Here is a 57,671-nt window from a genome sequence, read left to right as displayed (position 1 = left end):
CGCGACCGAGAACACCGTCAGCGCGATCGCGCCGACCGCCTCGGTCTGGTCGTGGCCGTCGACCATGGCGATCGTGAGCCAGTCGTTGGCGCTGCCCTCGGCGAACGCCATGCCGAGCATGATGGCGCCGATCGCGTAGGTGCGCGGGTCGCGCCAGACTGCCAGCACCTCGGTGAAGCGCTCGCGGCGGGTGGCGGTCGTCGAGGGATCGTCGTGCATGCTCTCGCGCACGGGGACGGCACGCAGCGACAGCAGCCCCGCCGCGGCGACGAGCAGTCCGGCGGCGCCCAGATGCCACCCCACGCCGATGCCCGCAGCCGCCATCACCACGCCGAGACCGGCGCCGGCGACGGTGCCGAGGCTGAAGAAGGCGTGGAACAGCGGCATGAGCGTGCGCTCGAACGACTGCTCCACCGCGGCGGCCTCGACGTTCATCATGACGTCGGTGGCACTCATCCCGAGGCCCATCAGCCCGAGTCCGACGGCGGTCACGAGGTAGGACTCCGCGAACTCGACGCCGACGCCCGCCACCACGACGCCGAGCGCGAAGGTGATGATCGTCGCGAACATCCCGCGCCGGGCGCCCCAGCGCGCGACGATGACGTTGGCGAGCGACAGACCCACGATCGACGCGGCGCCCGAGACGAACAGCAGCACGCCCACCTGGAGGTCGTTGATGCCGAGGTCGCTCTTCACGGCCGGCAGACGCGCCGCCCACGACGCGAAGCCGATTCCCATGATGAGGAAGATCGTGAAGATCGCGGTGCGCCAGGGGACCAGCTGTCGACGGGTGAGCGCGGTATCCATCCGGACATGCTACCGAATCGATTCGACCGACGCTGAACAGGACCTGTCCGAATCGATTCGACATCACATATCGGCGAACGGCTACGATCGTCACAGCATGAGCCGTCAGGACACCGGCATCCGCCGCGCCACGATCTCGGACGTCGCCCGCGAGGCAGGCGTCTCGCCGTCGACCGCCTCCGTGGTGTTCAGCGGCAAGACGCCCGTATCGGAGGCGACCCGCCGCCGCGTGCTCGACGCGGCGGCAGCCCTCGGCTACACCGGCCCCGATCCCCGCGCCGCCTCGCTGCGCCGCGGCCGCTCGGGGATCGTCGGCGTGGTGTTCGAGGAGCACCTGGGCACCGCGTTCCTCGACCCCGTCAAGACGCTCATGATGGACGGCCTCGCCGACGCGGTCACGCCGCTCGGCGCGGGCCTGCTGCTCCTGCGCGACCACGAGCCCACCGGGAGCGGCCCCTCGCTCACCACCGCCCCGCTCGACGCCGCCGTGCTCATCGGCTGCAGCGGCCTGCTGCGCGAATCGCTCGAGACCGTCAAGGCGCGCGGCATCCCGGTCGTCGTCATCGAGGGGGATGCCGGCGACGACGTGCCGCGCATCGGCCTCGACAATCGCGAGGCCCAGCGCCAGGCCGCGAGCCACCTGCGCGCGCTCGGGCACCGCGAGGTCGCGATCGTCACGCTGCCGGCTCGCGCGGACTGGCAGCGGGGCTGGCTGCACGACGACACCGCGGTGACCGTGGACGTCACCCGCGAGCGGCTCGCCGGCGCCCTCGACGTGTTCCCCGACGCCACCGCCTACGCCGCCGCGGGCAGCTTCATCGACGAGGGGTTCGCCGCCGGCCGCGAGATCTTCGCCGACTCCGATCGGCGGCCGACCGCCGTCATCGCGCAGAGCGACCTGCTCGCCGCCGGAGTGATCCGCGCAGCGGAGGAGGCCGGTCTGCGCGTGCCGGAGGACGTGAGCGTCACGGGCTTCGACGGCATCGTTGTCGACGGCCTCGCTCCGTACGAGCTGACCACCCTCGTACAGCCCGCCACCGACAAGGGCCGTGCCGCAGGCGCTGCCGTCGCCGCGATGCTGGAGGGCACTCCCGCGGCGTCGATCCGGTTCACCTGCACCTTCCGTGAGGGCAACACCACGGGCCCCGCGCTCGCCTGAGACCCGCTCGAACGACGGCGCGATGTATGCCGCCCGGGCGATCGGGTGCGACACGCCCGTTAGGATGGTTCCTGACACCCCGATCGCCTGGGCTTTGCGCCGTGCTCCTCTGACCTGCGCCTGCCGACGACCCCGAGGAGGCCCGAATGCTCCTCGTTCTCGGTGCGTTCGCGGTCGTCCCGATCCTGCTGCCGTGGCTCGTGGCGCGTATCGGCGCCCGCGCGTTCTACATCGCGGCGATCCTCCCCATCGCGGGTTTCGTCTCCGCGGCCGTGCTCACCCCGCAGGTTCTCGCGGGTGACATTCCGTTCGAGACATACGCCTGGATCCCTCCGCTCGGGATCGACCTCTCGATGCGGATGGACACGCTGTCGTGGCTCATGACGTTGGTCGTCACCGGCGTCGGCGCGCTCGTGATGATCTACTGCCGCTGGTATTTCCGCGGCAAGAGGGAGAACCTCGGGCAGTTCGCGGCGGTTCTGCTCGCGTTCGCGGGGGCGATGTACGGGCTCGTCCTCACGGACGACCTCGTCGTCCTCGTGATGTTCTGGGAAGTCACCAGCGTCCTGTCGTACCTGCTCATCGGGTACTACAACAAGCGCGCGGCGAGCCGCCGAGCCGCGCTCCAGGCGCTTCTCGTGACGACGCTCGGCGGACTCGTCATGCTCATCGGCGTCGTGCTGCTCGTCGTCGATGCCGGGACGTCGAGCATCTCGACCATCCTGGCCGAGGCCCCCACGGGCCCGATCGTCGACGCCGCGCTCGTGATGATCCTCGTCGGCGCGCTCAGCAAGTCGGCGATCTTCCCCTTCCACTTCTGGCTCCCCGGCGCCATGGCCGCGCCGACCCCGGTGAGCGCCTACCTGCACGCGGCGGCCATGGTGAAGGCGGGCATCTACCTCATCGCCCGTCTCGCGCCCGTCTTCGCGATCGCCCCGCCGTGGCGGCCGATCGTCATCTCGCTGGGCGTCTTCACGATGCTGCTCGGCGGTTTCCAGGCGCTGCGCGAGACCGACCTCAAGCGCGTGCTCGCCTTCGGCACCGTGAGCCAGCTCGGCCTTCTGACCGTCGTGCTCGGCTACGGGACGAGGGATGCTGCGCTGGCAGGCCTCGCGCTGCTCCTGAGTCACGCCCTCTTCAAGTCGGCGCTGTTCCTCGTCGTGGGCGTCATCGACCGCCAGCTGTCCACCCGCGACCTGACGGAGCTCTCGGGCGTCGGCCGCCAGGCGCCGGTCATGGCGACGTTCTCGATCATCGCCGTCGCGTCGATGATCGGGATCATCCCCACCATCGGCTTCGTGGCCAAGGAGGGCGCCCTCGCGGCGCTCCTGCACGAAGCGCTCGGCGGCGCGGTGTGGGGGATCGTGGCGCTGGCCGGCATCTCTCTCGGCTCCGTGCTGACCGCGGGATACGGCATCCGCTTCCTCTGGGGCGCGTTCTCGACGAAGCGTGCGGCGAACGGCGACCGCATGCCCGACACGGAATGGCCGGACCCGCCGATCGGATTCCTCGTGTCGCCGATCGTGCTCTCGGGACTCACCGTCATCGCCGGGGTCGCCGCGCCGTGGATCGACAAGGCGTTCGCGCCGTACGCCGATCAGGCGCCGGTCTCGACGCCCGGCGTGCCGGCGCCCGCGCACCCCGCGCATCTCGCCCTCTGGCACGGCCTCGAGCCGGCGCTGTGGATCTCGCTCGCGACGATCGCGATCGGCGTGCTCGTGTTCTGGCTGACGAGGGGGTGGCGTCCCGCCAAGCGCCTGCTGCCGTTCACCGCGGCCGAGGTCTACAACGGCGCGCTGCGCGTCATCGCGCGCCTGTCGGTGGTCACGACGAGCCTCACGCAGCGCGGTTCGCTTCCGGTCTACGTCGGAACGATCTTCGTGGTGTTCGTCGCGGCCGAGGCGACCGCGCTGCTCGCGAGCGACGACTGGCAGGCGAAGCTCGACGCGTACCAGACGCCCACGCAGCTGCTCGTCGCGCCCATCATGATCGCGGCCGGGCTCATCGCGATCCGTGCACGCAAGCGGTACACGGGAGTCGTGCTGGTGTCGGTGACCGGCCTCGGCATGGTGCTGCTGTTCGCGACGAGCGGCGCGCCCGACCTCGCGCTCACCCAGATCCTCGTCGAGACGGTGACGCTCGTCGCGTTCGCACTCGTGCTGCGCCGGATCCCGTCGCGGCTGGGCGAGCACAATGCCTCGGTGTGGCCGGTCGCGCGCGCGGTGCTGGGCGCGGCGGTCGGCATCACGATGGCGTTCGTCGCGATCGTGGCCACCAGCGCCCGCGTCGAGAAGCCGATCTCGGACGCCTTCCCCGACCTCGCCTATGAGCTGGGGCACGGCAAGAACGTGGTGAACGTCGCCCTCGTCGACCTGCGCGGCTGGGACACCATGGGCGAGCTGTCGGTGCTGATCCTCGCGGCGACGGGTGTGGCATCCCTCGTCTTCGTCACCCACCGCGCCGACACGCTGTCGCGCGCGATCTCGTCGCTGCCCACCGGAGCCACGCGTGCTCGTCGGCCCCTCGTCGAGACTTCCGACGGACTGCGCCAGCGCGGCGACGAGCGTGGCAGCGGTCGCATGGCGTGGCTCGTCGGCGGCCAGCGGGTACGGCCCGAGAACCGCTCGATCATGCTGGAGGTGATCGTGCGGATCCTCTTCCACACGATCATCATCGTGTCGCTGTATCTGCTCTTCGCGGGTCACAACCTGCCCGGCGGCGGGTTCGCCGGCGGCCTCGTCGCGGGCATGGCGCTGGTCATGCGCTACATCGCGGGCGGCCGCTACGAGCTCGGCGCCGCCGCCCCGACCGACGCCGGACGCCTGCTGGGCACGGGCATGACCATCGCCGTCGCCTGTGCGATCGTGCCCGTGTTCTTCGGAGACCAGCCGCTCACGAGCTACTTCTGGGAGTGGGACGTGCCGATGCTCGGCCACGTGGAGTTCGTCACCTCGACACTGTTCGACATCGGCGTCTACCTCGTGGTCATCGGGCTCGTGCTCGACGTGCTGCGCAGCCTCGGCGCGGAGGTCGACCGCCAGGCGCAGGAAGCGCGCGAGCAGCAGGGGGTGACGGTGCCGTGAACGTCTCCCTCGTCCTCATCGTCGTGATGGCCGTGCTCTTCGCATGCGGCGTGTACGCCATGCTCGAGCGCAGTCTCACGCGCGTGCTCATCGGGTTCCTGCTGCTCGGCAACGCGACGAACCTCCTGCTGCTCATCGTGATGGGCCGCCCGGGGGTCGCGCCGTTCTTCGGCTCGGCCTCCGTCGACGACATGTCCGACCCGCTCCCGCAGGCCCTCACGCTCACCGCCATCGTCATCACCTTCGCCGTCTCCGCGTTCCTCCTCGCCCTGATCTACCGGTCGTGGCAGCTCGGCCAGGCCGACACCGTGGCGGACGACGAGGCCGACCTCGAGGTGCGCGAGCGCGCCGCCGAGGCCGAGGAGACGATGGACGAGGAGACCGAGATCGAGGACGCGGACGACGACGCGACCACCGACTTCGTCGGGACCGACACCGCGCCGATCACGATCCTCGGCGCGCGAGACTTCGCGGGCCTCCGCGATGACGCCCCGGTGGACCGTCCCTCCCCGGATCCGCGGGATCGGGGTGACGACGCATGACCCAGATCGCGCCCGCCCTCGTCCCGCTGCTCGTCACGCTGCCCCTGCTCGGCGCCGCCATCGCGCTCATCGCCGGCCGGCACCGCAAGACCCAGGTCGTCGTATCGGTCGTCACGCTGAGCGCCGTCACCGTCATCGCGGCGATCCTGCTGTACGTCGTCGACACCGGCGACCAGCCGATCGCCGTGTCGGTCGGCGGCTGGCCGATCCCGTTCGGCATCGTGCTCTACGTCGACCGGCTCGCGGCCCTCCTCGTGGTGGTGTCGAGCATCGTGCTGCTCGCGGTCCTCCTGTTCTCGGTCGGTCAGGGAGCCGCCGACGGCGACGACGACACGCCGGTCTCGATCTTCCACCCGTCGTACCTGATCCTCGGTGCGGGCATCTTCAACGCGTTCATCGCCGGCGACCTCTTCAACCTCTACGTCGGATTCGAGATCCTGCTGGTCGCCTCGTACGTGCTCATCACGCTCGGCTCGACCGAGTCGCGCATCCGCACCGGCGTCGTCTACATCGTCGTGTCGCTGGTCTCGTCGATCCTCTTCCTCGCGGCGATCGCCATGATCTACGGTGCCCTGGGCACCGTGAACATGGTGCAGATCTCCGAGCGCATGGGTGAGCTGCCGCAGGAGACGCAGCTGATCCTCCACCTCATGCTGCTGCTGGCGTTCAGCATCAAGGCGGCCGTCTTCCCGCTCTCGTTCTGGCTGCCCGACTCGTACCCGACCGCGCCCGCTCCGGTCACTGCGGTGTTCGCGGGCCTTTTGACCAAGGTCGGCGTCTACGCGATCATCCGCACCGAGACCGAGCTGTTCCTCGACAACGACGTGAACCAGCTGCTGATGTGGGTGGCGCTGGCCACCATGATCGTCGGTGTGCTCGGCGCCGTCGCGCAGGCCGAGCTGAAGCGAATCCTGTCGTTCACGCTCGTGAGCCACATCGGCTACATGATCTTCGGGCTCGCGATCGCGACGCCCGCCGCGATCGGCGCGACGATCTACTACATGGTCCACCACATCGTGGTGCAGACGACCCTGTTCCTCGCCGTCGGCCTCGTCGAGCGCCGCGCGGGCTCGACCTCGATCCTCCGGGTCAAGGGCCTCATGAAGGCGGCCCCCGTGATCGCGGTGCTGTACTTCATCCCCGCGATCAACCTGGGCGGGCTGCCGCCGTTCTCGGGCTTCATCGGCAAGTTCGCCCTGTTCGACGCCGCCGCGCAGGTCGGCACGCCGATCATGATGGTGCTGATGGTGGGCGGCATCCTCACCAGCCTCCTCACGCTCTACGCGCTCATGCGCGCGTGGAACCTCTCGTTCTGGCGTGAGGACGAGGACTCGGCCGAGACCGAGGCGCGCATCTCGTACCTGGGCTCGGCCCCCGCGGCCGGCGTCGAGACCGAGCGTCGCGTCATCCCGAAGATCATGACCGCGGCGACCACCGGCATGGTGGCCATCACTGTCGCGCTCACCATCTTCGCCGGACCGCTCTACGACGTCTGCACCCGCATCGGCGAGGCCCTCCTGCAGCCGGTCTCCCTCACGCAGCTCGAAGACGACGCCGCGGGAACGGAGAAGGCGCCGTGAGCCCCGACCTGCCCCAGAGCCGGCTTCGTCGCGGCTTCGCGACCGCGTGGCGGCAGCTGCCCTTCTTTGTGTGGCTCATCGCGCTGTGGATGCTGCTGTGGGGCCAGTTCACGTGGCTCGCGTTCCTCACCGGACTCGCAGCGGCGCTCGTCGTGACCCGCGTCTTCCGCCTGCCGCCGGTGGAGCTGTCGGGTCGCGTGAACCTGTGGTGGGGCCTCGTCTTCGTCGTCGAGTTCCTCCTCGCGGTGGTGCAGGGCTCCCTCACAGTGGCATGGCAGGTGCTCGACTTCCGCCGGCGGCCCGGGGCGGCGATCATCGCCGCGCAGCTGGTCACCGACGACGACCTGATCATGACGCACACGGCGGTCACGGCATCCCTCATTCCGGGATCCCTCATCGTCGACACCGATCGCGACCGCCGCATCCTGTACCTGCACGTCATCGGCGTGCGTGACGACGCCGACGTCGAGAAGCAGCGCGCGAGCGTGCACCACTGGGAGGAGCGCATCGTGCGCGCCGTGGGCTCGCACGCGCAGCTGCAGGCGATGCGCAACGCCGCCCCGCACGGCACGGTGGATCGAGGAGGTGCCCGATGAACATCCTGCTGCTCGCGATCTACGTGATCTTCGCGGTCGCGGCGCTGCTCACGCTGTGGCGCATCGTCATCGGACCGTCGATCCTCGACCGGGCCGTGGCATCCGATGTGCTCCTCACCCTCGTGATGTGCGTGCTCGGTGCCGAGATGGCGATCAACCACCACACGCGCACGCTCCCGGTGCTGCTCATCATCGCCGCCGTCGGCGTGTTCGGATCGATCTCGATCGCCCGGTTCGTCGCGAGAAGGGACCAGGACCGCTGATGGACGCCATGCTCGACCTCGCCGCCGTGATCCTGATCCTCATCGGCGCGCTGCTGTGCCTGACCGCCGCGATCGGCCTGCTGCGGTTCCGGGACGTGCCGACGCGCCTGCATGCCGCGACCAAGCCGCAGGTGCTCGGGCTCATCCTGATCTGCCTCGCGATCGCACTGTCGCTGCGGTCGTGGCCGGTCGTCGCCTTCCTGGTGCCGGTCGTGCTCATTCAGCTGGCGACCGCCCCGCTCTCGGCGCACATGGTGGGACGCCAGGCCTACCGCAACGGCACCATCGACGAGACGGGCCTGTACATCGACGAGCTCGCCGAATCCAAGCGCACCCCGCCCGCGTCGGGCGGCTGACGCGTCAGGGCGTCAGCACGAGGGTGTCGGTCGTGGCCGCCTCGACGGCCTCGGGCGTGAACGCCCAGGGCGTCAGCTCCGCCTTCTGCCATGACTCCACCTGGTCGATGTAGTTCGTGTGGAAGGCGTGGCCGCTCTCGCCGGTGAGCTGGTTCCAGCGTGAGGCGTCGAAGTCCGACAGGTCGACGATCATGCGCATGGACGGCACGGTGACGGTCGAGAAGCTCTGGGTCAGATCCCAGCCGGTCGCATTCACGACCGATGAGCCCCCGCCGACCGGGAACGGCCCGCGGTTGAAGAGCCACTCGATCGCGGCGATGCCCGACCTGCCGAAGCTGCCGTTCTCGAGCGGAAGGGCGTGCAGGCCGCCCCAGTTCCACCGCGCGGGACTGTCGCCCTGGGCGTCGACGAGCCGCTCGTACGCGTCGATCGCCGAGCGCTTGAGCATGTCGGTCATGCCGTCCACGCCCAGCTCGTCATTCACCCACCACGGCGACGTCTCGTCGTCGAGCAGGGCGTCCATCACGAGGAACTGACGGCCCTGTCCGGTCATCGGTGCCGCGTTCTCGCGCCCGTCGACGAACACGTTGCCGGCGAGCGTGTCCCACAGCACGTTCGCGTAGGCGGCGGCTGCCGAGTCGGCGCTGCTCTGCGCGTCCCATTCCTGCAGCAGGGCGAGCGCCGCATCCGTCTCATCATCGCCCGTGGTGATGCCGGCGTAGGCGGCGGTGAGGCGCATGCCGATGAAGGAATAGTTGTCGGCCTGGATCGCGTTGAGGTCGTCCGCCGTCACCGGGCCCTGGGCGATCGCCCGCTCGATCAGCTCGGTGATGCGGGCGGCGCGCCAGCCGTAGTCCCAGTCCCGCGTGAGCGGGTACCTGTAGTCCTGCGAGACGATCGCGTTGTTCGCGGTGACGATGTAGCCCTCAGTCGGGTTGTACGAGACCGGAAGTTCCTCGAACGGAATATATCCCTGCCACGCGTACGCCGAGTCCCACCCGGGCTGCGGCATCGAGCCGTCGCCCGCGCCGCGGATCGGGAGCTTGCCCGGCGTCTGGTAGCCGATGTTGCCGTCGACGTCGGCGTAGATGAGGTTCTGCGCCGGCACGTCGAACAGGGCCGCAGCGCCGCGGAAGTCGTCGAAGTCCTTGGCGGTGTTGAGGGCGAAGATGGCGGATGCCGTGGTCCCCGGCTGCAGCGCGGTCCAGCGCAGGCTCACGGCATCGTCGCCCCCGGGTGCGTCGGCGGGCGCCTCGGTGACGGTACCGCCCGTCCCGGTGTACGGCGCTTGCGCGATGGAGGTGAAGTCGTCGGTGAGCCCCGAGACGATCGGCCCGTTCGCCGTGGAGCGCACCTCGAGCTCCACATCCTCGGAGCCCGCGACCTTGAACGTCTCGGTGCGCGTCTGGAGCGGCACGAGGGCGCCGTCGTACCAGTACGAGTCGCCCTCGACCTTCTCGAGGTACAGGTCGGTGACGTCCGTTGTCAGGTTGGTGAGGCCCCACGCGATGCGCTGGTTGTGGCCGATCACGACGCCGGGAAGCCCCGAGAAGCCGAACCCGGCGACGTCGAAGGGGCACTCCTCGCTCACTGTGGAGCACTTCAGCTGGATCTGGTGCCACACGCTCGGCAGCGACGCGCCGAGGTGCGGGTCGTTGGCGAGCAGCGGCATGCCGGTGTCGGTGACGCTGCCCGACACCACCCACGAGTTCGAGCCGATGCCCTCACCGGCGTCGCCGACGAGCTCGCCGACGGCTTCGATCACGCTGCCGACCTCGGTCCACTCGATCGACGAGGTGGACGCGTCCGTCTCGGGGAGGTCGGGAGCCGTGCCGACCGCCGGCACCGTGGAGATCTCGGGAACGATCACCGGGTGCCGATCGAACGGGTACGCCGGGTAGAGCTGGTCGATCTCGGCCTCGGTGAAGTCCGGCGCCATCACCGCGCGCTCGGTCTCGCTCTCGATGTTGCTGCGCAGGTCCCAGGCCATCGCCTTGAGCCAGGCGACCGAGTCGGCCGGCGTCCACGGCTCGATCTCATACTCGGAGTTCTGCAGGCCGAGAACGGCGTACTCGAACGACGCGTCGGCGCCCTGGTGATCGGCGAGGTACGCGTTCACGCCGTCGGCGTAGGCGTCGTAGTACGCGCGCTCGGTGGCATCGAGGGCGTCGACCTCCTGCTCGGCGATGTCGTGCCAGCCGAGGGTGCGCAGGAACTTGTCGGTGCCGAGCTGCGATGCGCCGAACATCTCGGAGAGGCGTCCGCTCGTGACATGCCGGCGGAAGTCCATCTCCCAGAAGCGGTCCTGCGCGTGCACATAGCCCTGCGCGAAGAACAGATCGTGCGACGAGTCCGCGGTGATCGTCGGGATGCCGAGCACGTCGCGCTGCACCGTCACCTCGGCCTCGAGGCCGGGCGCCGTCACTTCGCCGCTCAGCTGCGGGAACGAGCGCTGCGCCGTGTACGTGACGAAGCCCACCGCGATGAGGACGAGCACCACGACGGCCGCGAGGATGCTGAACAGGATGATGCCGATCGTCCTCCCCGCGGACCGGCGATGCACGGTGTCGTCGACGGCGTACGGCGAGGGCTGGGGCTTCGTCATTGAAAGAGCTTTCCGGACGGGGTGGGGGATCCGCGGTGCCGGACACCGCGACATTCGGTGTCACGCGCGTTCGGGTCGCACGGGCACCATTCCGCATGTTAACCCCGAGTCGCGCCTCGCGCCGAATCGCGGGGGATTTTCGCCGCGCGACCGGGCTCTTGTCGGAAGCGCTGCCTGCTGTCAGACTCTTCCCGTCACTGGCCGATCTCAACTGGGGGAGATCCACTATGCCCATGCACACGCGCGCCTCGCGCAGAGCGGCTGCCCTTGCAGCCGCCGTCTCACTCACCGCGGTCGTCGCGCTCGGGAGCGCCGCACCCGCATTCGCATCGAAGCCCGCCGACGGGACGCACAAGGTCGCGTACTGTCATGCGACCCACAGTGCGAAGAACCCGTACGTCTACATCGAGACCGACAAGCTCGCCGTCGTGCGCGCCCACGAGAAGCACCAGGACGACGAAGACATCATCCCGGCCTTCTGGTACGAGCGTCACGGCGAGGTGCTGTGGTTCCCCGGCAACGGGGACGCGTCGCAGATCGGCGACGGCACCTGCGACGGCGGCGGAGTCGGCTGAGAGGCACTGAGAGAACGGATGCTGCGGCCCCGGGCCTGCGCCGAGCGACCGGGCGAGGAACGGCCCGCGGCATCCGTCTCTTCAGCGTGCCCCCTCACCCGATGACGCTCGGCTGCAGGTCGTGCAGGGTGCGGAAGTGGGTCATGCGGGTGACGCCGATCGCCGCGATCGCGCCCGCGCCGAGGAGCCAGGCGAGCAGCACGGCGAGGTCGAGCCACACGCGGTCCGCGCTGCCGCCGTACATGACCTGGCGCATCGCGTCGACGACGTAGCCCATGGGCAGCACATGGTGCAGCGCCGCCAGCGGCGCGGGCAGCGTCTGCCACGGGAACGTCCCGCCGGCGGTCACGAGCTGCAGCACCATGAGCACGAGGCCGAGGAACTGCCCGACCGAGCCGAGCCACACGTTGAGCGCGAGCACGATCGCGGCGTACGTCGCCGAGGCGAGCAGCAGGATGCCGAGGGTCGGGAGCGGGTGCGCGAACGAGAAGCCGAGCGCGAGCGAGAGCACGCCGAAGAGGCCGATCATCTGCACGCCGCCCAGGAGGGCGGGGGTGGCCCACCCGGCCAGCGTGATGCGGATCGGCGAGTGCAGCGCGGTCACCGCGCGCTTCGAGACCGGCTTGACGATGAGGAACAGGGCGTAGATGCCGATCCAGCCGGCGAGTGCCGCGAAGAACGGCGCGAGGCCGGCGCCGTAGTTCTGCGCCTGCGTGAGCGACGAGCGCTCGACCTCGACGGGGGCGGCGAGGGTGTCGGCCTGCGCGTGGCGGGTGTCGGCGTCGTACGACGGCAGCTGGGCGGCGCCCGCGGAGAGCCCGTCGCGCAACTGCGTCGCGCCGTCTTCGAGCTGATCGAGCCCGCTGTCGAGCGTCGCCGCGCCATCGCGCAGCTGGGCGGCGCCGTCAGCGGCCGTGGCCGTGCCTGGGGCGAGCGTGGACGACCCTGCCGCGACGGATGCTGCTCCCGCCGAGACCTGCTGCGCGCCGGAGTTCAGCCGGTCGATCTGTGCGACGGCTCCCTGCACGCGGTCGTCGACGGCATCGAGCCGCTCGCCGACCGGGTCGAGCGCGGCGAGCACCTCATCGATCCGGGCCTGGTCGAGGCCGGCCTCACCGAGCTTCGCGGCGATGTCGTCGCGCACCTGCGGCAGTGCCGAGATCGCGGACGAGGATGCGGCGCCGATCCGATCGGCGATGGCGTCGAGCTCTGCGGTGCCTCCGGCGACCTGGGACGCGCCGTCGGCGACCTGCGCCGCGCCGGCGGAGAGCTGGGCGGCACCGTCGCGCAGCTGTGCGGTGCCGTCTGCGAGCTCGCCCGCACCGGAGGAGAGCTGCGACGCGCCGTCGTCGGCCTGCGCAAGACCGTCGACCAACTGGGAGGCGCCGGTGGCAGCATCCGTCAACTGCACGCGGATGGTGTCGAGGGCGTCGAGCATCGTCAGACCCGCCTCGGCCACGACCTTCTCGGTGATCGTCGCCTGGATGCGCTCGACCGCCTGCGTGCCGATCGTCGAGGCGAGGTAGTTGTTGGCGTCGCTGGTGCGCAGCACGATGTCGGCCGTGCGAGGCTCGCCGGTGGTGATCGACGCGATGGCCGCCGTGAAGTCGGCGGGCAGCTCGATCGCGAAGTCGTCGTCACCCTCGTCGAGGCCGGCGTCGGCCTCGTCGGCGGTGGCGAGGTGCCAGTCGAAGGTGCCGTCCTCGATGAGCTCCCGCGCGACCTCGTCGCCGAGATTGCGTTCGGCGCCGTTGAGTTCGGCGCCGGTGTCGGCGACGACGAGCGCCACCGGCACCTGGTCGAGCTGGCCGTACGGGTCGCGGTTGGCCCACAGGTACAGTCCGCCGTAGAGGATCGGCACGACCATGAGGGCGATCAGCGCGATGAGCGACATGCGTGTCGACGTGAGCCGCCGGAGCTCGGCGAGGATCATCTGGGGGACCTTCATGCCCGGCTCCCCTTCGTGGCTGCGGTGAGCCTGCGGACACGAGGTCGTCCGATGGTCCGGGGCGTTTCGGCTCGCTTCGCTCGCTCAACGACCGGGAGGGAGGTCCGTCCGGCGATCGGGGGGGAGATCCGTCCGGCGACCGGGAGGGAGGTCCGTCCGGCGACCGGGAGGGAGGTCCGTCCGGCGATCGGGGGGGAGGTACGCGCGGCGATCGGGGGGGAGGTCCGTCCGGCGATCGGGGGGGAGGTCCGTCCGGCAACCGACTCCGACGCCTGGCCCGCGATCACGAGCACCGCGTAGCCACGGACGGCGAAGTCCTCTGCGACCGCCCACCACGCGGCAGGCTCGCCGCCATGACGGTCGGGGGAGACCAGCACGATCGCCTCGACGCCCTTGCGCAGCGCCGCCAGCTCGCACAGCGCGCGCACGCGGGCCGCGGGGTCGACGTTGGAGACGGGAACGGATGCCTCGTCCCCGAGGCCGTGCTCCTCCAGCCAGCGCCGCACCGCGACGGGGTCGGACCGGCGTCCGGCGAACATGAGCTCCTCGGCGGCGACGCCGGCGAGCGTGACGTTGGGCTCGGGCTCCGACACCTCGGGAGCATCCACCAGGGCGACCCGGCGGCGAAGTGCCGAGGCATCCGTCCTGCCGTCCAGCGTCACGGCGCCGGTGTCCGGGCGCATGCGGCCCGACGCGATGAGTCCGAGCACCGTCGGCCGCTGCGCGGTCTCGGCGGCGACGAGCGTCGCGACGCCGGACGCGAAGGTGGCCGAGGTCGCGGGAAGCGCGTGCTCGCGGCGGCCCTTGCCGACCGCATCGAGGACGACCTTCACGCGCTCGCCGCCCCGGGGGCCGCGACGATCTCGGGGTGCTCGTCGAGCAGTGCGTCGGCCTGGCGCCACGACAGCCCGGCGATGCTGAGCACGGCGCGCACCGCGAGGTCGAGGGCGGCCGGCGACGAGGCGTCGATGCGGGTGATGACGGTGCGTGCGGTCTCTTCGACGAGGCGCGCGAGCGTCGGGGCGGCGACGTCGGTGCGCAGCACGTCGGCGTCCTGCCCGTCGCGGACGATCCGCACGACGGTGCGCCGCAGCGGTGCGAGGGCCGTCGCCGTCTCTTCGAGGTGGGCTTCGTCGAGGGCGATCGCCGCGAGCACCTGCACATGCGCGGCCTCGTTCCACAGGGCGGCGGCGAGGCGGGCGAGTGCGACCCGCGCGTCGGCGTCGTCGATCGAGGTCGCGACGGCGTTGAAGCGCGTCGCGCCCTGCGCGACGAGCTCGCGCACGAGGGCGTCGCGGTCGTCGAAGTGCCCGTACAGCGCCCGGCGCGAGAGGCCCGCCTGGCGGGCGATGGCGTCGACGGACGCGCGGGGGTCGTGCGCGAGGGCGACATGAGCCGCGGCGAGGATGCCCGCGCGGTTCTCGAGGGCATCGCGCCGCGGACGACGCGCAGCATCGATCGGGGAGGTCATGCCTCCAGGCTAGATAACTTGCACAAACGTGTGCAAGTTATCGCGGTGACTCACGGGTGAGGTCCAGCTTTCGGCGACTCCACGCCCTCCCCAGCTGCGAAGTCCGGACATCGCACGCGGGAGATTCCCCCGGTTGCGAGCGGGGTCCGGGTTTCGCGGCCTTCTGTACGGAAACGGCTGCGAAGGGTTGCGAGCGGGGTCCGGGTTTCGCGGTTTTCTGTACGGAAACGGCTGCGAAGTCCGGACTTCGCACGCGGGAGATAGCGGCGGGTTGCGAGCGGGGTCCGGGTTTCGCGGCTGTCCGTGCGGAAACGGCTGCGAAGTCCGGACATCGCACGCGGGAGGGGAGGAGGGGGCCGCCAGGCGGAGGGCGCGGCGGGCAGGCGGCGGAGTCCGGGTCAGTCGGTTCCCAGGTCGAACGCGGACGCCTCGTTCGCCGCATCCGTCGCCTCGGCGAGCTCTTCCTGCGCGGCGCTGTAGTTCTCGGCGCGCTCGGTGATCTCGCCGGCCTCGCCCTGCGTGAGGTGACCGACGAGCTCGCCCGTCGCACCGCCGATGAGACCCTTCGACGCGTAGTACTCGAGGCGCACGCGCGAGTCGGCGATGTCGAGGTTGCGCATGGTGAGCTGGCCGATGCGGTCGGTGGGACCGAACGCGGCGTCGCCGACGCGCTCCATCGAGAGCTTGTCGGGGTGGTACGACAGGCGCGGGGCGGTGGTGTCGAGGATCGTGTAGTCCTCGCCGCGGCGCAGGCGCAGCGTCACCGAGCCGGTGATCGTCGAGCCGACCCACTTCTGGATCGACTCGCGCAGCATGAGCGACTGCGGCTCGAGCCAGCGGCCCTCGTACATGAGGCGGCCGAGGCGGCGGCCCTGCTCGTGGTACGTCGCGAGCGTGTCTTCGTTCAGGATGCCGTTGACCAGGCGCTCGTACGCGGTGAACAGCAGCGCCATGCCCGGCGCCTCGTAGATGCCGCGGGACTTCGCCTCGATGATGCGGTTCTCGATCTGGTCGCTCATGCCGAGGCCGTGGCGGCCGCCGATGCGGTTCGCCTCGAACACGAGCGCGACCGGGTCGGCGAACTCGACGCCGTTGAGGGCGACGGGGCGGCCGGCCTCGAAGGTGACCGTGACGTCCTCGGTCTCGATCTCGACCGACGGGTCCCAGAAGCGCACGCCCATGATGGGCTCGACGGTCTCGAGCGAGACGTTCAGGTGCTCGAGGGTCTTCGCCTCATGCGTCGCGCCCCAGATGTTCGCGTCGGTCGAGTAGGCCTTCTCGGCGGAGTCGCGGTAGGGGAAGCCGTGCTCGACGAGCCACTCGCTCATCTCCTGGCGTCCGCCGAGCTCGGTGACGAAGTCGGCGTCGAGCCAGGGCTTGTAGATGCGCAGGGCAGGGTTCGCCAGCAGGCCATAGCGGTAGAACCGCTCGATGTCGTTGCCCTTGTAGGTGGAGCCGTCGCCCCAGATGTCGACGCCGTCCTCCTTCATGGCCCGTACGAGCAGCGTGCCGGTGACGGCGCGGCCGATCGGCGTGGTGTTGAAGTAGGTGCGGCCGCCCGAGCGGATGTGGAATGCCCCGCACGCGAGGGCGCCGAAGCCCTCTTCGACCAGCGCGGGCTTGCAGTCCACCAGGCGCGAGACCTCGGCGCCGTACTCGAGCGCGCGGCTCGGGATCGCGTCGATGTCGTCCTCGTCGGGCTGACCGAGGTCGCCCGTGTAGGTGCAGGGGATCGCGCCCTTGTCGCGCATCCACGCGACGGCGACGGAGGTGTCAAGGCCCCCCGAGAAGGCGATGCCGACGCGCTCGCCGACGGGCAGGGACTGGAGGACCTTCGACATGGACTCCAGTTTAGTGAGGAGGAAGTCGGATGCCGCGGCCGCCGGCATCCGTCCCGCTCCGAGAGGTATCGGTCGGGCGACAATATTCACTCGAGCAACACCTGTTCGGCTGGAACTGCGCGCTGATCTGGCCCTAGGCTGAGGCCCGTTACGTGTTCGCAACGGGGGCCGAAGCATGAAACGTCGTCGGAGTCTTCTCGCGGGCATCACTGCGCTCACTCTGGCTGCGGCCTCGGTGTTCGTGGGTGTCGCCCCCGCCGCTCTCGCGGACGACACGGCGACGTTCTCGATCCAGAAGTCGGCGGTGCAGCCGGGACCCTTCGGGCCCGGAGACAGCGTCACCTACCAGATCGCCGTCAACTGCTCGTCGGCCAATGACGCCGGCTGCTACAACACGCTTCTCAGCGACACCCTCCCGGCGCCGCTGCTGTTCAACCCGGCGAACCCCGACCCGGTGACCGTGCAGATCAGCCCGCCGGCCGGGCAGCCCGAGGGTGAGTACGACCTGGACGTCGACACCGCCGGCGACAGCTTCACCGTCGCCCCGGGCCTGGACACCTCGGTCGACCCCATGCTGTGGCCGGCCGGCTACAGCATGACCATCACCGTCAACGCGATCGTCGACCCGCTCGCCGACGGGACGTGGGACGGTCAGACCGTCACGAACACCGCAAACGTCGACGGCGACAATGCGCCGCCGGCCAGCGCGGATGCCGACATCGTGCTCGACGTCGAGACGACCCTCGAGGCGAAGATCGAGAAGTCCGTCGCCCCGACGAGCGCGATTCCGGCCGTGCCCGGCCAGAGCGTCGACTGGACCGTCACCCCGGGCAACAACTCGAACCAGAACGTGGACACGATCGTGGTCCAGGACCCGGTGAACCCGCCCGGTTCGTTCGGGGGCTACCTCGACGTCACCGACGTCGACATCACCGCGCCGCCGGGCTCGACGGGTCAGACCGTCGAGTACTGGGTGGACCCGGCCGGCTGGACCACGACGCCGCCCGATCCGATCTCCGCTGCGGGCGGTGTGCGGGTGACGTTCACCGGCACGTTCGCCCCCGGGGCGAGCGGCAGCGTGGTCGTGCACACCGAGACCAACGACACGGTGACGGCGATTCCCGACCAGACCGACGTGACCGTCAGGAACGACGCGTCGTCGACCGTGTCGAAGGGCGGGACCACCAGCGATCCGGTGACCGACGACGCGAGCGTCACGATCGCACAGCGTGATCCCGACGTCTCGATCGAGAAGTCCTTCGGCGACAACACGCTGGTGAGCGGCCAGAGCACGACCGCGAACCTCACCGCGACGGTCGGTGCTCAAGACGTCCAGACCCTCACCATCACCGAGCCGTCGGCGGGCAGCCCCTCCTTCACGGATCAGGGACTGTCGTTCGACGGCTTCGGGGCCGGGCTCGCGTGGCCGGTGGCGGCGACCGCGGCGGAGATCACCTACACGTACTCCGACTGCCCGTCGAGCACGGCATCCACGACGACCGTCGACACCCTGCCCGACCCCGACCAGGGATGCACGGTCGAGGGCTTCACGGTCGTCTTCTCGGCGGCCGGCGACGACATCGTCTCGGGCGCCTATGCCACGCTGCCGGTCGATGTCACGGCGCTGCCGACAGACGTGCCGGTCTCCAGCACGAACGTCGTCGACACCGGGGTCGAGAACACCAACGGACAGACCGGCACCGATGACGCCGAGGCGCCGTTCACGGTCGACCCGCTCACCCTCGACACGAGCGTGACGAAGACCATCACGCCGTCCGACATCTGGGGCGTGCCGGGCACGCGGGCCGACATGACCCTCACCGGCAATGTGACGCCCGAATCGAATGCCGGTTCGGAGAAGCTCGTCATCTCGGACCCGGCCGACCCGTCCGGCGACACCGAGTTCTGGGACAACTTCACCGCCACCGACATCAGCAACACCGACATCCCCGATTGCACGACCCTGACGGTCCGGTACTGGCCGAAGTCGACCGACGGTCCCTGGACGGACCTCCCCGGGGCGACGGCGATTCCCGGCCCGCAGGCGCTCTGGTCCTACCAGATCCCCGCCGACCTGCAGGACGACATCGGCGGCATACAGTTCGAGTACGACCCGTCGGGTGCATCGGGATGCCCCGCACTGCTGCCTCCGGGATTCACCGTGGTCACCCATGTCGGCGTCGAGGTGACCGAACCCCACGACACCGAGGCGACGTACACCAACACGGCGCAGTCCCTCGTCGACAACCCGGACGCGGGCGGGGAGCACACCGCCACTGATCAGGACGACATCCACCTGCGGCCGATCGACGACGGCGGCGTCGGCGCGGACTTCCTCGACAAGCAGTGGCTGCAGGACGACGTGCCCGCGCTCTCGGCAGGGGTGCGGACGGCGAGGCTGCTGTGGTCGACGGACGGACTCAACATCAGCGAGATGACGCTGACCGATATCTCCGAGACGGTGGATCCGGCCGCCACGGCGGCATCGGTCTACGACGCCTTCGACCTCGTCGCGATCCGTCCGATCACGCCCACCACCGACCCGCTGATCGTGAACGCCGAGATCACCGAGGTCTCGCTGTACCTCGACGGGCTGGGATGGACCGACATCACCGCGCAGGCGTGCGCGGGCGGCTGCGACGGGCAGTTCGGCGGCTACTCCCTCAGCGGCCCGCAGAGCGCGAGCGCGCTCGCGGTGCGCATCGTCTTCTCCGAGAAGGTGGCGGGCGCGGGTGTGGGCACGTCGTACGACCGGCGCCCGGTGGATCTCGACTTCCGCGTGCGCGACACGCTGCGCAGCGACCCGACGCAGTTCGTGCTCGGCGACCTCCACCCGTACACCTACAACACCGTCGACCAGGGGCTGGTCGACAACACCGCCAGCGCGCACGGAGTCAACACGGCCACCGATGTCGACAGCGTCGACGTCGCCGACGACACCATCCTCATCGTCGACCAGCCGATCAACGCCACGCTCACCAAGCAGTTCGACCAGGATGCGCTCGGTCTTCCCGATCCCACGCTCGGCGTCGATCCGGCTGACTACCCCCTGATCACCGGCACGCTCGTCGCCGAGAACACGTCGGCGGCCCGGGTGACCGGCATGGTGATCACCGACCCGGATCCGGCGCAGGCCGCCCCGACGGCGTTCGACACGCTGAACCTCTACGACATCGACTCGATCCAGCTCCCGTCCGGCATCACGCAGGCCGAGACGACCGTCACCCTCACCCGGGGCGCCACCCCCACCGACTACACGTACGCCGAGGCGCTCGCACTCACCGCCGCGGACCTGGCCGATGTGACCGGGGTCTCCGTGGCGTTCCGCGACAACGCCGGCGGTGCCGTGATCCCCACCGGCGGCAAGGGGGGCATCACCCTCACGTGGCAGCTGCGCGAGGTGCTGCGCTCCGACCCGAGCACCCCGGTCGACGTCACCGCGCCGGGCGAGAGCATCGAGAACGATGCGAGCACGCAGCTCGAGAGCCCTGTGCTCACGGACTGCGCGGACAACCAGTGCGGCACCGGTGCCGCCACGGCGAACGACGACTTCCAGATCGTCGACGCGAGCTACACGATCACGACGACGAAGGCGATCACGCCCGAGTCGGTCTACGAGGACCAGTCGAAGGACTACGTGACGCAGCTCGGGGGCCGCCCGAACGGCACGGCGCGCGCAACCTTCTTCAGCCTCACGGACACCACGCCGACGTTCTGGAACACGATGGACTACACGGGGGCGCAGATCACCGTGCCCGCCCCCGTGAACCGGGTCGCGATGGACGTGCTCGTCGACGACGACGCCGGCAGCGACGTGGAGTACACCGAGACGGCCGGCGTGCTGGAGGCGACCTGCAACGGCGCGCCGCTGACGGACTCCTCGCCGTGCTGGGCGGACGGCGACTGGGTCGCTGCCAACCCCGGTCAGACCGTCGTCTTCGACCTGCCCACCGGCGTCACCGAGAAGGGCACGGTCGTCGGCGTGCGGTTCCGCGCCCAGCAGGTCGACGGCGACGGGAACGTGCTCCAGTGGGAGCGGCCGTACAACCCCCAGCTCACGTTCGCGCTTTCGACGACCCGCCGCGACTTCCTCCGCAGCGACCCGTCGGTCCAGGTGTCGACGACCCGCCCCGACCTCTCACCGAACCCCGGCGAGACGTCGCTCGGAGTGATCAGTGACGACGTGCAGTCCTCCAGCACGGCGCAGTTCGGCGCCCAGACGTTCGCGGCGACCGGTGAGGCGGCCGACACGACCGTCGTCCTGCATCGGCCGAACGCGGTGAAGGTCACCAAGACGCGCGGGTCGTCGGCGCTCGTCAGCCAGTCCGGCGCGATCCCCTACGTCATCACCGTCACCAACACCGGCCAGTGGAACATGACCGGACTGACCGTCGTCGATCAGGTGCAGACGGATGCCGAGGGCTCGCTGCTCGTCGAGCCCGACCCGACCGCGTACACGTTCGCGCTGAGCGGGTCCGGGGCTCCGAGCGGCGACCCCGGGTTCACGGCATCCCTCGACGAGACCACCGGCGTGCTCACGATCCAGTCTCCCGCCGACTTCGTGTTCAACGCGGGCTGGACGCTCAGGGTGAACGCGCCTCTGCTCTTCCGGGATGACGTCACCCCCGACATGACGGTGTCGAACGAGGTCACCGTCTCGTCGGACCGCCTGTTCGAGACCTGTGAGGGCACGACGGTCGTGAACGGCGAGGACCTCTGGCCCAAGCCGATCGAGAACACGCCCCCCGGGGTGCCGGACTGCTCGGCCGACACCTCGGTCGCGCCCATCGCGATCGCCACGATCGCCGCCAAGAAGTACGTCAAGGGTGACGGCGCCGGAGACCCGGCGACCGACGACGACGACCTCGGCGTGCTGAACGTGAACGGCGACGGCAGTGCCTGCGACCCGAGTCTGCCCGGTGTGCTCAACGAGGGCTTCTATTCGTACCCCTGTGCGCCGGTCACCCGGCCCGGCGGTGAGGAGACGTGGCGTCTGGACTTCACGAACGCCGGCAACACCAGTGCGCGGGTCATCGCCGCGCTCGACGTCCTCCCCTCCGTGGGCGACCAGGGCGTCATCGTGCCAGGTGGCCGCGGGTCGCAGTTCCCCGTCACCGTGAGCGGCCAGCTGGACGCCAACTTCGGTGAGCTCGCGGACAGCGCCTACCTCACGGGCGGCATCCTCATCTCGCCGTTCGAGCTGAGCCAGTCGTGCAACGCGAACGCGATCCGGGTGTGGACCGAGGGCGCGGACCCGCTTCCCGAATGCGACTTCCAGTGGCAGCGGTCGGACGAGAGCACGCCTGCGCAGCTCGCGGCGATGCGCAGCTTCATGATCGTGCTGATGTACGACAACACTGACGGCGTGTCTCCCGCACCCGGCCTGCGGCCCGGCGAGACCCTGCGGATCACCTACAACACGGTCACGCCGTACGTGCTGCCGCCGGCCTCGGCCGACCCGGAAGGCCTGCCGGTCGCGTACAACTCCTTCGCCACGGCATCCCGCTCCAACGCGACCGTGACCCAGCCGGAGCGCCCGTCGCTGATCGTCGAACCCCAGAAGGTGGGGGTTGCGGCCGCGACCGGTCAGCTGTTGCTGTCGAAGGAGGTCGACGCGCCCGAATTCGCGACCGACGTCGATCTGCCCGACAGCTACCCGCTTCTGGTGACCTGCACCTCGGGCGGGCAGCCGGTCACGCTGCAGCACGCGGACGGCAGCGACGCGAGTCGCCCGTCCGTCGATGCCGACGGGACAGTCCTCGAGTACAACAGCATCACCGGGCCGGTGAACCTGCCGCTGTTCTCGACGTGCACGGTCGTGGAGGATCCGGCGATCCCCGGAGTGACCGTGACCGTCGACCCCGAGGACGGCGTGATCGCCGACCGGGACTGGAGCGACGAGCCTGCTGTCTGGAACGCCTACTCCGGCGACCCCGAGCAGTCCTCCATCCAGATCACCAACGTCTTCGCGGCCGGCGGGTTCACCGTCGAGAAGTCCGTCGACAACGGCGGTGCAGAGAACCAGGACGGCGACCCGATCGTGTACGAGCGCACGTACACGTTCGAGGCGAGCTGCATCTACCTGGGCCAGGAGACGATCCCCGAGGCCGACCGCGTGTTCACGCTCGCCGATGGCGGGTCGAAGGCGTTCTCCGGCATCCCGGCGGGCGCCGAGTGCACCGTGACCGAGACGGATGACGCGGGCGCCGGTTCCACGACGGTCGTGGTGACCGAGGACGGCGTCGCGGGCGACGAGGAGGCGACGGATGAGGCAACCTTCACCGTGCTCCCGGACGACGATGGCTCGACCACGGCGCTGACGGTGGTCGGGTTCGACAACATCTACACGGTCGGAGCCGTCGAGGTCACGAAGGTGATCGCGGGCGCGGGTGGCGACGCGTGGGGCGACGCCACCTTCACGGTGGAGATGACGTGCACGCTCGACGGCGTCACGCCGAACCCCGTCTACGAGAGCTCCACGACGCTCAGCCGCGACGACCCGACCTGGCTCGTGACGGGTCTGCCGACCGGCGCGGAGTGCACGATCACCGAATCGGAGGATGGCGGCGCGAACTCCAACAGCGGCACCGCCACCGTCACCGTCGGCGACGACCCCGAGGTTCCCGTCCGGGCCGATGTCACCAACATCTTCACGGTGGGCTCGCTGCAGGTGGAGAAGGAACTCGACGGCGCCCCGGCGAACGCGCTCGATCCCGCGACCACGGACGAGTATGAGGTGAGCCTGTCGTGCACCCGCGAGGTGAATGGAGACACGGTCGACGTCCCCATCCCCGGTGGCGCGACGCGCACGATCACCGGAGCCGGCACCGCGCTGTACGAAGGTCTGCCGACCGGTGCGCTGTGCACGGTGACGGAGACCGATCCCGGTTTCGCGACCGGTGACGTCCAGATCAGCCCTGAGCAGCCGGTCGAGATCGGCGAAGGTCAGACCCCCGTGGTCGTGACCGTGACGAACGTCTTCGAGAACGGCTCCGTCTCGGTCGAGAAGCTCGTCGACGCGCCCGACGGGTTCCCCGTCCCGGCCGAGTTCACAGCGACCGTCTCGTGCACCTGGCAGGGCGCCGATGTGCCGCTGGACAACGGCGGCGTGGTGACGATCGTGCCCGGCGAGGCTCCGGTCGTGATCCCCGACGTGCCGGTCGGCTCGATCTGCACGGTGGAGGAGGATGACTTCGGTCAGGACGCCACCACGGTCACGCCGACGTCGATCACGGTCGACGAAGGCGACCAGACCTTCGCGTTCGAGGTGGAGAACACCTACGAGTGGGCCTCGCTCGAGGTCGGCAAGCTCGTCGAGTCCGACTCGCCGTTCGTGCCGACGCAGTTCGAGTTCCATGTGGTCTGCACCTTCCAGGGCGAGACCGTCGTGGACGAGACGTTCACGCTCGATGCGAACGAGACCGAGACGATCACCGACATCCCTGCGCGGTCGGAGTGCACGATCACCGAGACCGACGACCGCGGAGCCGACGACACGATCACCGAGGCCAATGTCCCGGGTGCCGAGGGTCCGCTCGCGCCGCAGATCGATCAGGAGACGCGCACGGTCGTGATCCCGGAGCTCCAACCCGACAGCACGGCGGTGGTGAACACCGTGACGTACACCAACCTGTACGACGCGACCGCGCTTCTGCTGGTGAAGGAGTTCGAGGGCGGCGGGGCCGACCAGTTCGGCCTCGACCGCACGTTCACGTTCAGGTACGCGTGCGCCTTCGCCGGGGAGGTGGAACTGTCGGGTGAGGTCGAGCTGAACGCCGCGAACGGCTGGAGCTCGCCGGTCACCGATGTCATCGCCGGTTCGTTCTGCGCTGTCGAGGAGGTCGATCTCAACGGCGCCGACGCTGTCGTCATCACTCCGAACGACGGTGTGAACACCGCCGTCGGCACCGGAGTCATCCCGGCCGATGGCGGCCTGGTCACCGTGACCGCGACGAACTGGTACCTCACCGGTTCGGTGGAGGTCACGAAGACGTTCGCCGGCGACGGCGCCGAGAAGTTCGGCACGGCTGCCTACGAGCTGCGGCTGCGCTGCGTCCGCGAGGGCGAGCTCGTCGACATCCCGGGCGGGAACATCCGCATGGTGAGCGCCGACTCTCCGACGGCGCTGTGGGAGAACCTTCCCACCGGCGCGGAGTGCACGCTGGTGGAGGTGGACGACGCCGGGGCGAACTCGACCGAGATCCTCGACGAGGACGGCGATGTCGTCGCCGGCGATGGTGCGGGATACACCTTCACGGTCGAGACCGACCCGACGAACCTCACGGTCGATGACCAGCCGCAGCCGGGCCTCGAGGTGCGCAACACCTTCAACTTCGCCCAGGTCGCGGTCACGAAGACCGTGGACGACAGCGGCGCGGTGGACGCGAACGGCGACCCGGTCGTGTACGGCCCGTTCGAAGTGACGCTCGCCTGCGTATGGAACGAGCAGCAGGTCACCGCCGCCGAGCCGATGACGCAGGCGATCGCCGACGGCGAGACGGTGACGTGGACCGAGCTGCCCGAGGACGCCGAGTGCACCGTCACCGAGACGGACACCGCGGGCGCGGAGTCGACGACGCTCGTGGTCACGCAGGGCGGCGAGACCGGCGACCCGCAGACCGCGACGACCACGCCGCTCGAGCCCCTTCCGAACACGGATGCGGAAGACCAGACGTCAGTGGCGATCACCAACACGTTCGGGGTCAGCGCGCTGAGCATCTCGAAGATCGTCGACGGGACGGGGGCATCGAGTGTGACGCGCACGTTCCCGGTGGACGTGACCTGTGTGCTCGTCGATGCCTCGCACCCCGATCCGGGGCTCATCGTCCGCGAGGCCTCGTACGACATCGGCGGTCCCGACCGCCTCACCGCGGAGATCGAGAACCTGCCTGCCGGCAGTGAGTGCACCGTGACCGAGACGGATGCCGGCGATGCCGCGCAGACCACGATGACCGTGAACGGCGAGGAGCAGCTGGGCACGACCGGCTCGGTGACACTCGCGTCGGGCCAGGTGTCGATCGTGTTCACGAACACGTTCATCGCCCCGCTGCCGCCCACCGGTCTCGAGGGGCGAGCGATGGTGATCGCGCTCGCCGCCGGGTTCGCGGTTGTCGCGGCGGGTGTGGTGCTGGTGCTCGCGGCGATGCGTCGGCGGCGGCTGAGCTGAGCGACAGGGACAGCGACAGCGACAGCGACAGGGGGTGGGACCGGGCATCCGGTCCCACCCCCTCGCCGACGCTCAGATCGCCAGCGTGTGGCGCGCGGCCGGTGCGCCGTGGCGTGTGGACCGCTTCTCGCGGTACCGGCCGATGAGGATGATGATCGAGCCGATCGCGAGGAAGCCGGCCAGGATCACGCCGATGTAGGTGAACGCCGACGAGTAGCCGCCCGCGCCGTGCGGGTCCAGGAACGGGTACGGGTACCACCACGGTGTGGTGCCGTCGGGGTTCGCGACGCGCTCGCCGCGGACCATCGTGTACGTCGTCCATGCCAGCGGGTAGCCGACGAGCACCGCGAGCGACCACCACGGCAGCGCCCGCCGGCGCGGGGCCAGCAGCAGGTCCAGCGCGAAGTAGATCGGCAGGACCACGTGCAGCACCTCGGCCGCGTACTTGTCGAGCATCGCGATCCCGGCGGAGTCGCCGAGTGCGATAGCCGACGGCAGTCCGCGCAGCAGCGCGTTGTAGACCAGCCCGAGCAGCAGCACGGGTCCGGTGACCGCCGCCAGGGCCAGCGCGATGCCGAACGGCTCGCGCACGGAGCCCGGGTGCCGCATCGCCCATGATGCGGCCACGAACAGTGTGATGACGCTGAGCAGCGTCGACACGATCGTGAACAGGCTGAAGTAGTTCGCCAGCACGTCGCCGAGGCCCTGCCCCTGGCGCGCTGCGCGGTCTACGTTGACGATGAATCCAGCGACGACTCCGGAGATCCCAGTGAGTGCCGCGGCGATTCGAAACCATGCCCAGTGCATGTCCTACCCCTTTCGACATCACGCGCTTTGCGTGTCGTTCTGCCCCGTGGACAGATGTACTCCCGTCGATACGGGGGTGTGTCAAACCTTTGTGTCGGCAGCGTGTGGAAAACGCGCGCCCGGTACCTGGTGTTGTCAGGAAGCTACAACGTGTCCACCGTTTGGTGGACAACGTCGACAAAAGCCGCGGAAATCCGGGCGTGTCCACCATTCGGGGGACACGTTTTCACCGTTATGACCAGCTGGTCGCGCGTCAGTGCGGCAGTGCGGAGGAGGGGACGGATGCCGCTGCCCCGGCGTCATCCGCTGCGCCGGCCGCCGCACCGCGGCGGCGTCCCCACCACACGACGAGGGCCCCCGCGGCGACGATCGCGACCGCGATCCCGATGACATAGAGCACCACCGACGGCCAACCGCCAGGGTTGTTCGGGTTGAGGAACGGGTACGGGTACCAGAACGGGTCACCGCTGACCGGGTTCGTGATGAGGGGTCCGCGGATCATCGTGTAGATCACCCACACGATCGGGAACGCGACCACGCTCCAGAGGCTCCGCCAGCCGAGGGCCCGGCGGAGCGGTCCGAGGAACACGTCGAGGAGCAGGAAGATCGGGGCGATGAGATGCAGCACCTCGTTGGACCACGGGATCGGGGCGCTGCCCTGCGGCAGCTCGATGCCCCGCAGCAGGGTGTTGTAGACGATGCCCGTGATGATCATGTAAGTGCTGACGCACGCCAGCGCCACAGCGAGACCGCGAGGCTCAGCATCCGCTCGGCGTCCTCGGGTGAGGTACCACAGCGCCGCCCATGCGAGCACGACGGCCGCGGCGGCGTTCGAGAGGATTGTGAAGAAGCTGAAGAAGTTCGCGATCGTCGTGGTGACGTCGCGGCCGAGCTCGATGGCGGTGCCGATCGACTTCGCCAGCTGCGCCGCGATCGCGGCGGCGATCAACGCCGCCATCGCGAGTCGCAGCACCGTCCACACCGTCGCCCATCCCCGCGTGCGCGTCATGCGCTCACCATATCGAGTGGGGAGTATCGCGGCGCGTCGCGGTGTGACTCCGCGTGGCACGCGCCGGCGCGAGGGGGCACGAGTCGGGCTAGCCTCGGCCGCGGCGGAGGGACCGCCGTGCCCGAACCGAGGAGGACCACCGTGCCGACGCTGCTGGAGGACGAGGCGCTGCAGTTCGTGCGGGACCTGATCCGCATCGAGACCGTGAACACCGGCGTCGCCGCGACGATCGGCGACGGCGAGACCCGCGCGGCGCGGTGGGTGCAGGAGCGCCTGGCGGAGGTCGGCATCGCGTCGGAGCTCGTCGAGTCGCGCCCCGGGCGCGGGTCTCTCATCGCGCGCCTTCCGGGGAGCGATCCGGATGCCGGCGCCCTGCTCGTGCACGCGCACCTCGACGTCGTGCCCGTCGAGGAGAAGGACTGGACGCACCCGCCGTTCGGCGCCGACATCGACGACGGCTACCTCTACGGCCGCGGTGCCGTGGACATGAAGAACTACGCGGGGACGATCCTCGCGGTCGCGCGGCACTTCGCCCGCGAGGGGATCGTGCCGCGGCGCGACCTGGTGTTCGCGTTCCTCGCCGACGAGGAGAGCGGCGGGGTGTGGGGCGCCGGATGGCTGGTCGAGAACCGGCCCGACCTGTTCGCGGGCGTCACCGAGGCGCTCAGCGAGGTCGGCGGCTTCTCGGTGCCGCTGGCCGACGAGCCCGGCGACGACCGCCGCGCGTACCTCGTCGCCACGAGCGAGAAGGGTGTCGCCTGGTCGACGCTGCGCGCCCGCGGCCACGCGGCGCACGGCTCGCGGCCCACCGACGACAACGCGGTCGTGCGGCTCGCGCAGGCCGTCGCGGCCGTCGGGGCCCACCGGTTCCCGGTCGTGCGCACGCCCGCGCTGCAGCGCTTCCTCGATGTGTTCGGTGCGGCGCGCGGCCTGGCCTTCACCGATGAGTCGCTCGCCGACGACCTCGAGAGCCTCGGGTTCGTCTCATCGCTCGTCGGTGCGACGACACGCAACACCGCGACCCCGACCGTGCTCGACGCCGGCGACAAGACGAACATCATCCCGGCAGAGGCCGCGGCGCGGCTCGACATCCGCATCCTCCCCGGTCAGGACGACGCGCTGCGCGAGGGCCTGCGCGAGCTCGTCGGCGACGACATCGACATCCGTGAGGGGCGCTGGTGGTCGGCGACCGAGGCTCCGGTCGATGCGCCGATCATCGAGGTCCTCCAGGACGCGATCTCGGTCGACGACCCCGACGGCGTGGTCGTGCCGTACCTGCTGCCGGCCAGCACCGACAACAAGCACTTCGCGAGGCTCGGCATCCACGGCTACGGTTTCGTCCCGCTGCGCGTGCCCCGCGACTTCGATGTGTTCGCGCAGTTCCACGCCGCCGACGAGCGGATCCCCGTCGACGCGCTCCACTTCTCGGCGCGGGTGACCGAGCGGATCCTGCGGACCGCCTGACGGACTGACGGGGGGTCACTCCGGCGCGGGCGCCTCTCGGGTGGGTGCGCCCGATTCCTTCCACGCCGGGAAGCCGCCGTCGACGTGGGCGACGTTGGTGAAGCCCTTCGCGCGGAGCTGTTCGGCGACGGGACCGGAGCCGCGGATCGAGCCGCACACGATGACGATGTCCTGGTCCCAGTCGGTGATCTCGGCGAACTTCTCGGGCGAGTCGATGAGGAACTGCGCGTCGAGGTTGTCGCGATCGCCGCGGATGGATCCGGGGATCACGCCGTCGCGCTCGCGGCCGGCGTCGCTGCGCACGTCGATGACGAGGGCGCCCGCGGCGGCGCGCCCGGCGGCCTCTTCGGCGGTGATGAGCGGCGCGTCGAAGGTGGGCTCGGCCGCGGTGTCGGCGGTGTCGGTCATGGCGGGGTGATCCTTTCGGACGGACGGACGGGCGGATGCCGCTCCTCCGCGCCACGCTATGGCCGGCGCGCGCGGCTCCAGGCATGCGTCCGTCACACGGCGCCATGATCCGTCACGCGCCGTCGCGAGCGGCCCGGGGCTCTGTGACGCCGCGCGACCTCGCGTGGCCTTGCGCGCCCTCGCGTGGCCTCGTACGACAACGCGTCGCCGGGTCCGCGCCCGCCGGGCGGTGCTGCCCGAGGCGCGTCGCCGGGGGACCGGCGAGGCCCTCATGACCGAGGCGATCGCCCGCGCACGGGCGTCGGGGCTCCGCCCTCGTGCTCGACACCGGTCCGCCCGTCACCCCGGTGCGGGCATCAGCGTCTCGAGGTCGCGGTGGTGGTCGACGCGAACGCGCCGGCCCCGGCCCGCATACGCGTGGTGCCATGGTCAGAACGGCGCGTCGCCGTGGTCCGTCGAGCGGAACACCGGCACGGCGCGTTCCGGCTTGACGAGGTACCGGCGACCGGAGGGGGAGGTCCACAGGATCGCACCGCCCGAACCCGCGACCTGTTCGATCGTCCAGTCGGTGTGGTGTCGCACGGTGTGGTGCCCTTCGCAGAGCGGCCCGAGATTCGTCAGCTCGGTGCGTCCGCCGAGCGCCCAATCGACGTTGTGATCGATGTCGCACCGGGAGGCCGGCATCCCGCAGCCGGGTCCCATGCACCGATCCGCGCGCCACTTGACCAGCTTCTGAAGCGCCGGCGGGGGCCGGTACTGATCGCGACCGACGGAGAGCACCATGCCCGTCTCGGGGTGGGTGAGCACCCGCGTCCAGCCGGGCGCGCCGCCCGCCAGTTGCCGCGCCAGGGGCAAGGGGAGAGGCCCGATGCCCTCGACGACCGGTGGGTCGATCGCGGCGGCTGCGCGGGACGCGTCGGACTCGTGGAGGAGAGCGAGCACCGGGACCGTGACGAAAACCGTCGCCCGCACACCGCGGGCCTGCTCGGGATGAGCCTCGACAGCACCGTCGATGAGGAGGTCGAGCACGACATCGGCGCGTGCCTGGTCGAGGGTGCGCGTGTCGCCGTCGGCCGCCTTGACGACCTTGGCCATCGCGGTGGCCCGTGACTGTACGGCGGTGATCGCGACCATGGGGGCGTACAGATGCAGCCAACCCATCCCGTCGTCGTCGGGCTCGACCGCGATGCGCCGCTTCGTGACGGCCCGCTCGTATCGCTCGGTCAGCGTCGCCGAACGCACGGCGTCGATGAGAGCGCGCAGCTTGCGCCGGAACGTGCCCACCGGCTCCGCCTCGGCCAGCGCGAGGCCCGGCTCGAGCACCTGCGCGCGGAACTCCGGTTCGAGTTCGTTCACCGCGGAGACCAGGATCTCGGCGTGCCGCTCCGTGATGCGCGCGCGCTCCATCGAGGCCAGCACCGCCGGGTAGGTGTGCACCATCGCCTCTGCGAGGGCGAGCAGGTCACCGGCGGCGTGCTCGGTGATGCGCAGCGCGGCCGCGAGTTCGAGCCGAACTCCCCGCTCCACCACGTCGGTCAGAACCCTGCCGTTGCGGGTCGCCTCGCGAAGTGCCTCACGCCGCATCACGTCGATGCGCACCAGCCGCTGCGCGGCGAGCACCGTCATCATGTCGGCCGCCTCGAGGACGAGATCGAGCTCATCCGGAAGCACCAGGTGGGGGAGCTCCGGGTCAATGAACATGCTCCGACCATAGAACATATCTCCGACACTGCGACCCCGACCCCTGCGAGCACGTCGGCTGAGCCGGCTCCCGCAGATCGTCAGGCTGCGAGCTCCGCCTGCTCGCCCACGTCCGGCAGGCCGAGGTTCTCCCGCAGCGTCGTGCCCACGTACTCGGGCGGGTAGATCCCGCGCTCCTGCAGCTCGGGGATGAGGCCGTCGACGATGTCGTCGAGCCCTTCCGGCACGAGGTACGGCGAGACATTGAACCCGTCGACAGCGCCCGCGTCGACGTACTGCCCGATCCGATCAGCGATCGTGGAATACCCGCCGACGAAGGTGCGCAGCGACGACCGCTTGATGACGAACTCGCGGATCGAGAGGCCCTCGGCGGCCGCGCTCTCGCGCCACTCGCGCGCCGTCTCGACCGCGCGGCGGCCCTGGAACAGCGACCCGCGCTGCCCGTCCACCTCGTCGACGACGGGGTCGATGTCGGGCAGGGGTCCGTCGGCGTCGAACTCGGAGAGGTCGCGGCCCCAGATCGGCTCGAGGAAGCGGATCGCCGTCTGCGGCGACACCTGCGCACGCGTGACCCACTCGGCCTTCTCGCGGGCCTCGGCGTCGGTCGCCGCCAGGATGAACTGCGCACCCGGGAAGAACTTGAGGTCCTCCTCACCTCGCCCGTGGCGCGGGAGCCGGCGGCGCACGTCGGCGGCGAACGCCACGGCGTCCTCCAGACCCGGATGCCCCGAGAAGATGACGTCCGCACTCGCCGCGGCGAACTCGCGGCCCTCGTCGGAGTCGCCGGCCTGGAACAGCACCGGTCGCCGCTGCGCGCTCGGCGGCAGCGGCGCAGGACCCTCGAACGACACCAGCTGATCGGCCACCGACACGGGCGTGCCGACGCCGTCCGCTCCGGCATCCCACAGCCGATGCGCGGCCGACACGAACTGCGCCGCCCGGCGATAGCGGTCGGCATGCTCCAGATAGCCGCCGCGACGGAAGTTCGCGCCGGTCCAGGCATTGTCGGTCGTGACGATGTTCCATCCGGCACGACCTTCGCTCAAGAGATCGAGCGAGTTGAGGCGCTTCGCCAGGTCGTACGGGTCGTTGTACGTCGTGTTCTGCGTCGCGACGAGGCCGATGCGCTCGGTGACGGCGGCGAGGGCCGCCAGCTGCGTCTGCGCGTCGGGGCGGCCGGCGATGTCGAGGTCGTGGATGCGCCCGAAGTGCTCGCGCAGCCGCAGGCCCTCGCCGAGGAAGAACGCCGAGAAGAGCCCGCGCTCGGCGGTCTCTGCGATGCGGCGGAACGACTCGAAGTCGTACTGCGACCCGCTGCGGTCGCTCGACCAGATGGTGCCGAAGTTGACCCCCTGGAAGAAGACACCGAACTGGATGCGACGGGACGTGGTCATGCGAACTCCTTCACGGCGGCATAGCGGTTGACAGGCCTGTCGAGTCCGAGCGCGTCGCGCAAGGTCTCCCCGGCGCGCGGCGAACGGAAGCCGATCCGCTCCCGCAGCGCCGGCAGCACCGCGCGACCGACCTCTTCGAGATCGTCATCGAGTTCCGCGATGTGCAGGCGTACACCATCCACGGATGCTGCGAGCTCCGCGATGAGCGCGACCAGACCGCCCGCCTCGCCGGCGTAGCGCAGGCGTCCGACCTCCGGCCAGGGCCCCAGCACGGACAGCCGCCGCGCGGCGGACACGCCGCGCGCGCCGAGCACCACCTCGACCTCGGCCCAGACGAGGTTCGCGCCCGCCGCACGTGCGCGGGCGGCGGCATCCGTGATCTCCGCTGCATCAACACCCGTGACCACAGCGACATCCGCACCCGCGGTGCCCGCGGGCGCCACCACCACGAGCTGCCCCTGCGGCGGCCGTGGCGTGATGAGCGGGCCCTTCACCGAGAAGCTCTCGCCCTCGAAGTCGACGTAGTGCAGCCTGTCGGCGTCGAGATACCGGCCGGTCGCGACGTCCAGGATGACGGCGTCGTCCTCCCACGAGTCCCAGAGCCGGCGGGCGACTTCGATGACGTCCGCGCGCTCGCGGTCGAGCTCGGCGTCGGTCAACGCCTCGCGTCCGTACGCGGCGGCTTCGCGCGCGGACCCGGAGGCCGCGGCGATCCAGCCCGCGCGTCCGTTCGAGGTCCAATCGAGGCTCGCGAGCTGCGTGGCCACGTGGAACGGCTCGCTGTAGGCGACGTGCGCGACCGGCACGAGCCCGATGGCGGAGGTGAGCGGCGCGACGAACGCCGCGCGCTGCACGGCGTCCAGACGCGCGACCGCATCCCCCACCGGCAGCGGCGAGTCGTCGAACGTGACCGCGGTGAAGCCGAGTCGCTCGGCGCTCGCGACGCGCGAGGCGAGAAGGCGGGGCGACAGCGCAGCGGAGGCGGAGGATGCCGCGGGGTGGGCGCCGTGGGCGTCCAGCTCCAGGGCGACAGCGAACGGGGTGTCGGACATGCGAGCCACGGTAGGTCTCCGCGCCCGTACCGACCCCTCCTGCGTCGCCGGGTTCCGGAGTGTGACGCCGCGTTGCGGACCGTCACGATCCGTGTCGCCTGAGGGCCCGCGCGGCTGGGCCCCCGGCGCGGCAGCGCCCTACCTTCGGCCTACCGGCGCACCCCGCAGACCACCCGCGCCCCGACCGAGGAGCCCCTCATGACCGACACACTTCCGCGCCAGGCAGGCGCCGCCGAGGCCGCGCCGTCGTCCGCGGCGTCGTCGCGCGTCGACCTCGGCGAGCTCCGCGTGGTCCACACCCGGCATTGGTTCCGGTGGTCGATCGGCGTCGTCGTGCTGTTCGTCGTCGCCCAGTTCGCCTGGTCGCTGGTCACGAACGAGAACTACGAGTGGGACGTCTTCGCCCACTACTTCCTCTCGGAGCCGGTGCTGCAGGGCGTCGGCATCACGCTGGCACTCACCGTGATCTCGGCGACCATCGGCTTCTTCCTCGGCACGCTCCTCGCCCTCGCCCGTCTGGCGAAGTCGCCGCTGCTCAACTCCGCCGCCTGGGTCTTCATCTGGTTCTTCCGCTCGGTGCCGCTCGTGGTGCAGATCATCGTCTGGTACAACCTCGGCTACCTGTATCCGGCCCTCGGCCTCGGCACCCCGTTCACGACCGACTTCTGGATCGTCGAGTTCCCGACCGTGCAGCTCATCAGCGCCTTCGCGGCCGCCATCCTCGGGCTCAGCCTCAACCAGGCCGCCTACTCGGCGGAGATCATCCGCGGCGGCCTGCTGTCGGTCGACCAGGGCCAGCTCGAGGCGGCAGCGGCACTCGGCATCCCGCCGCGCCGCAGGTTGACCCGCATCATCCTGCCGCAGGCGATGCGCTCGATCGTCCCCAACGCCACCAACGAGGTGATCGGCCTCGTCAAGGGCGCGTCGGTGGTGTTCGTGATCGCGATCCCCGAGGTGTTCTACGCCGTGCAGGTCATCTACAACCGCAACAGCCGCGTGGTCCCGCTGCTGCTCGTCGCGGTGGTCTGGTACACGATCATCACCACGATCCTGAGCATCGCGCAGTACTACATCGAGCGGCACTACGCCCGCGGCACCGTCCGCGTGCTGCCGCCGACGCCCGTGCAGCGGGCCCGCCACTGGATCGCGGTGCAGTGGGCGCGTCTGGGCGACTCCGGTGCGTCCCCACCTCCTCTGGAGGGATCGGATGCTGCGCCCCTGGCGACTGCGACACAGCACAGCAATGGCAACGACGCGAAGTTCGGAGGGCGCTGACATGAGCACCACCATCGTCCAGGCCCCGGCGGAGACCACTACGAAGGGCCTCGTCGAGATCCACAACGTCCACAAGAGCTACGGCGGCGTCGCGGTGCTGAGCGGCATCGACCTGACCGTCGAGCCTGGCGAGGTCGTCGCGATCCTCGGGCCGAGCGGCTCGGGCAAGTCGACGCTCCTGCGCACGATCAACCACCTCGAGAGCGTCGACCGGGGCTCGGTCACTGTCGACGGCCAGCTCATCGGGTACGAGCTGCGCGGCGGCAAGCTCTACGAGCTGCGCGAGCGGGAGGTGCTGGAGCGCCGCACGCAGATCGGCATCGTCTTCCAGAACTTCAACCTCTTCCCGCACCTGACCGCGCTCGAGAACGTCACCGAGGCACCCGTCGCGCTCGGCCGGCTCTCGAAGGACGACGCCCGCGAGCTCGCGCTGGGCCTGCTCGATCGCGTGGGACTCGCCGACAAGGCCGAGCACTACCCCCGGCAGCTGTCGGGCGGCCAGCAGCAGCGCGTCGCGATCGCCCGCGCGCTCGCGCTCAAGCCCAGGGTGATCCTGTTCGACGAGCCGACCAGCGCCCTCGATCCGGAGCTCGTCGGCGAGGTGCTCGACGTCATCCGCGACCTCGCGCAGCTCGGCACGACGCTCGTGATCGTCACGCACGAGGTCGGGTTCGCCCGCGAGGTCGCCGACCGCGTCGTGTTCCTCGACGGCGGCCGCGTCATCGAGCAGGGCCCGCCCGCCGAGGTGCTCGTCACCCCGAAGCACCCCCGCGTCCAGGACTTCCTCGCGAAGGTCCTGGCCTGAACCCCCCGAGATCTCGCCTTCGAGTCCTCGCCCGAGAAAAGGAAACACAGCAATGGCACTGAGCAAGAAGCAAGGCATCGCGGTCGGCGTCGGCGTCGTCGCGGTGGCCGCGATCGTCGGCGGCATCGTCTGGGGCGTCAACCAGAACGCCCCGGCCGAGGCGGCCGCCCCCGAGGCGACCGAGGAGTCGGCGAACGTCACGACCGACGAGATCCAGTGGGTCCGTCTCGACGAGCCCGTCGCCGAAGCCGTCGAGGCGCTGGAGGCGAGCGGCTTCGAGCCGGTCGAGCCGGGCAAGCTCACGGTGGCGCACTCCGCGTACGTCCCGCCGCTGGGCTACATCCCCGAGGGCGAGTCGAACCCCGCCGGCACCGAGCCGAACATCGGCGCCCTGATCGCCGACGCGCTCGGCCTGGAGTACAACCCGGTCGTCGTCGCGTGGGCCGATTGGCCCCTCGGCATCCAGTCGGGCAAGTACGACCTCATCACCTCGAACGTCACCGTGACCGAGGAGCGCAAGGAGCTCTACGACTTCGCGAGCTACCGCGAGGACCTCCTCGGCTTCTACGTGAAGAGCGACAGCGACATCGAGAAGATCGAGGAGGCCGCCGACATCACGGGCCTCAAGATCGCGGTCGGCTCGGGCACGAACCAGGAGCAGGTGCTGCTCGCGTGGAACGAAGAGCTCGAGGCCGCCGGCGAAGAGCCGGCGGAGCTGCAGTACTTCGACGACAACGCCGCGACCGTGCTGGCGCTGCAGTCGGGCCGCATCGACGCGACCTTCGGTCCGAACGCGACGTCGGCCTGGGCCGCTCGCGAGACCGGTGACACCAAGCTCGTCGGCCTCGTGCCCGGCGGCTGGCCGCTGACGGCGAACATCGCCGCCGCGACCGCCAAGGGCAACGGGCTCATCGAGCCGGTGGCCATCGCGCTCAACCATCTCATCGAGAACGGCCAGTACGACGAGGTCCTCGAGATCTGGGACCTCACGTCCGAGCGGGTCGACGAGAGCCTCGTCAACCCGCCGGGACTGCCCAAGTCCTGACAGATCGGCACAGAATCGGAGGTTTCGGACGACACGCCGGGGACGGATGCTGCCACCCGGCGTGTCGCCGGGACCCTCCGATTCTGTGCCCTCGTTCTCCACGTCTGCACCACGACCAGGGAGCACCCATGTCCCGCGTTCCGCTCTCCGTCCTCGACCTGTCGCCCTTCGGCTCGGGTCAGACACCCGCCGACGGCCTCCGCGCCAGCATCGGCCTGGCGCGTGCGGCCGAGCGCCTCGGCTACCGGCGCTACTGGGTGGCCGAGCACCACTTCAACCCCGGGATCGCCGGCGCCGCGCCGCACGTGCTGCTGGCTTCCGTCGCGGCCGTGACGCACAGCATCCGTATCGGCACCGCCGCCACCATCATCGGCAACTACTCGCCGGCGCAGGTCGCCGAGGCCGCCGGCGTCGTGGCGCAGCTGCACCCGGGCCGGTTCGACCTCGGCATCGGGCGCTCCGGATCACGCAGCGCGGCGGCGGCCGCGCTGCCCGCCGCACCGGAGGATCGCGTCGTCGACGGGCTCCTGCTGCCCGCTGCCCGTCCGTTCGCCGGGTTCGACTCGGAGCGCTTCGTCGTGCAGGCGCGGCTGCTCGGCCGAACCGAGGCCGACGCCGAGCGCTTCGCGGACGAGGTCGCCGACATCCTGTCGTTCTTCGACGGCACGTTCTCACCCCCCGAAGACGTGCCGATCCACGTCACGCCCGCCGAGGGCGCCGACGTCACGGTGTGGATCCACGGCTCGACTGCCGGTCCCAGTGCGCGCCTGGCCGGCGAGCTCGGGCTTCCGTTCGGCGCGAACTACCACGTCGCCCCCGGCTTCGTGCTCGAGGCGATCGCCGAGTACCGCGCCGCGTTCCGCCCGGGCCGCATCGCCGAGCCCTACGTCATCGTGTCGGTCGACGCCGTCGTCGCCGAGACGGATGCCGCGGCCCGCCGCCTCGCCGCGGGTTACGGTCGATGGGTGCACAGCATCCGCGCCGGCCAGGGCGCCGTCCCCTTCCCCTCGCCCGACGAGGCCGCGGCCGATCCGCTGACGGCCGAGGAGCTCGCGGTCGTCCGCGACCGCCTCGACACGCAGTTCGTCGGATCGGCGCAGACCGTGGTCGAGCGCCTCGAGACGCTGCAGCGGGTGACCGGTGCCGACGAGCTCCTCGTCACCACGGCCACGCACGACACCGTGGACCGGGTGCGCTCGTACGAGCTGCTGGGCGAGGCGTGGGACTCGGGCGGCGCCGAGCCTGCCGCGAACGCCGCGGGCGCCGCATCCGAGTCTCCGGAATGGACCATCCGGCTCGTCCGCGCCGACGAGTACGACCGCGCGGGAGAGGTGACCGCCCAGGCGTACGTGTCGAGCTACGACTCGCTGTCGGACGAGTACGTCGCCTCGCTGCGAGACGTCGCCAGTCGCGTGGGAGCGGGCGACGTCTGGGTCGCGGCCGAGCCCGGAGGGGAGATCCTCGGCACCGTGTGGGTGGCGCGTCCGAACCGCCCGCTCGCGGAGGTCGCGCAGCCCGGAGAGACGGACTTCCGGCAGCTCGCCGTGGCTCCTGCCGCCCGCGGGCGAGGGATCGGCGAGGCGCTCACCCGTCACGTCATCGGCCTCGCGCGCGAGCGCGGCTCGCACCGCGTGGTGATGAACAGCGGTCCCGAGATGACCGGGGCGCACGCGCTGTACGCCAAGCTCGGCTTCCGCCGGATCTCGGAGCGCGAGGGGCTGAAGGAGGTGCAGCCCGGTCGCTGGATCGAGCTGTACACGTTCGGCTACGACCTCGCGCCCGAGCCCGCGGACGCATCGCGGGGCGAGCGGGCATCGTTCGGTCGATCCTCCTGAGACGGGGAGTCTCAAATGCTGCATGATGGGTTCAGCATTCGGGACGGGAGCCTTCCATTTCGACACCTCAGCAGCCGACTGATGAGCTCGAAGAGTTCACGCAGCTGATCAGTCAGGAGCAGATGTTCGGCGGTCCGCCGCGGCGCGCGGTGGATCCCGAGGCGCGGCGCCGCCGACGGCGCATCGGCTGGATCGTCACGGCGATCGTGCTCGTCGTGCTGCTCGCCGTCCCCAGCGGGTACGTGTGGTGGGCACTGACGGCACCGGTGAGCGCGCCGCTCGTCGAGACGCACGAGCCGCCCGTGACGGTGCCGGCGGCTGCCGCGGTCGCTCTGCCGTCCACTGGCGCTTCGGCGATCGCCGTCGCCGGTGGCGACGAGTACCTCGGGGCCGAGGCGAGCGGCATCTGGGCGACGAGCGGGACGAGCGAGCCGCAGTCGATCGCGAGCATCACCAAGGTCATCACGGCGCTCGTGATCCTCGATCGTCATCCCCTGGCGGATGCCGCGGATCCCGGACCGACGATCACCTTCAGCAAGGCCGACCATGACCTCTATGACCAGTACTACGTGCGCGGCGCGACCATCGCGGCGATGCCGACGGGTAGCTCGATGTCGCTGCACGACGCGCTCGCGACGATGCTCATCCCCTCGGCGAGCAATTACGCGGAGGCGGTCTCGACGTGGGCGTTCGGCTCGCAGGGCGCGTTCCGCGGGGCCGCCCAGCGGTGGCTCGCCGCGAACGGGCTCACCGGCACGACGATCGTCGAGCCGACCGGCCTCGACGCGCGCAACACCAGCACCCCGGCCGACCTCATCGCGCTCGGCAAGCTCGCCGCCGCCCATCCCGTGATCTCGAGCATCGTCGCGACGCGCTCGCTGACGCTGCCCGGTCCTGGCGCGATGCAGAACACCAACGACCTCCTCGGCAGCAACGGGATCACCGGGCTCAAGACGGGCAACCTGGGCGAGGGCACCTACAACCTGCTGTTCACCGCATTCCTCCCCGTCGGAACGGCGCAGCCGCTCAGCGTGACCGGGGTGGTGCTCGGCGGCTTCACCCGCGCGAACGTCAATCACGACGTGATGAGGCTGATCGACAGCATCCGTGCCGGCTTCCACGAGGTGCCGCTCGCCAAGCGCGATCAGCCGGTCGGCACGATCACGACGAGATGGGGTGAGTCGGCGCAGATCGTCGTCTCGGACTACGCGACGATCTTCACGTGGTCCGACACCCCGATCACCGTCGAGATGACGACGACCACGCCGAAGACGTACACCGACGGCGAAGAGGTCGGGAGCATCACGTGGACCGCGGGTCCGAACACGGTGACGGTTCCGATCGAGATCGAGGGCACCATCGTCCCGCCGACCGACTCCTGGCGTCTCACGCACCCGGGTGAGCTCGGCGGGGAGTAGGACTGCGGCGGGCGGGCTCAGCGGCGCGCGCGGACGCGCAGCGCGCGGAGGTAGCGGCGGCGGGCGACCGCTTGAGCGACGAGGAGCACCGGGTACAGCGCGCGCCAGCGTCCGCGACCGGGCCGCGTCAGCGAGCGGACGGTGAGGATCACCGAGCCGGCGTCGCGGTGCACGATGAAGGCCTCTTCTCCGGTGACCGGGTGGCCGGGGAGCGTCCGATAGGCGAAGCCGACGCGGTCGCTCTCATCGACGACGGCCCCGACCTCGACGGGCTCACGCACCGACAGCCCGAACGGGTGCGCCGTGATGACCGGGCGGTCGCCGGGTCGGACCGCGGCCGCCGCCGGCGAGACGGTGAAGCCGCTCCGGGTCTTGACGCCCCACCGCAGCACCTCGGTGCTCGCCCAGGTCCAGATCTCCGGTCCGTCGCCGAGGCGGGTGGACCTCTCCCAGCGCCGGAAGCCCTGAGGATGCTCGCGCCAGTCCGCGCTCGCCGGCTGCGTCAAGGACATCCGTTCGCCGTCGTCCACGCTTCGATACTGCCACCGCCCTGCGGCTGAGCTGGGACTCTGTCGCGCAGAGCGCCGCCACCCTAGAGTCGGGACCGTGAAGCGAATGTGGCCGTTCCTCGTGCCCGGCGTGATCCTCGGGGCCATCGGCCTGGTGTGGACGCTGCAGGGTGTCGGCGTGCTGCAGGGGTCGGCGATGACCGGGTCCCCGCTGTGGGCGACGGTCGGCCCGATCGTGCTCGTCGTCGGCCTGGTGCTGATCTGGATCGGGATCGCTCGGCGCCGCCGCAGTCGCTGACGGGCTCGATTCCCACGGATAATGGCGGGGATGGAGCCCTGGGAGACCCACGAGTGGTTCGCGGACTACCTCGACGCGTGCAATCGGCACGACCTCGACGCGATCCGCGCGTTCGTCGCTCCGTCCGTCCGGCGCGCCCACCTGCCGGGCGGGGCGGATGCCTGGGTGTCCGACGTGTCCGACCTGTTCCACGCGTTCCCCGACTGGCGCTGGCGTCGCATCCAGCTCGTCGTCGAGGACGATCGCGTCGCGGCTCACCTGCGCGGCAACGGCACCCACCTCGGTGTGTTCCGGGGGATCGCGCCGACCCGGCGGCACGTCAACGTCGCCGAGTTCGCGATGTACCGGCTGGTGAACCGGCGCATCGCCGAGTTCACGGGTTCGGGGGACTTCGAACTGCTCGCACAGCTCGGCGACACCGAACGATAGACCGCGCGGACCCGGAGACCGCCCTGAACCGTCACGAACCCGCCGGACTCACACCGCGGCGAGTTCGGGCGTGCGCCGGCCGAGCGGGTCGGACTGCGTCCACAGCGTCGTCGGGAACTCGCGCCGCAGTACCGGAGCGACCTCTTCGGCGAACCGCTCGAGGATCTCGAGCTGCCGCGCGAACGGCACCGTCGTCGGCAGGCTGATCGACTGCAGGTCGTGCCCGAGCCGACCGTGGAACCGCGCGATCTTGTCGATCACCTGCTGCGGCGTGCCGACGAGCGCGGGGCCCTCGGCGACGGCGTGCTCGATGTCGCGGAAGGGGGTGTTGTTCCCGGGCACGTTGGTGGCGGCGACGATCGCGTTGTACACCGGGCCGTACTGCGCGATCGCCTCCTGTGTCGTGTCGGCGATGAAGAGCGCTCCCGAGCCCGCAGCGACGAAGGCGCTCGCCGGATCGTGGCCGTGTCGCGCGAACTCGGAGCGGTAGTGGTCGACCAGCACCCCGTAGTTCTCGAGGGGCTGGATCGCGTTCGCGCTGAACAGCGGATCCCCGAAGCGCGCGGCGAGCCCCGCAGAGAAGAGCGTCGTCGCCGAGCCGTGCCACACGCGCGGCGCTCCGGCGAAGGGTCGCGGCAGCGTGGTGACGCCGGTCAAGGCCCGCGTGAACTCGCTGCCCGGCCACGTGACGTCCTCCTCGCGCCAGAGCGTCCGCAGCAGCTCGTACTTCTCGGCGAGCAGCTCCCACTGGTCGTCGATGTCGAGCCCGAAGAGGGGGAACTGCGCGACCTCGTTGCCCTTGCCGACCGTGATGTCGAGCCGCCCGCCCGAGAGCTGGTCGATGGTCGCGTAGTCCTCGGCGACGCGCACCGGATCCAGCACCGAGAGCACGGTCACGCCGGAATTGAGACGGATGCTGCGCGTCCGGGCCGCGATCGCACCCAGCAGCACCGTCGGCGACGACGAGATGAAGTGCCCGGCGTGACGCTCACCGATGGCCACAGCATCCAATCCCAGCTCTTCGGCGCGGATCGCCTGCTGCAGCGTCTCGGCGAACCGCTCGGCGGGCGAGACCTGATGGCCGGTGATCGGGTCGGCACGGTAGGGGACGATGTCGAGCAGCTGGAACCTCATGCGGCCACCCCCGGCGCGACGAGATCGGCGTTCGAGATGACGCGGGCGAGCGGCGTCTTCTCGCCGGCCTCGATGCCGATCGGCAGGCGGTTGCCCTCCGGCGGCAGCGGGCACGTGGCGAAGTCCGTGTACGCGCAGGGCAGGTTGACGGCGCGGTTGAAGTCGATCGTGGTCCAGCCGTCGGCGTCCGGCGCGTCGATGCCCACCGAGCGGTTCGCGGCGTACGTGGTGATGCCGCTCGTCGCGTCGGTGAACAGCACGAGCAGGTCGCCCGGCGCTTTGCCCTCGAACGCCGTGAGCGAGAACTCCTCGCCCCGCCACGAGAACTCGAGCACGCCGGGGGCGTCGTAGACGTGGGTGAGCCCGTCGACGGCGGCGCCGACCTCGGTCGGGACGGGGGCATCGAACGGGCGGAAGCGCGCCGCGACACGCCAGCGCGGGTTCGGGACGTAGGTCGGGGTGCCCGAGTACTCCGCGAGGAACGGGTGATCGGCGCGGCGCGGCCGCAGGATCGTGTGCCCGCCGCGGATCGCGATCTCGACGGCGCCGGCGATGGCGCCGTCGGTGAAGGTGGGGGTGACGCTGCCGCGTTCGGCGATCTCGCCGAACGCGTGCGTCCCCGTGATCGTCGCGCCGTCGAGCGTGAGGCTCTCGCCGTCGGCGAGCTCCACTTCGACGCCCTCGGCGCCGAGGCGCCACGTGCCGGGCGCGCCCGGCAGGGTGATCGGGGCGGCCCCGAGCCAGTGCAGATCGGTGATCGCGAAGAAGCCGAGGGCGTCGGCCCGGCGCGTCTCGTGCGTGCGGTGCCAGTCCTCCCACTCGCGCCCGAACACGGCGCGATCGACATCGGAGTTGAGGGTGGTGGTCATGGGTGCTCCTCGGTGGGGTGGATGGGGAACGGATGCTGCGGCCCGCGCTGCAACCGCGTTCAGGCGGTCGCCGGCTCCGCGACGCGGGTGCGCGTAGCCGTGCTCGTGTCGGCGTGGAACGTGCGCACGGCGTGGTCGAGCGCGTCGACCGTGAGGGCGATCGAGTCGAGGTCGATGCGCTCGTCGTTGCCGTGGAAGAGCCGGCGGAAGGTGCCGTAGTCCCAGCGCTCGCTGAGCACGCCGAACCCGTAGGCCGGGATGCCGCGGCGCCGGTAGAAGCGGCCGTCGGTGCCGCCCACGCCCAGCATCGGCAGCAGCTCGGCGGACGGGTAGGCGCGGCGCACCGCGCTGCCGAGCGCGTCGAAGAGCGGGGTGTCGATCGGAGACAGGGTGGATTCGCCGAACCAGTCGCCTTCGATCTCGATGTGCTCGATGAGGTCGCCGAGCGCGTCGCGGACGAGGCCCTCGACGTCCTCGCGGGTGACGTCCGGCAGGATGCGGATGTCGAGCTGCACGGTCGCGGTGCCCGGGATGACGTTGCCCTTCTCTCCGGCGCGCACGATCGTCGGTGAGATCGTGGTGTGCGTCGAGGCGTGCGCGAACCCGTCGAGGGCGCCGAGGTGCGGCAGGCCCTCGTAGAACCGGTCGGGGTCGGTGAGCGCGGCCCGGATCTCGGGGTCGAGATCGAGCGCCCCGGCGTACGCGCGCCACTGCGGGGTGATGACAGTGGTGCCGCGGTGTCGCGCGAGGCGGGTCACGGCCTCCGCCGCGATGACCGCGGCGTTGCGCGAGCCCCACGGCGCCGAGCCGTGCCCGGGCGCACCGGTGACGCGCAGCAGGCGGCCGGCGCCACCCTTCTCGCCCACCATGACACCGAGGTGCGGCTGCGCGCCGGCGTGGGCGCCGCCCGATTCGGTCAGCACGTAGTCGGCGTCGATGAGATCGAGGCGGTGCTCGGTGAGCCAGCCGACGCCGAACCGGCTGCCGTTCTCCTCGTCGGCGACCGCTGCGAAGATGAGGTCGCCCCGGGGGCGGAACGTTCCGGTCGCGACCGCCCGCGTCACGACGGCGTACGCGGCGGTGAGGTTGAGCATGTCGATCGCGCCCCGGCCCCACAGCACGCCGTCGACGATCTCGCCGGCGAAAGGGTCGCGCGACCAGCCCGACGGCTCGACGGGCACGACGTCGGTGTGCCCGACGAGCGCGAGCGACGGCGCACTCGGATCGGTGCCCTCGATGCGCACGATGAGCGACTGGCGGCCCGGATGCGGCTCGACGACGACGCCCTCGAGCCCGGAGCCTTCGAAGAAGCGCCGGAGCGTCTGCACCTGCCGGTCCTCGTGACCCGAGCCGGGCGTGCCGTCGTTGACGGCGGCGTTGCGGATCAGCTCCTGCAGCAGCTCGGTCGTCTGCTGCGCCAGTGTCGCCTGCGCACTCATGCGGCCGCCTCGCCCGCGAGCGCCGGCGCCGACAGCGTCGCACCCGGGATCGCCTCGATGAGCCGGCGCGTGTACTCCTCGCGCGGCGCGCCGAGCACCTGCGCGGTCGGGCCCTGCTCGACGATGCGGCCGTGCTGCATCACCGCGACGCGGTCAGAGATCTCGCGGACCACGGCGAGGTCGTGGCTGATGAACAGGTACGACACCCCGACGTCGCGCTGCACCGCGGCGAGGAGATCGAGGATCTGCGCCTGCACCGACACGTCGAGCGCCGACACCGCCTCGTCGAGCACGACGAGATCGGGACGCAGCGCGAGCGCGCGTGCGATGGCCACGCGCTGCCGCTGGCCGCCCGAGAGCTCGGCCGGCCGCCGCGACGCGGTGCTCGCCGGCAGCGCCACCTGGTCGATCAGCTCGCGCACGCGGCGCGCCCGCTCGGCCTTGTCGACGCCGAACGCCCGCAGCGGCTCGTCGATCACCTCGGCGATCGTGAAGCGCGGGTTGAGAGATGCGAACGGGCTCTGGTAGACGAGCTGGAACCGCCGGCGCAGCGCGCGCAGCTGTTCACGACTCGCGGCGACGAGATCGTCTCCGTCGAAACGGATGCTGCCCGCCGACGGCTTCTCCAGCCGGAGTGCCAGTCGCGCCGTCGTGCTCTTGCCCGACCCCGACTCGCCCACGATCGCGAGCGTCTCGCCTCGGTCGATGCGGAACGTGACGTCGTCGACGGCGAGGAGCTTCTCGCGGCCGGGGAGGGGGAACTCCTTGCGGAGACCCGTGACTTCGAGGAGTGCCGGGGTGGCAGCATCCGGTTCCGTCCGCAGCGGTCGCTCGGACACGCGCACCGTCCCGCCGCGCAGCCCGGGTGCCGCGGCGATGAGCGCGCGGGTGTACGGGTGCTGCGGGTTCTCGAGCACCTGACGTGCGGCGCCCGTCTCGACGATCTCGCCGTTCTGCATCACGATGATGCGGTCGGCGCGGTCGGCGGCGACGCCGAGGTCGTGCGTGATGAGCAGCACGGCGGTGCCGAGCGTCGACGCCAGCGTGTCGATGTGGTCGAGGATCTGCTTCTGCACGGTGACGTCGAGCGCGCTCGTGGGCTCGTCGGCGATCACGAGCTTCGGCTCGGCGGCCAGTGCCGTCGCGATGAGGGCGCGCTGCTTCATGCCGCCCGAGAACTGATGCGGGAACTGCCGGGCGCGCGCCTCGGGCTCGCCGATGCCGGCCAGACGCAGCAGCTCGACGGCCTGCGCGTCGGCGCCGCGGCGCGTGGTGAGGCCGTGGATCACGAGCGGCTCGCCGACCTGGCGACCCACGCGCTTGACCGGGTTGAGGCTCGTCGTCGGGTCCTGCGGGATGAGCCCGATCGCGCGGCCGCGCACCTCGCGCCAGGCGCGGCGCGAGAGCCCGGTGAGGTCGGTGCCGTCGAAGACGATCGAGCCGGCGTCCACCGACGCGTTCGAGGCGAGCAGGTGGATCACCGCGTGCGCGGTCGTGCTCTTGCCCGAGCCCGACTCGCCGACGATCGCGACGACCTCGCCGCGGTCGACGGTGAAGCTCACGTCGCGCACGGCCGGCCGCGATTCGCCGCTCAGCGTGTACGACACCGAAAGGTTCGACACCTCCAGCAGCGCGGTCATCGGATTCCTCCATTGCGCTCGAGGGCGCGCGAGACGCGGTTGGCCGACAGCACGACGGCGACGATCACGAGGCCCGGGAAGGTCGTGAGCCACCACGCGACGGCGAGGTAGTCGCGGCCTCCGGCGACGAGCGAGCCCCACTCGGGCGTGGGCGGCGGTGCGCCGAAGCCGAGGAACGACAGCGACGAGATGGCCAGCACCATGACGCCGAACTCGAGAGCGGCGAGGGCGATCACCGGGCCGGATGCGTTCGGCAGCACGTGCCGGCGCAGCACGGTGTACCAGCGCACGCCCGAGACGTGAGCGGCTTCGACGTAGACGGCGGTGGCGATCTGCAGCACCTCGGCGCGCATCACCCGGGAGAACGACGCGATGCTCGCGAGTCCGACCGCGATCGCCACGTTGAGCGTGCCGAATCCGAGCGCCGTGATGAGCGCGAGCGACAGCAGCAGGCTCGGGATCGCGAGCAGCACGTCCATGAAGCGCATGATCGCGTCGTCCACGATGCCCCAGAGGAAGCCCGCGAGCAGGCCGAACAGCGACCCGACCGCGAGGCCGACGATCACGGCCACCGAGGTCGCGGCGAGCGAGGTCGCCGACCCGTAGACGACGCGGGCGTAGAGGTCGCGGCCGAGGTTGTCGGTGCCGAAGAGGTGCTCCGGGCTCGGAGGCAGCAGGCGGTCCTGGGGGACGCCGACGATCGGGTCCCACGCGGTGAACCACGACGGCACCAGCGCCCACAGCGTCACGAGGGCGAGCACGAGGATCGACGCGACCAGGGTCGGCTGCTTCAGCACGGCGATCACCGGGCGCAGCGCGAAGCGGCGGGGCGCAGCATCCGCTCGCTCTTCTCCGAGGGCGGCCGCGCGGGGGCCACCCGACGGATCGGCGTCGGGGTCGACGATCGATTCGAGGAAGGGGTCGTGGGGCTCGAGGGTGCGCGCGGGCGGGGAGAGCACGTTCGGGGCGGTCATGGCGGCTCCTGTCAGGCGGCGACGAACGCTGTGCGGGCGAGCGTGATGCGGCGGTCGATGAGGGGGTAGACGAGGTCGACGACGAGGTTCGCGACCACGAAGACGAGGGCGGCGAAGACGACGACGGTCTGCACGACGGGCACGTCGCGGTTGTTGACGGCGGTGACGACGAGCCGGCCGATGCCGAGGCGCGAGAACACGGTCTCGGTCACGACGGCACCCGAGAGCAGACCGCCGATGAGCACGCCGACCATCGTGAGCGAGGGGATCGCGGCGTTGCGGAACGCGTGGCCGAGCTGCACCCGGCGCTCGCTCGCTCCCTTGGCGCGCACGATCTCGACGTAGGGCTGGGCGAGGGTCGAGCGCAGGCTCCGCGACAGCAGCTGCGCGATGAACGCACCCGAGGGGATCGCGATCGTGATCGCCGGCAGCACGAGGCTCTCGAAGCCCTCGTTGCCCATCGAGGGGAACAGGCGCAGGCGGAACGAGAAGGCCTGCAGCAGCAGGAGGCCGATCCAGAACACCGGGATCGACACGCCCAGCGGCGGCAGCGACGACAGCACGTTGCGCAGCCACTGCGCGCGGGCGAGCGACGCCGACAGCGCGAGGACGACGCCGAACACCACCGACAGCACGAACGCGAAAGCGGTCAGCGCGAGCGTCGGGGGGAGGGATTCGAGGAGCAGATCGGATGCCGGGCGGCCGGTCTGCGTCGAGACCCCGAAGTCTCCGGTCAGCGCCTTGCCCAGGGCGACGAGGTACTGCTCGTACAGCGGGCGGTCGAGCCCGAGCTCGCTGCGCAGCTGCGCCACGAGCTCGGGATCGATGGCCTCCTGGTCGCCGCCGCCCGCGAAGAGCGTCGCGGCGTCGCCCGGGAGCAGGTACAGGATGAGGAACGAGATCGTGTAGGCGGCCCACAGGACGATCACGCCCTGCCCGATCCTCCGGGCGATGTATCGACCCCACATGATTCGCTCCTCATCCCTTTCGTTGTGCGATGCGCCCGTGCGGGCTTACTCGGCGATCCAGGCGTCGTAGAAGTCCAGACGGCTGGAGGCCTCGAAGCCGAGCCCCTGCACCTTCGACGCAGCGGTGATCGTGGTCGACAGCTGGTAGATCGGGATCGAGTAGCCGCCCGTGATCAGCAGCTCCGCGGCCTCGTCGACGACCTTCTGACGCTCGGCCGGGTCGATGATCGCGGCCTGCTCGTCGAGCAGCTCGTCGATCTCGGCGGGCTCGGTGCGCTTGGTGGCGTTGTTGGTGCCGCTGACCGAGAACACCGTGCGCAGCACGTCGGGGTCGGCGCGCGTCAGGTTGCCGTACGAGAAGTCGTACGTGCCGTCGGCGTTCGCGGCCTGCACGTCGGCGATGCTCGCGAAGGTCAGCTGCAGGTCGATGCCGATCTGGCGCAGCTGCTGCTGCACGAGCTCGAGCACCTCCTTGGGCGACTGCCAGTAGGTGACATGGAAGCTGAGCTTCTCGCCGTCCTTCTCGCGGATGCCGTCATCGCCCTCGGTCCAGCCCGACTCCTCGAGCAGCTCGGCGGCGGCCTTCGGGTCGTACTCGAGCACGTCGCTCAGGTCGGTGAAGTACGGCGTCGACGAGGCGAGCGGCGACACGGCGGGCACGTCGTCGGGGCCGAGGAGGGTCGACGTGATCTGCTCGCGGTCGATCCCCTTCTGGATCGCGAGACGCACGTTCTCGTCGGCGAGCTTCTCGGTCGACTGGTTCGCGTACAGGTTGTAGACCGAGCCGGGGTTGGCGCGGTTGAGGCTCCAGAAGTCCTCGCCCTCGAACAGCACCGCGTCGGCCGTCGCGATGCCCGTGGTCGCGTCGATCTGACCCGACTGCAGGCTGCCGGTGCGGTTGCCCGACTCGGGGACGACCTTGTAGGTGATCGTGTCGAGGTACGCCTCGCCGGTGTGGGCGGCCGTCGACGGACCCCATTCGTAGCCCTCGCGGCGCTCGAGCACGGCGCCCTCGTTGGGCGTGTAGCTCTGCACCGAGAACGGACCCGAGCCGATGTAGTCGCCGAGGCAGCGGTCGGCCTGGCTCACCGCGGCGGTCGCCGGCGACAGGAGGCCGAGCGAGAACGTCGAGGTCGCCTGCAGGAACTGCGCGCTCGGCTCCGAGAAGTTGACGATGACCGTCTGCTCGTCCGGCACCTCGATGCTCTCGAGGTCGGCGAGGTACGACGAGCCGAGGCTCGCCTTCGCGCCCAGCGCCTGGATCGCCTCGAAATTCGTCTTGACGGATGCCGCGTCGATGGGCTCGCCGTCGGCATACGTGGGGCCGTCCTGCAGCGTGAACGTGAAGCTCGTGGCGTCGTCGTTCACCTCGTAGTCGGTGGCCAGCCACGGCAGGATCTCGCCGGTCTCGGGGTCCTGGATCGTCAGCGACGCGACGGTCTGCCGCGCGATCGCGATCGCGTCGTTGTTGCCGACCTGCTGCGGATCGATGCACTGGCTGTCGACCGAGATCGCGAAGGTCAGGTCGCCGCCCGTGACGGGCTCCGCCTCGGCGGATGCGGTGGGTGCGGCGTCGCCGGCGCCGGTCGCGCACGCGGTGAGCGCGAGCGCGACCACGCCGATCGCCGCCAGCGCGGCGGTACGGGGTCGGGTGAACGACATGAGGTCTCCAGAAGCTGTGAGGGTGCGAGGCGCGGCGGTGGTGCCGGCTCGTGGTCTCAGCGTCTCGGAGAGGCGGTGCGCGGCTCGACCGGAGATGTCACGCGACGTGAACGTCGGTCACGGTCGTTCACGCCCCGTCATCCGGCGTCATGTTCCGCAGTCGCTTCGTGCGGGTCGCGCGCCCGATCCGCGACCCAAAGCGACTGCGGAGCCCGCGGCCTGGAGGCTCCGCAGTCACGTTTGGCGGGTTCGTGGGCCATGCACCCGCAAAAGGTGACTGCGGAACAGAAGAGCAGCGGCGGGAGGGCGGAGCCGAGGATGGGGGCCCGGATCAGGGGGCGACCGGCACCGCGACGCCGAGATACGCGGCGATCGCCCCCGCCACCGCGTCGGTCTGGCGCAGCGACAGCGAGTTCGCCGCCGGACGGGTGAAGGCGCCGGCCTCGGTCTGCGAGGTGAAGGGGCCGATCGCGAACAGCGCGTCGTGGGGCGCGCCGTCGGGGCGCAGCACCCGGCCGTCGTCGGCGACCCGCACGCGTCCGAGCGAGCCCGAGTACTCGTCATCCGTCACGCGCAGCACGCTGCCGTGGACGGTCGCGAGCTCGCGCAGCGCCGCGTCGGTGCTGAGCTCCGCGTCGGCGGCCGGCAGCCATGCGTCGACGAGGGCGCCTGCGACCGTCTCGCCCGGCACGCGGAGACCGGATGCTGCGAACCCGCGCGGCCCGACGACCACGTCCACGTCGGGTCCGAGGAAGCGCACGACTCCCGCATCGGCGAGGGCGAGCAGCTCCTCCAGCCGGTGCGGGGGCGGACCGCTCGCGAGGTAGCTGAAGAAGGTATGCCAGCGGACCGGCAGCGTGTACGCCCGCGAGCGGGCGGTGAAGCGCTCCTTGGGGATCTCCGACAGCGCCATGAACGACAGCAGCGCGGCGACGAACACGCCCTGTGCGGGGCTGCGTTCCTGCGTCGTGCGCAGTTCGAGGTCGTCGACGATATGCGCCCGCACCCGGTCGTGAGCGTCGTCGGCGTCGGCGAACTCCGCGTCGGCGAACGGCCGGTCGAACGCGGCGACGTCGAACCGGTCGAGCGGATCGGGCACGACGGCGGCGATCGCGGCGCGCAGGGCGGGGTCGTCCCACGCGTGCGCCTGCAGGAGCGCGCGGAACTCGTCCCACGTGCCCGTGACCCGCTCCGGGTGCCCCGTGAAGAGCTCGCGGTAATGCCCGTGCAGCAGCTCGGCGGCGACCAGGGGCCACACGTCGCGGTCGAAATCGATCGGGCGCCCCGCGTCCACGAGCGCGGCGATCACGTCCGGCGTCAGCACGTCGCGCTCCGGGGGCGAGCCCTGCAGTGTCGACGTCACCTTCGACCGGTACGGCACCCCGCGCCGCGATCCGAGGTGCAGCCGAGGCTCCTGCCCCGACGGCAGGTAGCGCAGGGCGCCGTCGGCGCCGCGGTCGAAGCGTCCGCCTCGGCCCTGAGTGAGGAGCACGACGAGGTCGACGGCGGCGAGCCCCATACCGCGCACGATCACGTCGGCGCCCGGAGCGAGCGTCGACAGATCGGCGTCCGCGGTGAACGCGGGACCCACGTACGCGAGCCGCTCGCGGACCGCGGCCGCCGCAAGCGCTGCCGACGCCGGGTCGGGCTCGCGTTCGGTGTGGCCGAGGCAGTAGGCGACAGCATCCGTCTCGATCACCCGACCGCTCGCGAGCGACACGGCGTGCTGCCCCGACGACGAGGTCCGCACCGACGTCACCTCGTCGACATGGAGCCGGATCCTCACGCCCTCCGGCGCGCTCGCCGCGGTGCGGCGGAAGAACCAGTCGAGGTAGTGGCTGTGCAGGCGCCGCGTCGGAAAGCCTTCGGGGGTGAGTGCCCGCGCCTCGGCCTCCGACAACTCGTCGAGGTCGACGTCCGGGAGTTCGCCCGCGCGCCACAGGTCCAGCCACTCGCTGAGCGAGGGGCCGGAGCGCACCGGCCCCTCGATCGTGCAGCTGTCGTCGGTGAACACGGTGACGTCGCGCGTCATCGAGTTGAGCTTGAGCAGCGGCGACTGGGCGCGTCGCCAGATGCGGCCGGCACCGGGGGGATGCGGGTCGACGAGGTCGATGTCGAGCAGCGTGTGCTCGTCCGCGCGCGCCAGCACGCGTTCGAGGAGCATGATCGCCCGCGGGCCGGCTCCGGCGAACAGCAGGCGCGCGCGGCCCGTCATCGGGCCGCGCGCGCCGGTGCGGCGACCGGGGCCGCAAGGCCGAGCAGATCGCGCAGCGTCGCGCCGTCCTCGTAGGACCGCCGGTACGAGCCGCGCTCCTGCAGCAGCGGCACGACGCGCTCGGCGAACTCGTCGAGGCCGTGCGGGGTCAGGTGCCCGACGATCGTGAACCCGTCGGTCGCGCGCTCCTGCACGTAGCGGTCGATCTCGGCCGCGATGTGCTCGGGCGTGCCCACGAAGGTCGGGGTGGCCGTGAGGCGGATGACGGTCTCACGGATGCTGAGCCCCTCGGTCTCCGACAGCTCCCGCAGCTTCGCGATCCTGGCGCGCACCGCCGCGTGCCGGTTCGCCCAGCCGCGCGCGGTCTCGGACCCGGTGTCGGGCTCGACATCCGGAAGGGGCCCGTCGGGGTCGTAGCCGGACAGGTCGCGGCCCCACACCTGCTCGACGTACGTGAGCGCGACCTCGGGCCGCACCTGCTGCAGCGCGACCTCGCGGGCGCGCTCGCGGGCCTCCGCGTCGGTGTCGCCGAGGGAGAACGTCGCCGCCGGGAGGATCTTGAGCGAGTCCTCCTCGCGTCCGTAGGCGGCGAGCCGGCCCTTGACGTCGTCGTAGAACGCGCGCGCGTCCGCGAACTCCTGGTGCAGCGAGAAGATCACCTCGGCGTGCTCGGCGCCGAACGCGCGTCCGTCCGCCGAGTCGCCGGCCTGCACGATGACGGGGCGTCCCTGCGGGGAGCGGGGCACGTCGAACAGGGCGTCGACGTCGAACTGCGGGCCGCTGTGGCGGACCCGCGCGGGGACGCCGTCGCCGAGGAAGGCGCCGGTCGCGGCATCCGCTCGTACGTCACCCTCGCTCCACGAGTCCCACAGCTCCTTCGCGAGGGCGGCGAACTCGCGGGCGCGCTCGTAGCGGTCGGCGTGGTCGAGGTAGCCGCCGCGGCGGAAGTTCGCGCCGTGGAAGGCGTCGGAGCTCGTCACGGCGTTCCAGCCCGCGCGGCCGCCCGAGAGGTGGTCGAGGGTGGCGAGCTCGCGCGCCAGCTCATAGGGCTCGTTGAACGTCGTGTTGAGCGTGCCGACGACGCCGACGTGCTCGGTGATCGCGGCGACCGCAGCCAGGATCGACAGCGTGTTCGGGCGGCCCAGCACGTCGAGCTCGTGGATGCGGCCCTTGTGCTCGCGCAGTCGCAGCCCTTCGGCGAGGAACACGTAGTCGAACAGCCCGCGCTCGGCGGTCGCGGCGAAGTGCTCGAACGACGAGAAGTCGATCTGGCTGCCGGCCGCCGGGTCGGTCCATACGGTGGTGCTGTTGACGCCGGGGAAGTGCGCGGCGAGATGGATCTGGCGGACGGGACGGCTCACAGCGCGAACTCCTCTTCTCGGGCGTAGCGGCTCTCGGGGCGTGCGAGGTCGAGGCGGGCGCGGAGCGACCCGCCGTCGTCCTCGCGGAGTGTGCCGGTCCCGCGCAGCAGGGGCACGACCTGCTCGGCGATCGCCGCGACGTCGGCGGGCTGGCGGGCAGGGCGCAGGCGCACGCCGTCGACACCCCCGGCGGCGAGCTCGCGCACCGCGTCCGCGACGTCGCCGGGCGTGCCGACGACGATGCGGGCGTCGGAGGCGAGCTGTTCGCCGTCCCACTCGTCGAGTCGCGCCAGCGCCTCGCGCGCCGCGGCCTCGGTGTCTTCGATCAGCACGAGCAGGTCGGCGAAGACCCGCACGGGCTCGTCACCGCTGCGCAGGTCGTCGGCGGCGGCATCCAGCTCCGACAGGATGCCGGGCAGAGCGAACCCGGGTCGCCCGCCCTCGACGTGGGGGGTGATGAACACGACGTCCGCGTGCTCCGCGGCCAGGCGGTACGGCACCGTCTGGTGTGCGAGCACGGTGATCAGCGGGCGACCCTGGGGCGACCGCGGCACGATCGAAGCGCCGGTGATCGAGAAGAACTCGCCCTCGAAGTCGATGTTGTGCACGCGGTCGGCGTCGAGGAAGCGGCCTGCCGCGGCATCCCGGATGATGGCGTCGTCCTGCCAGGAGTCCCAGAGGCGCGACAGCACATCGGCGAACTCACCCGCCTCGCGGAACGCGGCGAGGATCTCGGGGGAGTCCTCCACGCGCCCCGACGCGGGGATCGCGTCGACGCCGGAGGTGCGCCGGCCGAAGTTGGCGCGCTCGGCGGCCGAGGCGCCCGCGACCAGCCGCACCCCGGCGCGGCCGCGGCTGGCGAAGTCGAGCGTCTGGATGCCGGTGGCGACGTGGAACGGCTCGGGGTGCGCGGTCGTGACGGTGGGCACCAGGCCGATCCGGCGCGTCAGCGGCGCGACGTACGACGCGATGAGCACGGCGTCGAGGCGGCCGCGGACGCGGTCGCGGCGCAGTGCCTCGGCGGACTCGAAGCGGTCGGGGAGGGCGAGGGAGTCCTCGATCGTGGCGAGGGCGAGGCCGGCGTCGTCTGCCGTACGCAGCAGGTCGCGCCAGTAGCGCGCCGATGTCAGCTCGTGCGGGCGGGCGGTGGCCTCGCGCCACGCGGCGGGGTGCCAGCCGGCCCGTTCGAGGGCGACGGCGAGGTGAACCTGGTCGGTCACGGGACTTCTCCTTCTTCGCACGAGGCGATCCGCTGTTCACGATTCCCGCGGGGTCGTGCGTGCGTCCAACCCCGGTCGTCACGGGAGGACTCGCGGCGCCAGAAGGCGTAACGAAGCATCCGGATAGGATGGGGTGTAACCGTCCGATAACGGGGGAGTAGCCCATGCCAGGCATCGTGATCGTCGGAGTCCAGTGGGGAGACGAGGGCAAGGGCAAGGCCACCGATCTCCTCGGTGAGCGCACCGACTGGGTGGTCAAGTTCAACGGCGGCAATAACGCCGGCCACACGGTCGTGATCGGCGACGAGAAGTACGCGCTGCACCTGCTGCCGTCGGGCATCCTGTCTCCCGGCGTGAACGCCGTGATCGGCAACGGCGTCGTCATCGATCTCGAGGTGCTCTTCTACGAGCTCGAGGCGCTGCACGCCCGCGGTCTCGACACCTCGCGCCTGCGCGTGAGCGCCAACGCGCACATCATCACGCAGTACCACCGCACGCTCGACAAGGTCACCGAGCGCTTCCTCGGCAAGCGCCAGATCGGCACCACCGGTCGCGGCATCGGCCCGGCCTACGCCGACAAGATCAACCGCGTCGGCATCCGCGTGCAGGACCTCTTCGACGAGAACATCCTGCGCCAGAAGGTCGAGGGCGCCCTCGACCAGAAGAACCACCTGCTCGTCAAGATCTTCAACCGCCGTGCCATCACCGCCGATGAGATCGTCGACGACCTGCTGTCGTACGCCGAGCGCCTGCGTCCGATGGTGGCCGACACGTCGCTCCTTCTGGGCGATGCCCTCGACGCGGGCGACGTGGTCGTCTTCGAGGGCGGCCAGGCGACGATGCTCGACGTCGACCACGGCACCTACCCGTTCGTCACGTCGTCGTCGGCGACCGCCGGTGGCGCCGCGACCGGCGCGGGCGTCGGACCCAACCGCCTCGACCGCATCGTCGGCATCGTGAAGGCCTACACGACGCGCGTCGGCTCGGGCCCGTTCCCGACCGAGCTGTTCGACGAGAACGGCGACTTCCTGCGCTCGCGCGGCTTCGAGTTCGGCACCACGACCGGCCGCCCGCGCCGCGTCGGCTGGTACGACGCGCCCATCACCCGGTACGCGACCCGCATCAACGGCATCACCGACCTCGTGCTGACCAAGCTCGACATCCTCACCGGCCTCGACCAGATCCCGGTCTGCGTCGCGTACGACGTCGAGGGCGAGCGGTTCGACGAGGTCCCCGTGAACCAGTCCGACTTCCACCACGCGAAGCCGATCCTCGAGTACTTCCCCGGCTGGAAGCAGGACATCTCGGGGGCCCGCACCTTCGACGAGCTTCCGCGCGAGGCCCAGGAGTACGTCCTGGCGCTCGAGGCGATGAGCGGCACGCGCATCTCGGTGATCGGCGTGGGCGCGGCGCGCGACGCCGTGATCGTGCGCCACGACCTCGTCGACTGATCCGTTCCCGGTCGTCGAGCGAGCGAAGCGAGTCGAAACGCCCCGAGCCCCACGGAGGGTCATGAAGTTCTGGCTGGGCGGGTACACCGCCGACATGGGTGGCAGCGCGTCCGGATTCGGGATGCTGCTCGCCGGCGCCGCCGACGACGCCTCCGCGGGCGGCGCGCTGGCGTTCGCCGGCGAGGTCGCGACGACCGACTCGCCGTCATGGCTGGCGCCGCACCCCGGCTCGTTGACGGTGGCGCCGGGAGAGGTCGTCTACGCCGCGCTCGAAGCGCGGCAGCAGGTGCAGGCGTTCCGCCGCACCGGCGAGGCGACGTTCGCGCCGCTCGGCGCGCCGGTGGCTGCCGGCGCGGCCGTGTGCCACGCGGCGGTGTCGCCCGACGGCCGCTTCCTCATCGCGAGCTGCTGGGGTGACGGACGCGTCGTCCGCATGACCCTGGATGCCGCGGGCCGTCCCTCGTCGCCGGTGATCGCTCCGTCGGCGACCGACCCGTACGCACCCGGCGGCGCGGCGGAACAGGCCGGCGACATCGACCTCGCCGCGGCTGCCCGCGCACTGCGCGAGGCCGCCGGCGAGGAGTACGCGCACCTCGTTCCCGACCATGACCGCGAAGAGCCTGCCGCCACGGACGGAGCACAGGACGAAGCATCCGCTTCCCGCCCCTCCCGTGCGCACCAGGCGGCGTTCCTGCCGGGCGGGCTCATCGCGACGACCGATCTCGGCTACGACGTCGTGAGGTTCTGGCGTGACGGCGCGAACGGGCTGCGTCAGGTGCAGCAGGTCGCGCTGCCGCAGGGCAGCGGACCGCGGCACATGGTGTGGCACCCGAGCGGTCATCTCTATGTCGTGACCGAGTTCTCGTGCGAACTGTTCGTGGTCGCGCCGGCCGTCGACGGCACGTGGAGCCTCATGGGCGGTACGCCGCTGGGCGCCGGCACCCTCCCGGACGACAGCGCCGCCGAGCTCGCCGCGTCGCGCGACGGCGAGTTCCTGTACGCCGGCGTGCGCGGCAGCAACACGCTCGCGACGCTCCGAGTGCGGGGCGCCGGCGAGTACGTCGAACCGGTCGCCCTCGTCGACGCCGGCGTCGACTGGCCCCGGCACCACGTGGTGGTGCGCGACATCCTGCTCGTCGCCGGGCAGCTGTCGAACGAGGTCGCGTCGCTCACGCTCGACGTGCGCACGGGGGTTCCGGGCCGCGTGCGCCGGCGCACGGACGCCCCGTCGCCGACCTGCCTGCTCCCCGTGCGCTGACTCCCGGCGCCGGCCGCCCGCGCCCCGTGCGCTGACTCC

42 protein-coding genes (1 of these 42 running past the window's edge) are annotated in these 57,671 nt (G+C 70.9%); 19 read left to right on the top strand and 23 right to left on the bottom strand.

The window, feature by feature from the left end; translation table 11 throughout:
• Positions 1 to 807, bottom strand: partial view of an MFS transporter gene (locus tag AC3A46_RS14410; protein WP_487665808.1) — the 5' portion only. Its footprint begins 423 nt before the window's first position; 807 of the gene's 1,230 nt are visible here — the first part of the coding sequence; it begins with the start codon at positions 805 to 807; its stop codon lies beyond the left edge, outside the window.
• 97 nt (positions 808 to 904) lie between these two features.
• Between AC3A46_RS14410 and AC3A46_RS14405 the strand changes: the two genes are divergently transcribed.
• From AC3A46_RS14405 to mnhG, 7 genes are all read left to right on the top strand, one after another.
• The gene (locus AC3A46_RS14405) at positions 905 to 1,966 is read left to right on the top strand and encodes a LacI family DNA-binding transcriptional regulator (RefSeq protein ID WP_487665807.1); all 1,062 of its coding nucleotides are present in this window, start codon (positions 905 to 907) and stop codon (positions 1,964 to 1,966) included.
• Positions 1,967 to 2,112: 146 nt separating this feature from the next.
• On the top strand, positions 2,113 to 5,049 hold the full coding sequence (locus AC3A46_RS14400) for a Na+/H+ antiporter subunit A (protein ID WP_487665806.1): 2,937 nt from the start codon (positions 2,113 to 2,115) through the stop codon (positions 5,047 to 5,049).
• Positions 5,046 to 5,591 carry a Na(+)/H(+) antiporter subunit C gene (locus tag AC3A46_RS14395; RefSeq protein WP_487665805.1) on the top strand — a complete coding sequence of 182 codons (546 nt, stop codon included), beginning with the start codon at positions 5,046 to 5,048 and terminating at the stop codon, positions 5,589 to 5,591. The genes AC3A46_RS14400 and AC3A46_RS14395 overlap by 4 nt, the downstream gene beginning before the upstream one ends.
• Complete coding sequence (locus AC3A46_RS14390; RefSeq protein WP_487665804.1) at positions 5,588 to 7,171, top strand: Na+/H+ antiporter subunit D; 1,584 nt, start codon at positions 5,588 to 5,590, stop codon at positions 7,169 to 7,171. Before AC3A46_RS14395 ends, AC3A46_RS14390 begins: the two co-directional genes overlap by 4 nt.
• The gene (locus AC3A46_RS14385) at positions 7,168 to 7,767 is read left to right on the top strand and encodes a Na+/H+ antiporter subunit E (RefSeq protein WP_487665803.1); all 600 of its coding nucleotides are present in this window, start codon (positions 7,168 to 7,170) and stop codon (positions 7,765 to 7,767) included. Before AC3A46_RS14390 ends, AC3A46_RS14385 begins: the two co-directional genes overlap by 4 nt.
• Entirely contained in the window at positions 7,764 to 8,030 is a 267-nt protein-coding gene (locus AC3A46_RS14380; protein ID WP_311293483.1) for an MrpF/PhaF family protein, read from the top strand. The genes AC3A46_RS14385 and AC3A46_RS14380 overlap by 4 nt, the downstream gene beginning before the upstream one ends.
• On the top strand, positions 8,030 to 8,386 hold the full coding sequence (gene mnhG, locus AC3A46_RS14375) for a monovalent cation/H(+) antiporter subunit G (RefSeq protein ID WP_487665802.1): 357 nt from the start codon (positions 8,030 to 8,032) through the stop codon (positions 8,384 to 8,386). Before AC3A46_RS14380 ends, mnhG begins: the two co-directional genes overlap by 1 nt.
• Positions 8,387 to 8,390: 4 nt before the next feature.
• Here mnhG and AC3A46_RS14370 read toward each other — a convergent pair whose 3' ends face one another.
• Positions 8,391 to 10,991, bottom strand: coding sequence for a penicillin acylase family protein (locus AC3A46_RS14370; protein WP_487665801.1), 2,601 nt, complete (start codon positions 10,989 to 10,991; stop codon positions 8,391 to 8,393).
• A gap of 233 nt (positions 10,992 to 11,224) precedes the next feature.
• Between AC3A46_RS14370 and AC3A46_RS14365 the strand changes: the two genes are divergently transcribed.
• Complete coding sequence (locus AC3A46_RS14365) at positions 11,225 to 11,566, top strand: hypothetical protein (protein ID WP_387142619.1); 342 nt, start codon at positions 11,225 to 11,227, stop codon at positions 11,564 to 11,566.
• A 94-nt stretch (positions 11,567 to 11,660) separates the two neighbouring features.
• Here the strand turns inward: AC3A46_RS14365 and AC3A46_RS14360 are convergent, their stop codons facing one another.
• From AC3A46_RS14360 to argG, 4 genes are all read right to left on the bottom strand, one after another.
• Positions 11,661 to 13,514: a YhgE/Pip family protein gene (locus AC3A46_RS14360; protein ID WP_487665800.1), complete on the bottom strand. Its 1,854-nt coding sequence runs from the start codon at positions 13,512 to 13,514 to the stop codon at positions 11,661 to 11,663.
• Entirely contained in the window at positions 13,511 to 14,347 is an 837-nt protein-coding gene (locus tag AC3A46_RS14355) for a hypothetical protein (RefSeq protein WP_487665799.1), read from the bottom strand. The genes AC3A46_RS14360 and AC3A46_RS14355 overlap by 4 nt, the downstream gene beginning before the upstream one ends.
• Positions 14,344 to 14,985 carry a TetR/AcrR family transcriptional regulator gene (locus tag AC3A46_RS14350; RefSeq protein ID WP_487665798.1) on the bottom strand — a complete coding sequence of 214 codons (642 nt, stop codon included), beginning with the start codon at positions 14,983 to 14,985 and terminating at the stop codon, positions 14,344 to 14,346. The genes AC3A46_RS14355 and AC3A46_RS14350 overlap by 4 nt, the downstream gene beginning before the upstream one ends.
• A 398-nt stretch (positions 14,986 to 15,383) precedes the next feature.
• The gene (gene argG / locus AC3A46_RS14345) at positions 15,384 to 16,826 is read right to left on the bottom strand and encodes an argininosuccinate synthase (RefSeq protein ID WP_310286931.1); all 1,443 of its coding nucleotides are present in this window, start codon (positions 16,824 to 16,826) and stop codon (positions 15,384 to 15,386) included.
• Between the two features lie 175 nt (positions 16,827 to 17,001).
• Between argG and AC3A46_RS14340 the strand changes: the two genes are divergently transcribed.
• Entirely contained in the window at positions 17,002 to 25,992 is an 8,991-nt protein-coding gene (locus tag AC3A46_RS14340; protein ID WP_487665797.1) for a DUF5979 domain-containing protein, read from the top strand.
• Between the two features lie 72 nt (positions 25,993 to 26,064).
• Here AC3A46_RS14340 and AC3A46_RS14335 read toward each other — a convergent pair whose 3' ends face one another.
• Together AC3A46_RS14335 and AC3A46_RS14330 are read right to left on the bottom strand one after the other, a co-directional pair.
• Positions 26,065 to 26,799, bottom strand: a complete 735-nt coding sequence (locus AC3A46_RS14335; protein ID WP_487665796.1) for a Pr6Pr family membrane protein — start codon at positions 26,797 to 26,799, stop codon at positions 26,065 to 26,067.
• 253 nt (positions 26,800 to 27,052) lie between these two features.
• Positions 27,053 to 27,808, bottom strand: coding sequence for a Pr6Pr family membrane protein (locus AC3A46_RS14330; RefSeq protein WP_487665795.1), 756 nt, complete (start codon positions 27,806 to 27,808; stop codon positions 27,053 to 27,055).
• Between the two features lie 141 nt (positions 27,809 to 27,949).
• Between AC3A46_RS14330 and AC3A46_RS14325 the strand changes: the two genes are divergently transcribed.
• The gene (locus AC3A46_RS14325) at positions 27,950 to 29,272 is read left to right on the top strand and encodes a M20/M25/M40 family metallo-hydrolase (protein ID WP_487665794.1); all 1,323 of its coding nucleotides are present in this window, start codon (positions 27,950 to 27,952) and stop codon (positions 29,270 to 29,272) included.
• Positions 29,273 to 29,287: 15 nt separating this feature from the next.
• Here the strand turns inward: AC3A46_RS14325 and AC3A46_RS14320 are convergent, their stop codons facing one another.
• The 4 genes from AC3A46_RS14320 to AC3A46_RS14305 all read right to left on the bottom strand — a co-directional run bounded on the left by AC3A46_RS14320 (position 29,288) and on the right by AC3A46_RS14305 (position 33,827).
• The gene (locus AC3A46_RS14320; RefSeq protein ID WP_487665793.1) at positions 29,288 to 29,680 is read right to left on the bottom strand and encodes a rhodanese-like domain-containing protein; all 393 of its coding nucleotides are present in this window, start codon (positions 29,678 to 29,680) and stop codon (positions 29,288 to 29,290) included.
• Between the two features lie 429 nt (positions 29,681 to 30,109).
• Positions 30,110 to 31,381: an HNH endonuclease signature motif containing protein gene (locus AC3A46_RS14315; RefSeq protein WP_487665792.1), complete on the bottom strand. Its 1,272-nt coding sequence runs from the start codon at positions 31,379 to 31,381 to the stop codon at positions 30,110 to 30,112.
• An 80-nt stretch (positions 31,382 to 31,461) separates the two neighbouring features.
• Positions 31,462 to 32,775, bottom strand: coding sequence for an LLM class flavin-dependent oxidoreductase (locus AC3A46_RS14310; protein WP_487665791.1), 1,314 nt, complete (start codon positions 32,773 to 32,775; stop codon positions 31,462 to 31,464).
• Positions 32,772 to 33,827 (bottom strand): LLM class flavin-dependent oxidoreductase, encoded by a 1,056-nt coding sequence (locus tag AC3A46_RS14305; protein ID WP_487665790.1) that lies wholly within the window; start codon positions 33,825 to 33,827, stop codon positions 32,772 to 32,774. The genes AC3A46_RS14310 and AC3A46_RS14305 overlap by 4 nt, the downstream gene beginning before the upstream one ends.
• A 198-nt stretch (positions 33,828 to 34,025) precedes the next feature.
• On the opposite strand from AC3A46_RS14305, the gene AC3A46_RS14300 reads away from it, so the two are divergent.
• The 5 genes from AC3A46_RS14300 to AC3A46_RS14280 all read left to right on the top strand — a co-directional run bounded on the left by AC3A46_RS14300 (position 34,026) and on the right by AC3A46_RS14280 (position 40,205).
• The gene (locus AC3A46_RS14300) at positions 34,026 to 35,102 is read left to right on the top strand and encodes an amino acid ABC transporter permease (protein ID WP_487665789.1); all 1,077 of its coding nucleotides are present in this window, start codon (positions 34,026 to 34,028) and stop codon (positions 35,100 to 35,102) included.
• Between the two features lies 1 nt (position 35,103).
• The gene (locus AC3A46_RS14295; protein ID WP_487665788.1) at positions 35,104 to 35,907 is read left to right on the top strand and encodes an amino acid ABC transporter ATP-binding protein; all 804 of its coding nucleotides are present in this window, start codon (positions 35,104 to 35,106) and stop codon (positions 35,905 to 35,907) included.
• A gap of 52 nt (positions 35,908 to 35,959) precedes the next feature.
• Positions 35,960 to 36,952, top strand: coding sequence for an ABC transporter substrate-binding protein (locus AC3A46_RS14290; protein WP_487665787.1), 993 nt, complete (start codon positions 35,960 to 35,962; stop codon positions 36,950 to 36,952).
• 128 nt (positions 36,953 to 37,080) lie between these two features.
• Positions 37,081 to 38,787 (top strand): LLM class flavin-dependent oxidoreductase, encoded by a 1,707-nt coding sequence (locus AC3A46_RS14285; RefSeq protein WP_487665786.1) that lies wholly within the window; start codon positions 37,081 to 37,083, stop codon positions 38,785 to 38,787.
• Between the two features lie 122 nt (positions 38,788 to 38,909).
• Positions 38,910 to 40,205, top strand: coding sequence for a D-alanyl-D-alanine carboxypeptidase family protein (locus tag AC3A46_RS14280; protein ID WP_487665785.1), 1,296 nt, complete (start codon positions 38,910 to 38,912; stop codon positions 40,203 to 40,205).
• Between the two features lie 17 nt (positions 40,206 to 40,222).
• Here AC3A46_RS14280 and AC3A46_RS14275 read toward each other — a convergent pair whose 3' ends face one another.
• On the bottom strand, positions 40,223 to 40,735 hold the full coding sequence (locus AC3A46_RS14275) for a DUF1990 domain-containing protein (protein WP_487665784.1): 513 nt from the start codon (positions 40,733 to 40,735) through the stop codon (positions 40,223 to 40,225).
• 85 nt (positions 40,736 to 40,820) lie between these two features.
• Here AC3A46_RS14275 and AC3A46_RS14270 point away from each other — a divergent pair, with 85 nt between their 5' ends.
• Complete coding sequence (locus tag AC3A46_RS14270) at positions 40,821 to 41,012, top strand: hypothetical protein (RefSeq protein WP_487665810.1); 192 nt, start codon at positions 40,821 to 40,823, stop codon at positions 41,010 to 41,012.
• Between the two features lie 30 nt (positions 41,013 to 41,042).
• A complete protein-coding gene (locus AC3A46_RS14265; protein WP_487665783.1) occupies positions 41,043 to 41,441 on the top strand; it encodes an ester cyclase in 399 nt (132 codons plus the stop codon).
• Positions 41,442 to 41,489: 48 nt separating this feature from the next.
• On the opposite strand, the gene AC3A46_RS14260 is transcribed toward AC3A46_RS14265, so the two are convergent.
• The 10 genes from AC3A46_RS14260 to AC3A46_RS14215 all read right to left on the bottom strand — a co-directional run bounded on the left by AC3A46_RS14260 (position 41,490) and on the right by AC3A46_RS14215 (position 54,923).
• A complete protein-coding gene (locus AC3A46_RS14260; RefSeq protein WP_487665782.1) occupies positions 41,490 to 42,575 on the bottom strand; it encodes an LLM class flavin-dependent oxidoreductase in 1,086 nt (361 codons plus the stop codon).
• The gene (locus AC3A46_RS14255; RefSeq protein WP_487665781.1) at positions 42,572 to 43,444 is read right to left on the bottom strand and encodes a DUF1684 domain-containing protein; all 873 of its coding nucleotides are present in this window, start codon (positions 43,442 to 43,444) and stop codon (positions 42,572 to 42,574) included. The genes AC3A46_RS14260 and AC3A46_RS14255 overlap by 4 nt, the downstream gene beginning before the upstream one ends.
• A 59-nt stretch (positions 43,445 to 43,503) precedes the next feature.
• Positions 43,504 to 44,883, bottom strand: a complete 1,380-nt coding sequence (locus AC3A46_RS14250) for a M20/M25/M40 family metallo-hydrolase (protein ID WP_487665780.1) — start codon at positions 44,881 to 44,883, stop codon at positions 43,504 to 43,506.
• On the bottom strand, positions 44,880 to 46,523 hold the full coding sequence (locus tag AC3A46_RS14245) for an ABC transporter ATP-binding protein (RefSeq protein WP_487665779.1): 1,644 nt from the start codon (positions 46,521 to 46,523) through the stop codon (positions 44,880 to 44,882). Before AC3A46_RS14245 ends, AC3A46_RS14250 begins: the two co-directional genes overlap by 4 nt.
• Entirely contained in the window at positions 46,520 to 47,497 is a 978-nt protein-coding gene (locus AC3A46_RS14240) for an ABC transporter permease (protein ID WP_487665778.1), read from the bottom strand. Before AC3A46_RS14240 ends, AC3A46_RS14245 begins: the two co-directional genes overlap by 4 nt.
• A gap of 11 nt (positions 47,498 to 47,508) precedes the next feature.
• A complete protein-coding gene (locus AC3A46_RS14235; RefSeq protein ID WP_487665777.1) occupies positions 47,509 to 48,465 on the bottom strand; it encodes an ABC transporter permease in 957 nt (318 codons plus the stop codon).
• Positions 48,466 to 48,510: 45 nt separating this feature from the next.
• A complete protein-coding gene (locus AC3A46_RS14230; RefSeq protein WP_487665776.1) occupies positions 48,511 to 50,127 on the bottom strand; it encodes an ABC transporter substrate-binding protein in 1,617 nt (538 codons plus the stop codon).
• A 331-nt stretch (positions 50,128 to 50,458) separates the two neighbouring features.
• Positions 50,459 to 52,342, bottom strand: a complete 1,884-nt coding sequence (locus tag AC3A46_RS14225; RefSeq protein WP_487665775.1) for an FAD/NAD(P)-binding protein — start codon at positions 52,340 to 52,342, stop codon at positions 50,459 to 50,461.
• Complete coding sequence (locus AC3A46_RS14220; RefSeq protein ID WP_487665774.1) at positions 52,339 to 53,703, bottom strand: NtaA/DmoA family FMN-dependent monooxygenase; 1,365 nt, start codon at positions 53,701 to 53,703, stop codon at positions 52,339 to 52,341. Before AC3A46_RS14220 ends, AC3A46_RS14225 begins: the two co-directional genes overlap by 4 nt.
• Positions 53,700 to 54,923 (bottom strand): LLM class flavin-dependent oxidoreductase, encoded by a 1,224-nt coding sequence (locus AC3A46_RS14215; protein WP_487665773.1) that lies wholly within the window; start codon positions 54,921 to 54,923, stop codon positions 53,700 to 53,702. Before AC3A46_RS14215 ends, AC3A46_RS14220 begins: the two co-directional genes overlap by 4 nt.
• Before the next feature lie 164 nt (positions 54,924 to 55,087).
• Between AC3A46_RS14215 and AC3A46_RS14210 the strand changes: the two genes are divergently transcribed.
• Positions 55,088 to 56,374, top strand: a complete 1,287-nt coding sequence (locus AC3A46_RS14210) for an adenylosuccinate synthase (RefSeq protein WP_310244384.1) — start codon at positions 55,088 to 55,090, stop codon at positions 56,372 to 56,374.
• A gap of 61 nt (positions 56,375 to 56,435) precedes the next feature.
• Complete coding sequence (locus tag AC3A46_RS14205; RefSeq protein ID WP_487665772.1) at positions 56,436 to 57,632, top strand: lactonase family protein; 1,197 nt, start codon at positions 56,436 to 56,438, stop codon at positions 57,630 to 57,632.
• Positions 57,633 to 57,671: the final 39 nt, after the last annotated feature.

It is taken from the genome of Microbacterium sp. Soil_C_42 (genome assembly GCF_057656735.1).
Note: the sequence above shows the minus strand (reverse complement) of the source record. Positions and strands in the feature narration are given on the sequence as shown.

Excerpts from the sequence above, each read along its gene's own strand:
- AC3A46_RS14270 (WP_487665810.1), top strand. The coding sequence starts at position 40,821 with ATGTGGCCGTTCCTCGTGCCCGGCGTGATCCTCGGGGCCATCGGCCTG.
- AC3A46_RS14305 (WP_487665790.1), bottom strand. The coding sequence starts at position 33,827 with ATGTCCGACACCCCGTTCGCTGTCGCCCTGGAGCTGGACGCCCACGGC.
- AC3A46_RS14365 (WP_387142619.1), top strand. The coding sequence starts at position 11,225 with ATGCACACGCGCGCCTCGCGCAGAGCGGCTGCCCTTGCAGCCGCCGTC.
- AC3A46_RS14265 (WP_487665783.1), top strand. The coding sequence starts at position 41,043 with ATGGAGCCCTGGGAGACCCACGAGTGGTTCGCGGACTACCTCGACGCG.
- argG (WP_310286931.1), bottom strand. The coding sequence starts at position 16,826 with ATGTCGAAGGTCCTCCAGTCCCTGCCCGTCGGCGAGCGCGTCGGCATC.
- AC3A46_RS14330 (WP_487665795.1), bottom strand. The coding sequence starts at position 27,808 with ATGACGCGCACGCGGGGATGGGCGACGGTGTGGACGGTGCTGCGACTC.
- AC3A46_RS14310 (WP_487665791.1), bottom strand. The coding sequence starts at position 32,775 with ATGACCACGTCCCGTCGCATCCAGTTCGGTGTCTTCTTCCAGGGGGTC.
- AC3A46_RS14300 (WP_487665789.1), top strand. The coding sequence starts at position 34,026 with ATGACCGACACACTTCCGCGCCAGGCAGGCGCCGCCGAGGCCGCGCCG.
- AC3A46_RS14285 (WP_487665786.1), top strand. The coding sequence starts at position 37,081 with ATGTCCCGCGTTCCGCTCTCCGTCCTCGACCTGTCGCCCTTCGGCTCG.
- AC3A46_RS14370 (WP_487665801.1), bottom strand. The coding sequence starts at position 10,991 with ATGACGAAGCCCCAGCCCTCGCCGTACGCCGTCGACGACACCGTGCAT.
- AC3A46_RS14360 (WP_487665800.1), bottom strand. The coding sequence starts at position 13,514 with ATGAAGGTCCCCCAGATGATCCTCGCCGAGCTCCGGCGGCTCACGTCG.
- AC3A46_RS14235 (WP_487665777.1), bottom strand. The coding sequence starts at position 48,465 with ATGTGGGGTCGATACATCGCCCGGAGGATCGGGCAGGGCGTGATCGTC.
- AC3A46_RS14295 (WP_487665788.1), top strand. The coding sequence starts at position 35,104 with ATGAGCACCACCATCGTCCAGGCCCCGGCGGAGACCACTACGAAGGGC.
- AC3A46_RS14225 (WP_487665775.1), bottom strand. The coding sequence starts at position 52,342 with ATGACGGGCCGCGCGCGCCTGCTGTTCGCCGGAGCCGGCCCGCGGGCG.
- AC3A46_RS14245 (WP_487665779.1), bottom strand. The coding sequence starts at position 46,523 with ATGACCGCGCTGCTGGAGGTGTCGAACCTTTCGGTGTCGTACACGCTG.
- mnhG (WP_487665802.1), top strand. The coding sequence starts at position 8,030 with ATGGACGCCATGCTCGACCTCGCCGCCGTGATCCTGATCCTCATCGGC.
- AC3A46_RS14320 (WP_487665793.1), bottom strand. The coding sequence starts at position 29,680 with ATGACCGACACCGCCGACACCGCGGCCGAGCCCACCTTCGACGCGCCG.
- AC3A46_RS14390 (WP_487665804.1), top strand. The coding sequence starts at position 5,588 with ATGACCCAGATCGCGCCCGCCCTCGTCCCGCTGCTCGTCACGCTGCCC.
- AC3A46_RS14350 (WP_487665798.1), bottom strand. The coding sequence starts at position 14,985 with ATGACCTCCCCGATCGATGCTGCGCGTCGTCCGCGGCGCGATGCCCTC.
- AC3A46_RS14380 (WP_311293483.1), top strand. The coding sequence starts at position 7,764 with ATGAACATCCTGCTGCTCGCGATCTACGTGATCTTCGCGGTCGCGGCG.
- AC3A46_RS14230 (WP_487665776.1), bottom strand. The coding sequence starts at position 50,127 with ATGTCGTTCACCCGACCCCGTACCGCCGCGCTGGCGGCGATCGGCGTG.
- AC3A46_RS14250 (WP_487665780.1), bottom strand. The coding sequence starts at position 44,883 with ATGAGTGCGCAGGCGACACTGGCGCAGCAGACGACCGAGCTGCTGCAG.
- AC3A46_RS14255 (WP_487665781.1), bottom strand. The coding sequence starts at position 43,444 with ATGACCACCACCCTCAACTCCGATGTCGATCGCGCCGTGTTCGGGCGC.
- AC3A46_RS14290 (WP_487665787.1), top strand. The coding sequence starts at position 35,960 with ATGGCACTGAGCAAGAAGCAAGGCATCGCGGTCGGCGTCGGCGTCGTC.
- AC3A46_RS14205 (WP_487665772.1), top strand. The coding sequence starts at position 56,436 with ATGAAGTTCTGGCTGGGCGGGTACACCGCCGACATGGGTGGCAGCGCG.
- AC3A46_RS14400 (WP_487665806.1), top strand. The coding sequence starts at position 2,113 with ATGCTCCTCGTTCTCGGTGCGTTCGCGGTCGTCCCGATCCTGCTGCCG.
- AC3A46_RS14335 (WP_487665796.1), bottom strand. The coding sequence starts at position 26,799 with ATGCACTGGGCATGGTTTCGAATCGCCGCGGCACTCACTGGGATCTCC.
- AC3A46_RS14280 (WP_487665785.1), top strand. The coding sequence starts at position 38,910 with ATGTTCGGCGGTCCGCCGCGGCGCGCGGTGGATCCCGAGGCGCGGCGC.
- AC3A46_RS14210 (WP_310244384.1), top strand. The coding sequence starts at position 55,088 with ATGCCAGGCATCGTGATCGTCGGAGTCCAGTGGGGAGACGAGGGCAAG.
- AC3A46_RS14260 (WP_487665782.1), bottom strand. The coding sequence starts at position 42,575 with ATGAGGTTCCAGCTGCTCGACATCGTCCCCTACCGTGCCGACCCGATC.
- AC3A46_RS14315 (WP_487665792.1), bottom strand. The coding sequence starts at position 31,381 with ATGTTCATTGACCCGGAGCTCCCCCACCTGGTGCTTCCGGATGAGCTC.
- AC3A46_RS14405 (WP_487665807.1), top strand. The coding sequence starts at position 905 with ATGAGCCGTCAGGACACCGGCATCCGCCGCGCCACGATCTCGGACGTC.
- AC3A46_RS14240 (WP_487665778.1), bottom strand. The coding sequence starts at position 47,497 with ATGACCGCCCCGAACGTGCTCTCCCCGCCCGCGCGCACCCTCGAGCCC.
- AC3A46_RS14340 (WP_487665797.1), top strand. The coding sequence starts at position 17,002 with ATGAAACGTCGTCGGAGTCTTCTCGCGGGCATCACTGCGCTCACTCTG.